Below are 56,689 nucleotides of genomic sequence, written 5' to 3'. Positions count from 1 at the left end.
GCTGCGAGAACCTGCGCCTTCGTTCCCGCGGCTCGCCTCCGGGACGCCTGTCGCCGCTGTCGAGGGCGCGATCGTGCTCAGCCCTGCGGGCCTCCGCGCGCTCGCCCCCTCGACACCGACGCGCCCCTCGGCTCGCTCGCGGTGCTTCTGTGAGCGTTCACAGTAGAGAAACATCCCGGACACTTGTCAATGGTTGTTGCTGTGCGGTTATGTTGGGCTCGCACCCCTGGTCAGGTGTGTGCACGTTCCCAAATGATCGATTAAACGGGAGAGACCCATGCCGGAAGCCACCCCCAGGGGCCTCACCAGGCTCGCCTTCGGTGGGGACTACAACCCCGAGCAGTGGCCGGAAAGCGTCTGGCACGAGGACGTCCGGCTGATGCGGGAGGCCGGCGTCACGATGGTGAGTGTCGGGATCTTCTCCTGGGCGCTCCTGGAACCGGCACCGGGCGTGTACGACTTCGGCTGGCTCGACCGCCTGCTCGACCTGCTCCACGAGAACGGCATCCGCGCCGACCTCGGCACCCCCACCGTGGTGCCCCCGGTCTGGTTCTACCGGGCCCACCCCGAGGCCCTGCCGGTGACGGCGGAGGGCGTGCGCTACGAGTTCGGCTCCCGCGGCGCGATCTGCCACAGCAACGCCGACTACCGCGCGGCCGCCGCGAACATCACCACCCGGCTCGCCGAGCGCTACGCCGACCACCCGGCCCTGGCGATGTGGCACGTGCACAACGAGTACGGCGTCCCCGTCTCCGCCTGCTACTGCGACTCCTGCGCGGCCCACTTCCGGCGCTGGCTGGCCTCGACCTACGGGACCGTCGAAGGCGTCAACGAGGCCTGGGGCACGGCCTTCTGGGGCCAGCGCTACGCGGACTTCGAGGACATCAACCCGCCGCGCCTCGCCCCCACGGTCGGCAACCCGGCCCAGGCGCTGGACTACAAGCGCTTCGCCGACGCCACCATGCGCGAGAACTTCCGTATGGAGCGGGACATCCTGCACCGCCTCGCGCCCGGTGTCCCGGTGACCACCAACTTCATGACCGCCCTCAGCCAGTGCGACTCCGTCGACTACTGGGCCTGGGGCCGCGAGGTCGACATCGTCACCAACGACCACTACCTGATCACCGACGGCCGCCGCACCCACGTCAACCTCGCCATGGCCGCCGACCTCACCCGCTCGGTGGCCGGGGGAGCGCCCTGGATCCTGCTGGAGCACTCCACCTCGGGCGTCAACTGGCAGGCCCGCAACCCCGCCAAGGCCCCCGGCCAGATGGCCCGCAACTCCCTCGCCCACGTGGCGCGCGGCTCCGAGGGCGCCATGTTCTTCCAGTGGCGCCAGTCCCGGCGCGGCGCCGAGAAGTTCCACTCCGCGATGCTCCCGCACGGCGGCACCGACACGCGCGTCTGGCGCGAGGTCGTCGAACTCGGCGCCTGTCTCGACTCGTTGAGCGACCTGCGCGGCACCCGCACCCAGGCCGACGTAGCCGTCCTGTGGGACTGGCACTCCTGGTGGGCGCAGAACCTCGACTGGCGCCCCAGCGAGGACCACGACCCGCGCGAGCGCGCCGACGCCTTCTACGAGGCCCTCTACGACCGGCACCTCACCGTCGACTTCGCCCACCCGGAAGCCGACTTGTCGAGGTATCCCCTTGTCGTCGTACCCGCCCTCTACCTGATGACCGAGACGGCCGGGAACAACCTCAAGGAGTACGTGGAGAACGGCGGCACCCTCGTCGTCTCCTACTTCTCCGGCATCGTCGACGAGCACGACGCCGTGCACGAGGGCGCCTACCCCGGCCCGCTGCGCGACGTCCTCGGCCTCGCGATCGAGGAGTTCTCGCCGCTGCTCCAGGGCGAGAACGTACGCCTCACCGGCCCGGACGGCTCCGAGCTCAACGGCGACGTGTGGACCGAGTTCGTCGTCCCGCACGGCGCCGAGACCGTGTGGACCTACGCCGACGGGCTCACCGCGGGACATCCGGCGGTCACGCGGCACCGTCTCGGCGAGGGCACCGCCTGGTACGTCTCCACCCGCCTCGGTGCCGAGGGCCTCGACGCGCTGCTCGGCTGGGCCGTCGAGGACGCCCAGGTCACCTCGCGCGCCGACCTGCCCCGCGACGTCGAGGTCGTACACCGCGCCGGTGGGTCGGGCACCTACCTGTTCGCGATCAACCACACCGCCGAGGACGCGAAGGTGGCGCTGGCGGGCACCGGCACCGAGCTGCTGACCGGTGTGCAGGCCGCGGGCCGCCTGGAGGTCCCGGCCGGAGGCGTCCGGGTCGTACGACTCGACGGCTGAACCGGGGCGCCACGCGCCCGACCGACTCCCCTCCGCCCGTGCGAGCCGCGAGCCGCGGGTGGAGGGGCCCCTTCGCCATCCCCGTCGAAGGGCATTCCCCACCCCCATGTCGAAGGGACGACGGACGACGATGTTCCATCCCAGACGCACCCTGCGCGCCCTGCTTCTCCCGCTCACCGCGGGGCTCGCCCTCACCGCGCTGCCCGCCCAGACCGCCCAGGCGGCGAGCACGCTGACCAACGGCGGCTTCGAATCCGACGGCGCGGCCACGGCGGCCCCGGCCGGCTGGTCCGAGTACGGCTCGACCGGCGCATCGTTCAGCGAGGCCGGCGGCCACGGCGGCAGCTACCGCCTGACCCACTGGGCGTCCTCCGCGTACAAGGTGGAGACGTACCAGTACCTGTCCGGGCTGTCCAACGGCGCCTACAGACTCACCGCCTGGGTCCGCTCCGGCGGCGGTCAGAACTCCGCCTACATAGCCCTGAAGAACTGCGGCGGCTCCGAGCAGCGCACCAATCTGCCGGTCTCCGCGAGCGGCTGGATCCGGATCGTGGTCCCGGTCAACGTGACCAGCAACCAGTGCACCATCAGCATCAACAGCGACGCCAACGCGGGCAACTGGATCAACGTCGACGACCTGACCTTCGCGTCGGGCACCGGCGGGACGACCATCAAGGGCTCCGACGTCTCCTCCCTCGCCAAGAGCGAGGCGCGCGGCGGTACGTACCGGACCAGCTCCGGCGCGACCGGCGACGCGCTCGCCGTCCTCAGGTCCGCCGGGCAGAACTACGCGCGCGTCAAGGTCTGGGTGAGCCCCAAGGACGGCTACAACACCAAGACCCAGGTGCTGGCGCTGGCCAAGCGCGTCAAGGCACAGGGCATGAAGCTGCTGGTCGACTTCCACTACTCGGACACCTGGGCCGACCCGGGCGCCCAGACGGTGCCGGCGCCGTGGGCCGGCCACAGCTACAGCCAGTTGAAGACGGACGTGTACAACCACACGTACGACGTCCTCAACGCGCTGAAGGCGCAGGGCACCACGGCCGACATGGTCCAGGTCGGCAACGAGATCAACGGCGGCATGCTGTGGTCGGCGGGCTCCACCGACAACTGGTCGCAGCTCGCCGGTCTGCTCAACTCCGGCTACGCCGCGGTCAAGGCGGTCAGCTCCTCCACCCAGGTGGCGCTGCACCTCGCCAAGGGCGGTGACCTGGCCGGCACCCGCTGGTGGTTCGACAACGCGGTCTCGAACGGCGTGAAGTTCGACCTCATCGGCCTGTCCTACTACGGCTACTGGCACGGCTCGCTGTCCGACTTCCAGACGACCCTGGACGACGCGGCCTCCCGCTACGGCAAGCCGGTCTTCGTCGCCGAGACGGCGTACCCCTTCCGTCTCGACAGCGAGGACGGGCACGAGAACATCATCAACCTCGACAGCGAACTCGTCTCCGGCTACCCGGCCACGACGGCCGGCCAGACCCGCTGGATGAACGACGTGGCCAGCATCGTCGAGGCCGTCCCGAACGGCCGCGGCCTCGGGGTCTTCTACTGGGAGTCGACCTGGACCGCGGTCACCGGCAACGGCTGGGACCCGGCCGACTCCTCCTCCGGCAACGGCTGGGAGAACCAGGCCCTGTTCGGCTACGACGACAAGGCGCTGCCGGCGATGGCGTGGTTCAGCCACCGGTAGCCCAGGTGACCCGAGGGCCCGGCCGCACACCGCGCGGCCGGGCCCTCGCGCGGTGCCGCCCAACCGGAGGCGGCGGTCCCGACTCGTCGCCCGGCGCAGACGCCCACGGCGACAGCGACAGCGGCAGACGCTCCGGCAGACGTTCCCCACATGCCCGTTCGATATCGGACAAGCCGTGTGAAGTCCGTATACGACGGTCTCAATTGCGGGACAGTGGGAACACGCGGTAGGAGGCCGGACCGAGAGGGGATGCCATGCTGCGAACTCCCGTCAGCGAACGACGGCTGGAGATCCTGGAATGGCTGAAGGACCCGGCCGCGCACTTCCCGTCCCGGCGTCGCGGCGAGCTGACCGAGGAGGGTGTGACCGCGGACGCCGTGGCCGCCAGACTCGGGGTGTGCCGTGAAGTCGCCGACACCCATCTCGAACTTCTCGCGGCCATCGGTCTGTTGCACGCCACGCGGGTCAAGCGGCGCACGTACTACCGGCGGGACGAGATGCGGCTGGCCGAGGTGGCCCGCATGTTCGAGAAGGGCTGGTAGGAACGGGTTCACCGGCGACGAAGGGCGGATGTCCGTGGAGCGTGCACAGGTGCTGGTCCCCTACAGGTACGTGGCGATCGGCGGCCGTGGCCCCGAGGACGTGGTCGCCGACAGCCGGGGCCGGGTGCTCACCGGGGTGGAGGACGGCCGCCTCCTGCGCCTCGACGGACTCGCCGATCCGGACACGGCTCGCGTCGAGGTGCTCGCCGAGACCGGCGGCAGACCGCTCGGCCTCGAACTCCTCTCGGACGACACCCTGTTGGTGTGCGACGCCGAACTCGGCCTGCTGCGCGTCGACCTGACCACCGGCGTGGTGCGCATCCTCGCCGACTCGGTGGCGGGGGAGCGGCTGCGGTTCTGCAGCAACACCGTAGCCCTGTCCGACGGCAGCGTGTACTTCACGGTCTCCAGCCGCAGTTACCCCCTCGACCAGTGGATCGGCGACCTCGTCGAGCACACCGGCACGGGCCGTCTGCTGCGCCTCGCGCCCGGCGGTGAGACACCCGAAGTCCTCCTGGAGGGGCTCCAGTTCGCCAACGGGCTCGCCCCCAGCGGCGACGAGTCCTTCCTGGTCGTGGCCGAGACCGGCGCGCGCCGCCTCACCCGCCTCTGGCTCACCGGCCCGAACGCCGGCCGCAGTGAACCCTTCGTCGAGGACCTCCCCGGCATGCCCGACAACATCTGGCGCGCGGGTCCCGAAGGGCCGATCTGGGTGTCGCTGGCCGGCCCTCGCGTGCCCCCGCTGGACCTTCTGCACCGCGCCGCGCCCGCCGCCCGCCGCGCCGCCGCCCGGCTGGCCGTGCACGCCCCCTTCCGTCCCACCGGCACGATCGGCGTCCTCGCCGTCGACGACCACGGCGCGACCGTCCACCACCTCGCCCGCCGCCGCTCCGGCTTCCGGATGGTCACCAGCGTCTGCGAGGCCGCAGGCCATCTGGTCCTGGGCAGCCTGTGGGAGCGAGGCGTCGCCCTGTGCGAGCCGCCCGCCGGTAAGAGCGTCCGGCGTTAGCCTGTTGACCGGCCCTGACAGGGCGGTCCAGGCAGGAGACGTACGACCATGACAACTCCGGAGGCCGAGAGGCTCCGCACCCCCGCGCCCCGCCCTCCGCGCGGCCAGGCACCCGTCGTCGCCGTGGTCGCGCTCGGCGGGGCCCTCGGCGCCACGGCCCGGTACGGGCTCTCCCTGTGGTGGCCCCACCGGCCGGGCGGATTTCCCTGGGCGACCTTCTGGACCAACGTCGCGGGCTGCGCCGCCATCGGGGTCCTCATGGTCGTCGTCACCGAGGTGTGGGCCGCCCACCGCCTGGTCAGGCCCTTCCTCGGCACCGGCGTCCTCGGCGGCTTCACCACCTTCTCCACCTACGCCGTCGACATCCAGAAGCTGGTCGACTCCGGCCACCCCGGCACCGGCTTCGCCTACCTCGCCGCGACTCTCCTCGCGGCCCTCGCCGCGGTGTGGCTCGCCGCGACCACCACCCGCCGTGTCCTGAAGCGGAGACCGTCATGACGAGGCTGACCGGCAGTGCCCTGCGGGTGACCGTGTTCGTCGGCGAGAACGACACCTGGCACCACAAGCCCCTCTACAGCGAGATCGTGCACCGCGCGCACGCCGCGGGCCTCGCGGGCGCCAGCGTCTTCCGCGGCATCGAGGGCTTCGGCGCCTCCTCCCGGATCCACACCTCACGGCTGCTGTCCCTGAGCGAGGACCTGCCCGTCGCGATCGTCGTCGTCGACACCGAGGAGCGGGTGCGGGCCTTCCTGCCGCAGCTCGACGAGCTCGTGACCGAGGGGCTGGTGACCCTCGACGCCTGCGAGGTCATCCGGTACGCCGGCGGGGACGAGCCGGAGGAAACGGACACGGAGGGTAAGAACTCGTCGTGAACTGGCTGCTCGTCGTCGCGGGCGCCATGGTCGGCGCCCCGCTCCGCTACCTCACGGACCGCGCGGTCCAGTCCCGCCACGACTCGGTCTTCCCATGGGGCACCTTCGCGGTCAACGTCTCCGGCTGTCTCGTCCTCGGCCTGCTCACCGGCGCCGCCGGGTCCCAGCAGGTGCAGCTCCTGCTCGGCACCGGCCTGTGCGGCGCTCTGACCACGTACTCGACGTTCTCCTACGAGACCCTGCGGCTGGCCGAGACGGGCGCGGGGCTGTACGCCCTCGCCAACGTGGGCGGCACCCTGCTCGCGGGGCTCGGTGCGGCGTTCGCGGGCGTGGAACTGGCCCGCGCGCTCGGGGCGTAAGGATCCGGACACGTCCGCGTGTAGTAAGACTGTCCCCGCCCGATCCGCCCCTCCGCTGGAAGAACTGGAACCCATGAGCGCCATCAGCGTCGGTCAGGCCGTCGTCCTCGGAGCCGTCGAGGGGGTGACCGAGTTCCTGCCCGTCTCCTCCACCGGCCATCTCAAGATCGTCGAGGGGCTCATGGGCATCCCCGTCGACGACGACGCCGTGGTGGGTTTCTCGGCGGTCATCCAGGTCGGGGCGATCGCCGCCGTGCTCGTGTACTTCTTCAAGGACATCGTGCGGATCGTCTCCGCGTGGGGCCGCGGGCTGCGCGACAAGGAGGAGCGCTACCACCACGACTACAAGTTCGCCTGGTGGGTCATCTGCGCGACGATCCCGATCGTCGCCGTGGGTCTCGCCGCCAAGCCGCTGATCCAGGGCCCGCTCGCCTCGCTCTGGGTGGTCGCCGGTTCCCTGATCGTCGGCAGCGGTGTGATGTGGGTGGCGGACCAGAGGGGCCGGCACAAGCGGGGGGAGGACGACACGTCCTTCAAGGACGCGATGCTCGTCGGCAGCTCCCAGATCCTCGCGCTGCTCTTCCCCGGTTTCTCCCGCTCCGGCGCCACCATGTCCACCGCCCTCCTGCTCGACCTGGACCGCGTCGCCGCCACCCGGCTGTCGTTCTTCCTCGGCATCCCCGCCCTGACCGGCGCCGGCATCTACGAGCTCAAGGACGCGCTCGGCACCGGCGCGGGCGCGGCACCGCTGGTCGTCGGCACGGCCGTCTCCTTCGTGGTCGCCTACGCCTCCATCGCCTGGCTGCTGAGGTTCGTGGCCAAGCACTCCTTCAACGCCTTCGTCGTCTACCGGATCGTCGTGGGCCTGCTGCTGTTCGGTCTCCTCGGCACGGGTGTGCTGCACGGCTGACCGGCGCGCCCGGGGTGTGAGGCGGCATTCAACCCTCACGCCCCGTGAAAATCCTTTTTCACGCGTCTTGACAGCACCCTCCCGCCGCGCGGAGTATCTCTCCCGTGAACCTGTCAGACAGCCGGACAGCCGGACAGCCTCCGCGGCGCGTCAGCGCCATGGAAGCGGTGCTGGCGTATCTGCGTGGCGCCATCGAGCGCGGGGAGTACGCCATCGGCGACAAGCTCCCCTCCGAGGCCGAGCTCTGCCGCACCCTGGAGGTCAGCCGACCCGTCCTGCGCGAGGCCCTCAGGGCGTTGCAGACCATGGGTCTGACCGTCTCCAAGACCGGCAAGGGCACCTTCGTCATCGCCGACGCGGTCGAGGACCCCACCTTCGGCGACTACGCGGCCAGCGACCTGCTGGAAGTGCGCCGCCACGTCGAGATCCCCGTCGCCGGGTACGCGGCCCTGCGCCGCACCCCGGAGAACCTCGACCACCTGGCGCATCTGCTGGACCGCATGGAGCGGGAGACGGACACCACCGCGTGGGTCGCGATGGACACCCTGTTCCACCTGGCCGTGGCCGAGGCCGCCCAGAACCCGGTCTTCCGCCGGGTGATCGAGGAGATCCGCGACGCACTGGCGCGTCAGTCGGCCTTCCTCAACGAACTCGGTGGACGCCGTGAGCAGTCCAACCGGGAGCACCGGGCGATCGTCGAGGCGCTGGTCGACGGTTCCGAACTCGACGCGGTGGAGGCCATGTCCCACCACCTCGACCGCGTCGAGACCACCCTCACCGACATCGTGCGTTCCCCGGGCGCGGGCACGGACACCTCCACGGAAGGCGAACCCCAGCCTTGAGCGAGCAGAGCCTGCACGACGGCGTGCAGAAACGTTCCGTCCATGTCGACGCCGGAGACGAGGGCTACAGCAAGTCGCTGAAGTCCCGGCACGTCAACATGATCGCCATCGGCGGCGCCATCGGCACCGGTCTCTTCCTGGGCGCCGGCGGCCGCCTCGCCGACGCCGGCCCCTCCCTCTTCATCGCCTACGCGGTCTGCGGGATCTTCGCCTTCCTCGTCGTCCGCGCCCTCGGCGAACTCGTCCTGTACCGCCCGTCCTCGGGCGCCTTCGTGTCGTACGCCCGGGAGTTCATGGGCGAGAAGGGCGCGTACATCGCCGGGTGGATGTACTTCCTGAACTGGGCCACCACCGGCATCGCCGACATCACCGCGGTGGCCGTCTACACCCACTACTGGGGCATGTTCTCCGACATCCCGCAGTGGGTGATCGCGCTCGTCGCGCTCGCCGTGGTCCTCACCGTCAACCTGGTCTCGGTGAAGATGTTCGGTGAGCTGGAGTTCTGGTTCGCCATCATCAAGGTCGGCGCGCTGGTGACCTTCATGCTCATCGGCATCTTCCTGCTGGTCACCCAGCACGAGGTCGGCGACACCACCCCCGGCCCGGCCCTGATCACCGACCACGGCGGCGTCTTCCCCCACGGTCTGCTGCCCATGCTGCTGATCATCCAGGGCGTCGTCTTCGCCTACGCCTCCGTCGAACTGGTGGGCGTCGCCGCCGGCGAGACCGAGAACCCCGAGAAGATCATGCCGAAGGCGATCAACTCGATCATGTGGCGCGTCGGCCTCTTCTACGTCGGCTCGGTCGTCCTGCTCTCGATGCTGCTGCCCTGGTCCTCCTACAAGGCGGGCGAGAGCCCCTTCGTGACCGTGCTCTCCAACGTCGGGATCCCGGCGGCCGGCGGCGTGATGAACCTCGTCGTCCTCACCGCGGCCATGTCCTCGCTCAACTCCGGCCTGTACTCCACCGGCCGCATCCTGCGCTCCATGGCCATGTCCGGCTCCGCGCCCAGGTTCACCGGCGTGATGAGCCGCAGCCAGGTCCCCTACGGCGGCATCCTGCTCACCAGCGGCATCTGCGTGCTCGGCGTCGGCCTCAACTTCGTGGTCCCCGCCGACGCGTTCGAGATCGTCCTCAACTTCGCCGCGATCGGGATCCTGTCCACCTGGGGCATGATCATGATCTGTCACCTGCTCTTCTGGCAGAAGACCCAGAAGGGCGACCTGACCCGCCCCGGCTACCGACTGCCGGGCTCCCCCTGGACCGAAGTCGTGACGCTGGCCTTCCTCGCCACCGTCCTGGTCCTCATGTACGCCGACGGCGGCGCCGGACGCACCACCGTGCTGTGCCTGCCGCTGATCGTCGGCGCGCTGGTCGCCGGGTGGTACGCCATCCGCGGCCGGCAGGCCCGCAACTCCACCACCGACGTCGACGCGTGACCCGCGTGACGTTCATCCCGAAGCAGGAAGTGATGTACAGCAGTTCCGTCGCGGCCCCACCCCTGATCCGCGAGCCCCTGCACGCCCCCGTCGCCCACCTCATACGCGGCGGGGTCGTGGAGGGCATCCACTACGGTTCCGTCGTCGTCCTCGGCGCGGACGGCCAGGTCCGGTTCCAGCTCGGCGACATCGAGGCCGCGTTCTACCCGCGGTCCGCGTTGAAGCCCGTGCAGGCCGTGGCCATGGTCCGGGCCGGACTCCCGCTCGACGGCGAGCTCCTCTCGCTCACCGCGGCGAGCCACTCCGGCGAGGAGCGCCATCTCGCCGGCACCCGGCGGATCCTGGAGCTCGCGGGGCTCGGCGAGGACGCCCTGCGCAACGTGCCGGACATGCCGTTCGACCCGATCGTGCGCGACGGGTGGGTCCGGGAGGGCCGACCGCCCTCCCGGCTCGCACAGAACTGCTCGGGCAAGCACGCGGCGATGCTCTACACGTGCGTGCTCAACGACTGGCCCCTCGACGGCTATCTGGACCCCGCGCACCCGCTCCAGCAGGCGATCGCCGAGATCGTCGAGGACCTCACGGGGCAGCGGATCGCCCGGGTGACGGTGGACGGGTGCGGAGCACCGCTCTTCGCCGTCTCGCTGCACGGGCTCGCCCGGGCCGCCGCGCGCATCACCACCGCGGCGCCGGGCACGCCCGAGGCGCGGGTGGCCGACGCGATGCGGTCGCACGCGGAGATGGCGTCCGGGGCGGGCCGGGACGTGGCCGCGTTGATGAGGGCGGTGCCGGGGCTGCTCGCCAAGGACGGGTTCGAGGGCGTGCAGGTCGCCGCCCTTCCGGACGGGCGTTCTGTTGCTGTGAAGATCGCCGACGGGGCGAATCGGGCGCGGGTGCCTGTCGCCGCGGCGGCGTTGGCCTGGGCCGGGGTTGATCCTGCTGTTCTGGGCGAGTTCCAGGGCGAGGCGCTTTACGGAGGCGGCCGGGAGGTTGGGCGTGTGCGGCCCGTTCGGTCGCTGGAGCCGGTTGTTGTTTCGGCCTGCGCCTAAGGATGTGCCTGGACTCGTCCTCTTGCGGCTGCGGGCCGGTTGCGGCTGGTCGCGCAGTTCCCCGCGCCCCTAGAAGACTCACCTCCCCCCTCAGAAAGAGGAACCGAACCTCATGACCGCCGTCGTCAGCCGCCGCGAGCACGATCTGCTCGGTGACCGCGATGTCCCCGCCGACGCCTACTGGGGTGTGCACACCCTGCGAGCCACGGAGAACTTCCCCATCACCGGGACGCCGATCTCCGCCTACCCGCATCTCATCGACGCCCTGGCCGCGGTGAAGGAGGCCGCCGCGCTGGCCAACGAGGAGCTGGGGCTGCTGGAGCCGCGGAAGGCCGCAGCGATCGTGGAGGCCTGCCGGGAGATCCGCGAGGGCAAGCTGCACGAGCAGTTCGTCGTCGATGTCATCCAGGGCGGGGCCGGCACCTCGACCAACATGAACGCCAACGAGGTGATCGCCAACCGGGCGCTGGAGCTGCTGGGGCACGAGAAGGGGCAGTACCGGCACCTGCACCCCAACGAGGACGTCAACCTGGGCCAGTCCACCAACGACGTCTACCCGACCGCGGTCAAGGTGGCCACGGTCTTCGCCGTGCGCGGCCTGCTCCAGGCGATGGCGGTCCTCCAGGACTCGTTCGCCCGCAAGGCCGTGGAGTTCCATGACGTGCTCAAGATGGGCCGTACACAGTTGCAGGACGCGGTCCCGATGACGCTCGGTCAGGAGTTCTCCGCCTACGCCGTCATGATCGACGAGGACCGTCATCGTCTTGACGAGGCCGTGCAGTTGATCCATGAGATCAACCTCGGCGCCACGGCCATCGGCACAGGACTCAACGCCCCGGCCGGGTACGCCGAGTCGGCCCGCCGCCACCTCGCCGCGATCACCGGGCTGCCGCTGGTCACCGCCGCCAACCTGGTCGAGGCGACCCAGGACTGCGGCGCGTTCGTCCAGATGTCCGGCGTGCTCAAGCGGATCGCGGTCAAGCTCTCCAAGAGCTGCAACGACCTGCGGCTGCTGTCCTCCGGGCCGCGCGCGGGCCTCGGCGAGATCAACCTGCCACCGGTACAGGCCGGTTCGTCGATCATGCCCGGCAAGGTCAACCCGGTGATCCCCGAGGTCGTCAACCAGGTCGCCTTCGAGGTGATCGGCAACGACGTCACCATCACCATGGCCGCCGAGGCCGGACAGCTCCAGCTCAACGCCTTCGAGCCGATCATCCTGCACTCCCTGTCGGAGTCCCTCACCCACCTGCGCGCCGCCTGCCTCACCCTCGCCTCGCGCTGCGTGGACGGCATCACCGCCAACACCGAGGTGCTGCGCGCCACCGTCGAGAACTCCATCGGCCTGGTCACCGCCCTCAACCCGCACATCGGGTACACGGCCGCCACCGACATCGCCAAGGAGGCCCTCGCCACCGGCCGCGGCGTGGCCGAACTCGTCCTGGAGAAGGGCCTGTTGCCCGCCGAGACCCTCGCCGACCTGCTGCGCCCGGAAGTCCTCGCGGGCACCGGCCGGGCCCTGGCCTGACCAGCCTCGATCCGCTGATGCGCGCCCGGACCGGCCCGGAGGCACAATGGTGATCATGACGTCGTCCATGACCTTCGAGCCGATCCTGGCACGCATCGCCGAGGAGATCGAGCGCACCCCCGGCCGCGGCCGGCCCGCCGACTACATCCCGGCGCTGGCCGCCTGCGACCCGCGCCGCTTCGGCATGGCCGTGGCGGAGCTGGACGGCACGGTGTACGGCGTGGGGGACTGGCGGCAGCCGTTCTCCACGCAGTCCATCACCAAGGTCTTCACCCTCGCCCTGGACCTGGCCCGCGAGGGCGACGCGCTCTGGGAGCACGTGGGCCGCGAGCCCTCCGGCAACCCCTTCAACTCTCTGGTCCAGCTGGAGTACGAGAACGGCATCCCGCGCAACCCGTTCATCAACGCGGGTGCCCTCGTCGTCACCGACCGCCTCCAGACCCGTACCGGGGACGCGGCGGGCGAGCTGCTGTCCTTCCTGTGCACCGAGAGCGGCAACCCGAGCCTGGACTTCGACAAGGAGGTCGCCGCCTCCGAGTCCGCGCACGGCGACCGCAACGCCGCCCTCGCCCATTTCATGGCGTCCTACGGCAACATCGACAACCCGGTGCCGGTCCTGCTCGACCAGTACTTCCGCCAGTGCTCCCTGCTCGCCTCCTGCGCCGACCTGGCCCTCGCGACCACCTTCCTGGCCCGCCACGGCATCCGCGCCGACGGGTCCCGGCTGCTCACCCGCAGTCAGGCCAAGCAGGTCAACGCGGTGATGCTGACCTGCGGGACGTACGACGCGGCCGGGAACTTCGCCTACCGGGTCGGACTGCCGGGCAAGAGCGGCGTGGGCGGCGGCATCATCGCGGTGGTCCCGGGGCGGTGCACGCTGTGCGTGTGGAGCCCGGGGCTCGACGAGCGGGGCAACTCGGTGGCCGGGGTGGCGGCACTGGACCGGTTCACGACGCTCACGGGACTGTCGGTGTTCTGAGCCCCCGGCGGTCACCCCCAGGGCGTCCGTGCCGCGCCCGGGCCGATCGGCGTCCCCCTCGGCCTGGTCCCGCCGGCAGCGACGCGGCTGCTCCCGGCCCTCACCGTGCCGGTCCGCGCCGGGCGTCGAAGGGCTCCTCGGCGCCGCTGCCTGCGCGTGGATCGCCTTGGGCCTGCTGCTGTGGCTGCCGGCCGGTCAGTGCCGGAGCGGTCGCCCGGTCCTGCCCCGCAGGGCGAACGCGACGGCGAGCGCGCCGAGTGCCGCGGCCCCGGCGATCGCCCCCGTCCGCGACCAGCCCGACCCCTCGTCGGGGACGACGACGGCGGCGGCCGTGGCCGCGGGCACCGCCTCCGGGCCGGGCCGCGCCCGGACCCGCGGCGCGTCCAGCGAGCCCACCGGATCCACCCGCCCCGCCGCGCCGAACCCCCAGTCGAGCAGCTCGCGCGCCTCCTCGTACACGGCGAACCCCCCGCCGGACCGAGGGTTCATCACGGTGACCACCAGCGTGCGGCCATCCCGTCGCGCGGCGGCGACCAGCGTGTTGCCCGCGTGGCTGGTGTAACCGTTCTTGACGCCGATCAGCCCGTCGTAGGGCTTCACCCCGTCCGCGCCCGTGAGCAGCCGGTTGGTGTTCTGGATGGCGTACGACCCGCCGCCGCGCCCGGGGAACCGCGCCTCGACCGTGCCGCAGTACCGCGCGAAGTCCGGGTTGCGCAGCCCCGCCCTACCGAAGACGGCCAGGTCGTACGCGGAGGAGACCTGGCCGGGAGTGTCGTAGCCGTCGGGGGAGCGGACGTGGGTGTCGAGGGCGCCGAGGGCCCGGGCCTTGGCCTGCATCCGGGAGGCGGCGGCACGCCAGCCGCCGCTGAGCCGGGCCAGGACGTGCACGGCGTCGTTGCCGGAGTTGAGGAAGACCCCGTGCCACAGGTCGGACACCCGGTACGTCTGCCCTTCCCGTACCCCCACCAGGCTGCTCCCGGCCCCGATGTCCGCCAGTTCGTCCGGCCCCACCCGGTGCCGGACCCCGGCGGGCAGCACGGGGAGCACGGCCAGGGCGAACAGGGTCTTGAGCGTGCTGGCCGGCGGCAGCTTGCGATGCGCGTCGTGCGCCGCGAGCACCTCCCCGCTGCGGGCGTCGGCCACGACCCACGACAGCGCGGAGACGTCCGGGGGCCGGGGGACGCCCTGGTGCGGGCGGACGTGTGTGCCGGAGCGGTAAAGCAGGGCGGGGCGCGGGGCCGAGGCCCGCGCCCCGCCGGGGTCGGAGCCCGTGTGCGCGGCCGCCGGGACGGGGGCGAGCGTCAGCAGGCCCGCCGTGCACAGCGCGCAGGCCGACACGACAACCCGGGAGGGAGATCCGATGGTCATACCGCCAACGTAGGAACGGACCATCCGTCCGAGGCGCTGCCCGGGCCGTGCGGGGCGCGCGAGCACCCGGACGGGGGAGCGTGTCAGTCCGTGGGCAGCGTCGGCTGGACGCGGCGCAGGAACGTCGCGTTGTCCGGGGTCGCCCGCAGGCGTTCCAGGAGGGTTTCCAGGTTGGCGTGGCCGTCGCGGGTCTGCAGGGCGCGGCGCAGTCCGCGCATGGTGGCCAACTCGGCCGAGGGCAGGAGGAGTTCCTCGCGGCGGGTGCCGGAGGGGGTGACGGCGACGGCCGGGAAGACGCGCCGGGAGGCGAGTTCGCGGTCGAGGCGCAGTTCCATGTTGCCGGTGCTCTTGAGCTCCTCGAAGAAGAATTCGTCGGCACGGGAGCCGGTCTCCACCAGGGCGGTGGCGAGGATGGTGAGCGAGCCGCCCTCCTCGGCGGTCCGGGCGGCCCCGAAGAACCGCTTGGGGCCGATGAGCGCCGTCGCGTCGACACCACCGCTGAGGGTGCGGCCACCGGCGGCGGCCGCGTTGTTGTGGGCCCGGCACAGCCGGGTCAGGGAGTCGAGCAGGATCACGACGTCCTCACCGGCCTCGACGAGCCGCTTGGCCCGTTCGATGACGAGCTCGGCGAGCGCGATGTGCTGCTGGGGCGTGCGATCGAACGTGGAGGCGTACACCTCGCCGCGCACCGAGCGCCGCATGTCGGTGACCTCCTCGGGGCGCTCGTCCAGCAGCACCACCATCAGCCGGCACTCGGGGTGGTTGCCGGCGACGGCCGCCGCGATCTGCTGGAGGAGGACGGTCTTGCCGGTCTTGGGCGGCGCGACGATCAGGCCGCGCTGCCCCTTGCCGACGGGGGCGATCAGGTCGGCGACCCGGCCGGTCAGACCGGACGCCGGGTGTTCGAGCCGGAGGCGTTCGTGGGGGTGCAGCGGCGTCAGGTCGCGGAAGTGGCGGCGACCGCGGACCGCGTCGGGGGCGCGGCCGTTGACCCGGGCGACCTCGGTGAGGGCCCGCTGGGTGCCGCGGACACCGTCCACGAGGTCTCCCTTGCGCAGACCGTACGCGCGGATCAGCGCGGGGGAGACCTGGAGGTCGGACGGCAGGGGCAGCAGGCTCCCGGCGCGCAGATGGCCCTTGCCGTTCGCGTCGATGTCGAGGACACCGGTGGCCGCGCGGACCGGGAGCTGCTGCTGGACGGGGGGTTCGAGTGTGGTGGTCATGGTGGGCGGTCCTTTCGAGGACGGACGGCATGAGGCATGCGAGGAAGGGAGGGAAGCCGCGGACGGGAAGGCGGACAGAGCGCCTTCGGGCGGCGGGGAACAGCACCGCGGACGGGGCGACGGAACGCTGCCACGTGTTGGTGCGGGGAAGCCGGGGAGCCGGTCACGACGGACGGGCGGTTCGGCTGATCTGAAGGGAACTGGCACCGGCGCCCACAAGGGGGGCGTACACAAGTGCTAGCGGCACCGTACCACAGCGGTACGGTCAGCGGGTGGCGAGCAGGCCGTACAGGAGCGGGATCCGGGGCTCGGGCAGGCGCCACCAGCCGGATTCCGTACGCACCATCCTCGGCCAGCGCGGCCAGGGAAGCTCGTCGCTCTCCGTCAGGCGCCGGATGGTGAGTCCCGCCTCCACCAACGCGTTGACGACCTCGCTCATTCCGTGCATCCACTCGTAGCTGTCCGTGGCGCCCTCGACGGCCGGACCGTCGGTGTAGGTGTGCGTGGCGTCGCGGCGCACGGCACCGCCGCCGGCCAGGTAGTCGTGGCGCAGCAGCAGTTCGGGCCCCTCGCCGGGAGCGGGCTTCGGGCCGAGGGAGTTGAGCAGGGGATGGAACTCGACGACGTACAACCGCCCACCCGGGCGCAGCAGTCGAGCGACCACGCCCGCCCACCTCGGCAGGTCCGGCAGGTAGCACAGCGCGCCCTTGCCGGTGTAGACGACGTCGAACCGCCGTCCCTCCAGGGCCTCCACGGCGTCGTACACATTGGCCTGCACGTAGGTGACGTCCAGCGCCGCCCGCGCCGCGATGTCCTTCGCGGCGGCCACGGACGCCGCGGAGAAGTCCAGGCCCGTCACCCGGGCGCCGCGCTCGGCGAAGGCGAGCGTCTCGGTGCCGAGATGGCACTGGAGATGGAGCAGGTCGCGGCCGGCCAGGTCGCCGAGGTCCTCCCACTCGAACCCGGCGAACCAGCGGGCGGGATCCAGGCCCTGGTCGAGAGCGTAGAAGCGGCTGGCGAGGTGGACGGGGGTGCGGGCGTCCCAGTTCGCCTGGTTGGCCCGCATGAGCCGCGCGTGCTCGTCGGTGGTCATGGGCCCATCCAACCGTGTGCCGGGCCACGGCGGCGGACCAAGGACCTGATCCGGCCGGAGGTCGTTCCTCCGTGGTGAGGTCAGGAGACGCGGCCGGTCTCCGCCTCCTTCGCGATCCGGTCGAACTGCGCGCCCATGGCCTCCGCGAGGGCCTGGGCGCCTGACAACGGCCGCACCATGACCGTGAGTTCGTCGATCAGGCCGTTCTCGTCGAGGTGGATGAAGTCACAGCCCGTCAGCGTGCGGTCGCCCACCCGGGCCGAGAACACCAGGGCGTGGTCGCGGCCGTCGGCGCCGGTCAGCTCACGCTCGTAGCGGAAGTCCTCGAAGACCCGGGAGACACCCCGCAGGATCGCCGCCGTGATGGCCTTGCCGGGGTACGGCTTGAAGACGACCGGGCTGGTGAAGACGACGTCCTCGGCCAGCAGCGCCTCGACCGCGTCGAAGTCCCACGCCTCGACGGCCTCGCGGAAAGCACGCATCCGACCTCACTTCATAGTCAATTAGTTGAGTAATCGCACCCTACGGTAGGGCGCGGTGCGCGCTGTGTCCACGGGTGGTGCTCACCTAAGCTGACGCGATGTTCAGCCCAGAAGGTCCGAGCCTGCGGGAACTCGCCGTCCAGGCCCTGTCGTCCGTGGAACGCGGCTACGACCTCCTCGCCCCCAAGTTCGACCACACGCCCTTCCGGACCCCGGACTCCGTGCTCGACTCCGTCGCACAGGCGCTGACGCGGATGGGGCCCTTCGACGCCGGACTCGATCTGTGCTGCGGCACCGGGGCGGGCGCCGACGTGCTCGGACAGGTGTGCCAGGAGCGCGTGGTCGGGGTCGACTTCAGCGCCGGGATGCTCGACGTGGCCCGAGAACGCGTGCCGGCGACCGGGCCGCGGCTCGACTGGGTGCGCGCGGACGCCCGTGCGCTTCCCTTCGGGCCCGCCTTCGATCTCGTCGTCAGCTTCGGGGCCTTCGGGCACTTCCTCCCCGCCGAACTGCCCGGACTGTTCGGCCAGGTGCGCTCGGTGCTGCGACCGGGGGGACGCTTCGCCTTCCCTGTCGTCGCGCCACCCCGGCCGGGGTCGCTCGGGTACTGGATGCTGCTGGGCTTCGACGCGGTGATGCGGGTGCGCAACGCCGTGTGGCGACCGCCGTTCGTCATGTACTACCGGGCGTTCCGGCTCGGTGACGTGCGCCGGGAGCTGGAGCGTGCCGGGTTCGAGGTGGAACTCGTCGCGCTGCCCGGGTTCGGGAACCGGAGCGACGGCAGCCCGCGCGTCCGCATGGTGGTGGCGGGGTTGCCGGGTGGGCGCCGGTGACGGACGGCGCGCCCCGACCGCTCACGGGAGGTGGCTCGTACGGAAGTTGACGGACCTGGTCACCCGGGGTCCGACCCCGACGCGTCTCGTCGGGCGGCTGTGCCTTCGTCCGCAGGCACCGTGAACTCGTAGACCAGCGCCTCCTGCTGGGCGTCCAGCACGAGATCGGTGATCTCCAGCGGCCGGGCGTACTGGTCGTGCACCCGCCGGGTGACCCGGACCGAGGGCGTGTCGGCGAGCGGGGTGATGGAGTCGCGGTGGTGCAGCGTCAGCCCCGCCTTGCGCATCCAGTCGTAGGCCCGCCCCAGCTGCGCCGACGCGCTGCCGTCGGCCCGCCCCCGGTACCTGGCCAACTCCGCGACCTCGGCGAGCGCCACCGCGGAGAAGGACGTGACCGCCGTCCGGCGGCCCGACTGGTAGCGGTGCACCAGGGTCGGCCGGTGCGGGGCGAGCCCGAGAGCCTCGGCGTGGTCCGGCGGGGGAGTCTCCCAGGTGACGGTCGCCCGGTCGGCCGCCCCCGGACCCGCGGTGTCCGAGCCCACCGGGAAGGCGAGGGCGGACGGGGCCTCGACCGGCGTGGCGGGAAGGGCGGCGTGGCTGCCCCGCCGGTCGGTGGTGACCAGGCCGCCGTGCCGCAGCACGTGGAGCGCCTGGCGGACGGTCTCCCGGCTGACCCCGAAGTGCGCGGCCAACTTCCGCTCACCCGGCAGCCGTTCACCGGGCGGGATGGTGCCGTCGCGCAGTTCGCCGAGCAACTCCGTGGCGATCCTCCAGTACAGGGGTTGGTCCTCGGGCGGGGTGGTGCGGGCCATGCCGCGCCTCCTGTCGGTGACGTGCCGTAGCCGAACGGGCTCAGTGCGCCACCAGATCTACCATTGGTCTAAACCACAAGGGAAGGGCGGTCCGCGGGATCGGCCGAAACCGCCCCACCCCTCACAGCGCGCGGTAGACGGCGTCGACCAGCGCCATCTTCCGCGGATCGTCGGCGATATGAGGCCCCATGCGGTTCATGACGTAACCGAGCGACACCCCCGCCTCAGGGTCCGCCAGCCCGCACGAACCGCCGAAGCCGTCGTGCCCGTAAGCCCGCGGATTCGGCCCGTACGACCCGTTCGCCCCGCTCAGCCACAGCCCCAGTCCCAGCTCGGTCTCGCTCGCGAAACCGGCGCCCAGCACCAGATCCCGGCACGCACCCTGTCCCTCGCGCACCCGCTCGGCCGCCGCGGTCGACAGAATCCGGTGGCCGTCGTAGGTCCCGCGCCCCGCGAGAACGCCGTACAGCCCGGCCACCGCCCGCGCGGTCCCGTGCCCGTTCGCGGCGGGGATCTCGGCGGCCCGCCACCCCGGGGTGTTCGCCTCGGTGGCGCCGGCCGGCGGGTTGGCGAGGGCGGCCCGCGCAAGGGGGGCCAACTGGCTGAAGACCGCGGCCTGTTCGCTGTCGGCGGCGGTTCTCGGACGGACCAGCTCCGCCGCGCGCCCGTACGCCTTCTCCGGCATCCCGATCGTGAAGTCGATGCCGAGCGGCCCGGTCACCTCCCGCTCCAGGAACGCCCCCGGCAGCAGCCCCGACACCCGCCGCACGACCTCGCCGACCAGGAACCCGTAGGTCAGCGCGTGATACCCGGACCGTGAACCGGGCTCCCACCAGGGCTCCATCGCCGCGAGCCGGTTCACCGTCAGCTCCCAGTCGTAGAGCTGCTCCAGCGAATGCGGTTCCCGCAGCCCGGACAGTCCCGCCCGATGCGACAGCAGGTGCCGGACGAGGACCTTCTCCTTGCCCGCCGCGGCGAACTCGGGCCAGTACGTGGCCACCGGGGCGTCGAGGTCCAGCAGGCCCCGGTCGGCGAGGAGGTGCGCGCACAGGGCCACAGGCCCCTTCGAGGTCGACCACACGTTGACCAGCGTGTCCCGCTCCCACGCACGCGTGCGTGCCGCGTCCGCCCACCCGCCCCACAGGTCCACCACGGTCCGCCCGCCCACTATGACGGTGACCGCGGCCCCCAGCTCGCCGCGTTCTGCGAAGTTCTCCTCGAACGCCCCACGCACCGCGGCGAACCGCTCGTCGCAGTGCCCCTCGACCCGGGCTTCGTGCTCGGACATGGACCGCCTCCGTCGTACGCCGAAACCCCCGGCCACGACACTGCGACCAGGGCCAGATGAACATACCGACTGGTCGGACCGGGGGGAAGGCGTGGGGCGGGGTGCCGACGAGGGGGGAATCCGTCAGCCGTCCCTGGGTGATCGTCCTGCCCGGGCGGGGCGGCAGTCACGTGGAGTAGGCGTACCCCTGACGGTCGCCGCCCGCCCGGACGTCATGGCGGACGCTCAGAGGCGGGAGCGCAGCCAGCTCAGCTTCACGGCCTCCTGGTAAGGGCCGCCGCCCTCATGGTCGTTGAAGTCGTAGACCTCGATCTCCTTGTCGTCGTGGGCCCAGGCGTTGAAGGCGGCGAAGACCGTCGAGGGCGGGCAGGTCTGGTCCTCCAGGGCCGTCGAGAAGAGGGCCGGGGCGCGGCCGCGGGCGGCGAAGTGGACGCCGTCGAAGTACGACAGGGTGCGCAGGGCGTCCTCGGTACGGCCACGGTGGGTCTTGAGGAACAGGCCGATCTCACGGTACGGGTGACGGTCCGTCATCTTCGCCGCGCGGGGGTAGTCACACAGGAACGGCACGTCGGGGGCGATGGCGACGAGGTCGGGGACCAGACCGCCCACGGCTATCGTGATGCCGCCGCCCTGGCTCGTACCGAGCGCGACCGTGCGCGAGGCGTCGGTCGCCGGGTGCGAGCGGGCCGCCTCGACGGCACGCACCGCGTCCGTGAACACCCGCCGGTAGTAGTAGTTCTCGGGGGCGTCGATGCCGCGGGTCATGAAACCGGGGAAGGCGGGCCCGCCGCCCACCGGGTCCCCCGTACCGCCGCCACCGCCCCACGCGCTGCCCTGGCCGCGCGTGTCCATCAAGAAGTGCGCCCGACCCGACGACGCCCACAACAGGTGCTCGTGCGGCAGCCCGCGCCCGCCGCCGTACCCGAGGAACTCCACGACCAGCGGCACCGGTTCCGTGGCCCCGGCGGGCAGCGTCAGCCAGCCCTTCACCGGGTGCCCGCCGAACCCCGCGAACGTCACGTCGTACACCTCGACCGTCGTCAGTCCCGTGTCGACCGGTTCGAACCGGGCGTCCAGGTCGTGCTCACGGGCCTCCTGAAGGGTCTTGTTCCAGAACGCGTCGAAGTCCTCGGGCTCCACGGAAGCGCTGCGGTACTCGTGGAGCTCGTCCAGGGGGAGGTCGAACAGGGCCATGTAGGACCGCCTTCAAAGAGAGACACTGCGGATGATCACACCGTACGCGTGTCATCGGACGACTCGCCAGGACTTTGCCCAGCTGCCTGCTGACGACGGCACCTTGACGCCGACCGGGGAGTTGCTGGTCAAGCAGGCTGAACTGCTGGTTGTGGACGGGTTCGGAAGATCCACCGTGGGCGGGTGACCGTCGCCAATGGTCGGGTCACCGACAGGGGTCGGCTTTCGGTCAGCCGCGCTTCTCAGGGTCTGCGCGAGGTCGGCCCCCGAACTGCATCTGGAGCCGTGACCGTCGCGCGAGGCTCACGCCCAGTGGCGGCGGGACCACTGGGGTTCGGTGCGGGCCCATTCCTCGCCCCACTCCGCGAGCCGGCGGCGGGTGGCCACGCGGCGTACGACGGTGTGGCCGAGGAGGACCAGGGCGGCCGCGCCGACCGTGGCGCAGGCTCCCGTGGTGACGGTGTACTGCCACACGGCGTAGCCGTTCGGCGGAGCCGAGACGTTGCGGCCCCGGGAGTCGAACCACACCTCGACGTCCTCGCCCTTGCGCGTGCCGCCGGGGACGCTCGCCGTGGCGGTCCGCACGCCCTCGCCCGGTTCCGTCCAGCGCACCGTCGTGCGGTACGTGTGCCGGCGGGTGTTCTGTGTCGTCGGCAGCGAGTCGGAGCCCCCGCCGACCACCTCGGCCCGCACGCTGTGCCGTTCGGCGCGCTGGGCCGTCGCGGTCGCCAGCGCCTCGGAATGGGCCCACCCGCCCGCGACCACCCCGGCGATCGGGGCGCCCACGAGCAGCAGCACGGCCACCGCCAACGCCGTCCATGCCTCGATGACGTCCGACCGCCGGCGCAACGGGTTCCACCGCCACCGCCACCGCCAGCCGAGCATCCGGGTCCGGGTCCGCATGTCGACCTCCTCGCCGTCTCCGGGGCCGAAGGACAGGACGGGCCGTATCGGGGGCCGGTCCGTCTCCCTCAGCACCAGCACGGATGCGAGTGCCCCCAAGGATCTGGTACCCCGTCCGCCGGACATCGTTCACCGCGGCCCCTATGGAATCGGGCCATATGGCGACCCCGGGCGGGTGCCGACGATCCCGTCCCTCAGCCGAACCGCTCGATCCGGATCCGGTCCACCGGCTGGCCCGCCTCGACCAGCAGTCGTGAGGCGTGCTCCGCGAAGGCGTTGGACCCGCACACATAGGCCTCCCACCCACCAGGCGGCTGCTCGGCCAGGAGCGGCGCCACATGTGCGGCGGCCATACGGCCCACCGCCACACCCTCCGGCGCGGTCCGTGTGAAGACCGGTGTCGTCTCGGCACCGAACTCGTCCGCGTAGATGAGTTCCTCGGGGCCGCGTGCGGAGACCAGCAGCCGCAGGGGCACGGACAGGCCCCGCGCCCGATGGTGCCGGACCATCGACATCAGCGGGACGACACCGGAGCCGGCGCCGATCAGCAGGGCCGGCCGGTCGCCGGGCCAGGCGAAGAAGCCGCTGAGCGGGCCGCGCACCTCGACGCGGTCACCGGGCTCGGCCACCGTGTGGAACCAGCCCGACACCTCGCCGCCCTCGACATGGTCCAGGGTCAGCTCGATGTGCCCCGGGTCGTCCGGCGCGGAGGCGATCGAGTAGTGGCGCTGCGCCACATATCCGTCCTCCGCGATCAGCCGCAGCATCAGATGCTGCCCGGGCAGATGCCCCGTCCACTCGGGCACCGCGAAGCGGAAGGTGGACGCGTACGGGGTCTCGCGGCGGATCTCGGTGAGCGTCGCGGTCTGCCACACGGAGGCGGCGCGTTGACTCACGGCGATCCGCCCTGGCACGGCGAACCGCGTCGGGGGAGTGAAGGCGGGGGAGGCCTGCGTGGACGAGGGCGATCCCTGCATGGACGAAGGTGATCCCTGTGTCGCTTGCTCAGTCACCGGAGTACCGCTGCTCCTCCCACGGGTTGCCCCGCGCGTGATAGCCGTTCTGCTCCCAGAACCCGGGCTCGTCATGATCGAGGAGCCTGAGGCCCGCGACCCACTTGGCGCTCTTCCAGAAGTACAGATGCGGCACCAGCAGTCGCGCCGGGCCCCCGTGCTCCGGTGCCAGCGGCTTGCCGTCGAACTCCCACGCGATCCACGCCCGGCCACCGGTCACGTCGGACAGCGGCAGGTTCGTGGTGTACCCGGTGTGGGAGTAGGCGACGACATGGGTGGCGGACCCATGGGGCCGGACCACATCCAGGAACGCGTCCAGGGACACGCCCCCGAACCGCACCCCGAACTTCGACCAGCTCGTCACACAGTGGATGTCACCCTCGTACACCGAACCCGGCAGCGCGTGCGCCTCGTCCCAGTCCCAGGTGCGCGGTGTCTCGACCAGCCCGTCGACACGGAAGGTCCAGTCGGCCGGCGACAGCTCCGGCGTGACCTCCGCGGACAGCACGGGCCAGTCGTCGCCCGCGTCGTACTGGCCGGGTGGCAGCCCGGTGTTGTGGACGCGGGGGCGTCCGGTGAAGCCTCGGGTGACGTTCATGGATCAACCGTACGCTGTCGTCCCGGGTGCTTTGTCCCTGGTCAGACGGCGATCATTGCCGCCGTGTGAACTCTCCGCCGCCCCGGGAATAGCAGCCCGCCGCTCTTCCTTGCCGCCTGATGCCCGGCGCGAGCGAAGGAGAGTGGGAGAGCGATGCCCAAGGCGTACGTGTTCACGCGGTACGGCGGTCCGGAGACGAAGGTGCTCATCGAGGTCTGCGGCCCCCCGGTCGTCGGGTGCGCCGACCCCGCGCCGCTGTCCAGGGCCCGGATCGCCCGTCAGCCCGCCGGAGCCCTGCCCCTCGCCGCAGCCCCGTCCCTCGCCGGCGCGGCGCCCGTGCCCGGGACCGGGGTTGCCGCATGAGCGCGGACGCGGCCCACGCCGCATCACCGCAGGCCGACACACGACAGCGCGCCCACGCCCCCCACGGTGACAGGCGGCAGGCCGACGGCGCCCAGGTCCCCGCACCCGCGGTCGAGGCCCCTCGTGCCGCCACATCCCCGGCCGACGCCCCCCACGTCCTCGACCGTCCCGCCCTCGCCTCGCTGACCGGGCCGCACGCCCACTTCGCCGAGTGGCGCGGCCGTATCGTGCGCTACCCCGTCGACGTCTCGCCCTGGCTTGCGATGCCGGCCGAGCCGGACGCCGATGACTGGGCGGATCTCGCGGCCCTCGCCGGGCCGGGCGGGGAGGTCCCGCTGCTGGGATACCGCGGGGAGGTGCCCGACGGCTGGGAGGTCACGTTCCAGATGGACGGCGTCCAGCTCGTCGACGACGGGGTGCCGGCCGCACCCGAACCGGAAGCGGTCCGTCTCGGCCCCGCTGACGTGCCCGAGATGCTGGACCTGGTCGCCCGCACCCGCCCGGGCCCGTTCCTGCCGCGCACCGTCGAGATGGGCACGTACCTGGGCATCCGCAGGGCGGGGGCCCTGGTCGCGATGGCGGGGGAGCGGCTCCGTCCGCCGGGGTGGACGGAGATCAGCGCGGTCTGCACCGACCCTGCCTTCCGGGGGCAGGGCCTCGGGACACGGCTGATCCTCGCCGTCGCGCACGGGATCAGGGAGCGCGGCGAGACCCCGTTCCTGCACACCGGGGCCGGGAACACCGGCGCCATCCGGCTGTACGAGTCCCTGGGGTTCCGGCTGCGTCGCACGACCGCCTTCGGCGCGGCCCGGGCGCCCGAGGCGGTCGGGGACCGGCAGACGGCGGCGGCCTAGTCCGCTCGGTCCTCGTGCGGGCCCGACCAGGCGTTGTACCGCACGAGGTACGCCGCGAAGCGGGCGAGGTCCTCCTCGGGCCAGTCCGCGAGCCGCTCCTGGAAGGCGGCCCGGCGGCTCTCGGTGACCTGTCCGAGGATCCGCCGGCCCGCCTCCGTCAGATGCAGCACCTGGACCCGGTGGTCCTGCGGGTCCAGCCGCCGCTCGACGAGCGCGGCGCGCTCCAGCGCGGTCACCTGGCGGCTGACGGTGGACTTGTCCAGGGCGTAGTGCGCGGCGAGGTCGGTGGCGCGGCAACCGTCGCGCTCCTCCAGGTGTCCGAGCAGCGTGTAGGAGACCAGCGACAGCTCGGGGTGCATACGGCCCGCAGAGGCGCGGGCCCGCCGGGCGAAGGCCGTCATCTCGCGCTGGATGCTCTCGACGGCCTCGGTTGCGTCCACGGGACCTCCTCCACGGGTGTAGTTGTACAGTACAACTTGAGGTGGGGGTTGGGTATGCCAACCAATTCTGCGGGTCGCGGGACGAAGGGCGGAGGGCGCGGTCGGCGTCCGACCGCACGGGTAGAGTTGCGGCTTCCATGACTTCTCTCTCCTCTTCCGCCTCCTCCTTCGACTCGGTGGTCGCCGCGCTGCGTGCCGCCGGTTGCGTTTTCGCCGAGGACGAGGCCCAGTTGCTCCTGGACGCCGCGCGCACCCCGGACGAACTCGCCGCCATGGTGGACCGTCGCGCCACCGGCGCCCCGCTCGAACTCGTCGTCGGCTGGGCCGAGTTCCGCGGCCTGCGGATCACCGTGGCACCCGGGGTCTTCGTGCCGCGCCGCCGTACCGAGTTCCTGGTCGAACAGGCCCTGGCCCAAGTCCCGGACGCCACCGTGGTGGTGGACCTGTGCTGCGGCTCGGGTGCCGTGGGCGCCGCCCTGGCCGCCGCGCTCGCGGGTGCCGAACTGCACGCCGCCGACGTCGACCCGGCCGCGGTGCGCTGCGCGGGCCGCAACGTCGCCCCGTTCGGCGGTCACGTCCACGAGGGCGACCTCTACGCGGCGCTGCCCGAGCGGCTGCGCGGTCGCGTCGACATCCTCGCGGCCAACGTGCCGTACGTGCCCTCCGGCGAGGTCGCGTTCCTGCCCGCGGAGGCCCGCGAGCACGAGCCGCTGGTCGCCCTGGACGGCGGCGGCGACGGGCTGGACGTGCTGCGCAGGGTCGCCGCCGAGGCCCGCGAGTGGCTCGCCCCGGGCGGCTGTCTGCTGGTCGAGACGAGCGAACGGCAGGCTCCGGCGGCCCTGGAGGCCTTCACCGGCGGCGGACTGACGGCTCGCGTGGCCGTCTCCGAGGAGTGGTACGCCAACGTCGTGCTGGGCGTCAACCCGGCTGCTGCGCACGGGCGATGAGCAGGGCCACGTCGTCGGAGTTGTCCGGCTGGTGCAGGGTGCGCAGCAACAGGTCGCACACCTCCTCCAGCGGACGGTCGGGGCCGTCGAGGAGGTCCAGGAGGGCGTCCAGGCGTTCGTCGAGGGGATGTTGGCGGGTCTCGACCAGCCCGTCCGTGTAGAACACCAGACGGTCGCCGGGTTCCAGGTCGACGGTCGTGGTGGAGAAGGCGACACCGCCCACCCCCAGCGGCGCCCCGGTCGGCAGGTCGAGGAGTTCGGGCGCCCGTCCGGCGCGCAGCCGTACGGGGGGCAGATGGCCGGCGTTGGCGATCCGGCACTGGCGCAGACGCGGGTCGTGGACGGCGTAGACGCAGGTGGCGATCGAGTGGTCGAGGTCCTGGGTGATCCGGTCGAGGTGCTCCAGGAGGCGGGCCGGTTCGAGGTTCAGGGAGGCGAGGGTGTTCGTCGCGGTGCGCAGCCGGCCCATGGTCGCGGCGGCGTTGATGCCGCTGCCCATCACGTCGCCGACGACGAGCGCCGTCTTGCAGTCGTCGAGGGGGATCACGTCGAACCAGTCGCCCCCGACCTCGGCGGTGGCCCCGGCCGGCTGGTAGCGGGAGGCGACCTCCAGGCCGCCGGTCACCGGCGGGTGGCTCGGCAGCAGACTGCGCTGGAGGGTCAGGGCGGTGTCGCGGGCGTTCTGGTACCAGCGGGCGTTGTCGATCTGCACGGCCGCGCGGGCCGCCAGCTCCCGGGCCAGCAGCAGATCGTCCTCGCTGAACGGCAGCGGATTGCGGGTGCGCTTGAGATCGAGGGCGCCGAGCACCTCGCCGCGCGCGATCAGCGGGACGGCGAGATAGGAGTGGACGCCCGCGCGGGCCAGCAGCCCCGCCGTCTCCGGAGAGCGGGCGATGCGGGGCAGGTCCGACTCCTGGACCTCGGCCACCAGGACCGGCCGGCCCGTGCGCACGCACTCGGTGACAAGGCGGTCGGGGCCGTACCGGGCGACCTGCCCGGGCGGGTCGGCGGCATCGAGTGCCACCGAGGCGTGGTGCGCCCGGACCGCGAGGGCACGGATCACGGCGGGCTCGGTCGGGCCGAGGCTGCTGCGTCTGCCGTCCACCACCGCCTCCAGCAGATCCACGGCGGCGATGTCCGCGAGCTCCGGCACGGCCACGTCGGCCAGCTCACGGGCCGTGCGGTCCAGGTCCAGGGTGGTGCCGATCCGGGCGGAGGCGTCCGCGACGACGGCGAGCCGGCGCCGGGCCGACTCCGCCTCGACGGCCGCCCGGTGCTGCTCGGTGATGTCCACGACCGACATGGCCACGCCCAGTACCGTGCCGAGCGTGTCCTCCAGCCGGTACAGCGAGACCGACCAGGCGTGCTCCTCGTTCGGGTCGGCCGGGGTGCGGCCGAAGGAGTGCTGGTCGACGAGCGGACGGCCGGTCTCCAGGACACCGCGGGCGGCGGTCTCGACGGCGTCCACGTCGATCTCCGGCAGCACCTCGCGCATCGTCCGGCCGATGTGGTCCTCGGCCGGGACACCGTTGAGCCGTTCGAGCGTCGGGTTGACCGAGACGTAGCGCAGGTCGGTGTCCAGGACGGCGAGCCCGATGGGGGACTGGGAGATCATCCGCGTCGACAGCGCCACGTCCCGCTCCAGGCTGCGCACGGTGGACTGGTCGGCGGCGAGCCCCAGCGCGTACACGTCCCCGCGGTCGTCCAGCAGCCGCATGTTGCGGAACTCCACCAGACGGGTGCCGCCGTCCTTGCGGCGGATGGGGAAGGCGCCGGCCCAGCCCTCGCCCGTGGCCATGACGTCGGCGAACAGCTTGACCACCAGGTCGAGGTACTGCTCGTGGACCATGATCCGGGCCGCGAACTGCCCGAGCGCCTCCCGCGCGGTGTAGCCGAACAGCTCCTCCGCCTGGGGGGACCACAGCACGATCCGCCCCTCGGCGTCCAGGACGACCGAGGCCACGCCCAGCACGTCGAGCAGTCCGCTGGGCCGTACCGCCCCGCGCAGCGGCCCGTCGCCCTCGGCGACCGGAGTCCCGGCTGCACTCATCGCCCGCACCGCCTTCGACCGTCCACACGGCACGTCGTCCCCCGTGCCGACTCCCCTGTTCTACCGCGCTCAACCGCCGCGGGAGCACCCCCGGCGCCCTCTTCCACCATCCCTCACCACGCGCGAGCGCGTGCGGCGACGGTAGCAGGGCGGTCCCGGGGCCCCGGGGAGGCCGCCGACCGGTTCGCGAAGTGCCGAGCCCGCCGCTGGTCCGGTTCGGACAGTGATGCTTTTCTGGGGATGTGGCGCGGTTCCCGGGGAACCCGCGACATCGCGCCACTGCCATGAGAGGAGCCATCGTGATGGACCGATCGCATGCGGAGTCCGTCTCCGTCGAGCTGAGCGGATGCAACAAGGAGGACGCCCGGATCGTGTTCGACACGCTGTCCACGTGCTTCGAGTCGGACCGGGGCGCCGACGAGGTGCCCCAGCAACTGGACGAGTCACGGCCGATGGTGTGGCTCGGCACGTTCGAGGTCACCGACACGCACGACTGCCCGGCGCCCGCGAAGCTCTCGTCGTCGGTGGAGGCCGACGCGCAGGGCGGCTACTGGGCCATCGAGCGCCTGCGGGCCACCCTGGACTCGCTGTTCACCGTGCGTGAACTGTCCTCGACGTCCGGGGACCAGGAGCGGCAACTCCACCTACGCCTCGAGAGCCGCTGAGCCGAGCAGGCCGGTACGGCACGCCGGTGCACGGCGTGGATGACGGGCGGGCCCGCCACGCGGGCCCGCCCGTCCGTGCGTCCAGACCCTCGTGCCGCCCGCTGAAGCCGGCCCTCGCCGGGATGCCCTCGGTCATAGCGCGCGTCCCGCCGGGCGAACCCGTCAGACGCCTCCCGCCGACCCGGCCCGCGGTCGCCCCCGCAGGCCGACGTGGTCCGTATCACCCTCCCCGCTTGTGCAACTAGTTGCATAAAGGCTCGGTGGTCCTCTACAACAAGAGGGCAGACACCGCCGCCACGGAGGGGCCCGATGAGCCGTTACCCGCACCTGCTGAGCCCGCTGGACCTGGGCTTCACCACGCTGCCCAACCGGGTCCTCATGGGCTCCATGCACGTAGGCCTGGAGGAGGCCGAGCGCGGCTTCGAGCGGATGGCGGCGTTCTACGCGGCACGCGCGCGTGGCGGAGTGGGCCTGATCGTCACCGGCGGCATCGCCCCCAACGACGCCGGGCGCCCCTACGAGGGCGGCGCGAAGCTCACCACCGACGCGGAGGCCGAGCAGCACCGGGAGATCACCGAGGCCGTGCACCGCGAGGGCGGCCGGATCGCGATGCAGATCCTGCACTTCGGCCGGTACGCCTACCACCAGGACCTCGTCGCGCCGAGCCCGATCCAGGCGCCGATCAGCCCCTTCCCGCCGCACGAGCTCACCGACGCCGAGGTCGAGCAGACCATCGACGACTACGCCCGCGCCGCCCGCCTCGCCCGGCAGGCCGGCTACGACGGCGTGGAGATCATGGGCTCCGAGGGCTACCTGATCAACGAGTTCATCGCCACCCAGACCAACCACCGCACCGACCGCTGGGGCGGCTCGTACGAGAACCGCATGCGGTTCCCCGTCGAGATCGTGCGGCGGGTGCGCGAGGCCGTCGGCGAGGACTTCATCATCATCTACCGGCTGTCCATGCTGGACCTGGTCCCCGGCGGCTCCACCCACGACGAGGTCGTCACCCTCGCCAAGGCCGTCGAGGCGGCGGGCGCGACCATCATCAACACCGGCATCGGCTGGCACGAGGCCCGCATCCCCACCATCGCCACCTCGGTGCCGCGCGGCGCCTACGCCTGGGTGACCAAGAAGCTCATGGGCGAGGTGAGCGTCCCCCTGGTCACCACCAACCGCATCAACACCCCCGAACTGGCCGAGGAACTGCTCGCCGACGGGTACGCGGACATGGTCTCGATGGCCCGTCCGATGCTCGCCGACCCCGACTTCGTCGCCAAGGCCGAAGCGGGCAGGCCCGAGGCGATCAACACCTGCATCGGCTGCAACCAGGCCTGCCTCGACCACACCTTCAGCCTCCAGATCACCTCCTGCCTGGTGAACCCGCGCGCCTGCCACGAGACCGAGCTGGTGCTGTCACCGACCCGGCTGAAGAAGCGCGTCGCGGTCGTCGGCGCGGGCCCGGCGGGCATGGCCTGCGCGGTCTCGGCGGCCGAGCGCGGCCACGACGTCACCCTCTTCGACGCCGCGAGCGAGATCGGCGGCCAGCTCAACGTGGCCCGCCAGGTCCCCGGCAAGCAGGAGTTCGACGAGACCCTGCGCTACTTCCGCCACCAGCTCGACCGGCACGGCGTGGACGTCCGCCTGAACACCTGGGCGGCCGCGGCGGACCTCGCCGGCTACGACGAGGTCGTCGTCGCCACCGGCGTCACCCCGCGCACCCCCGACATCCCCGGCGTCGACCACCCGAGTGTGGTCGGCTACCTCGACGTCCTGCGCGACAAGGTGCCCGTCGGCGCCCGGGTCGCCGTGCTCGGCGCGGGCGGCATCGGCTTCGACGTCGCCGAGTTCCTCACCGACGGCGGCGACAAGGCGCACGAGGACCCGGCCACCTACTTCCGCCTCTGGGGCGTCGACATGGAGCACACCGGACCCGGTGGCCTCACCGCCCCCGAGCGCCCCGCCCCGCCGCGCATCGTCCACCTGCTCCAGCGCAAGGCCAGCAAGGTCGGCGCGGGGCTCGGCAAGACCACCGGCTGGATCCACCGCACCGAGCTCAAGCACCGCGGCGTGCGCATGGTCCCGGGCGTGCGCTACGACCGGATCGACGACGCCGGGCTGCATGTCACCGTCGGCGAGGAGAGCACGGTCCTGGAGGTCGACACGATCGTCCTGTGCACCGGGCAGGAGCCGCGCCGGGACCTCTACGAGGAACTGGTCGCCGCCGGTGTGAGCGCCCACCTGATCGGCGGTGCCGACGTGGCCGCCGAACTGGACGCCAAGCGTGCCATCAAGCAGGGCACCGAGGTCGCGGCCGCCCTCTGAGGGCCCGTCACGCCGTCCCTAGGATGACCCCATGTCACTCCCGCACGCGATCCTCACCGCCCTGGTGGAAAAGCCGTCCTCGGGCCTTGAGCTGACCCGGCGTTTCGACAGGTCGATCGGCTACTTCTGGTCGGCGACGCACCAGCAGATCTATCGGGAGCTGGGCAAGCTGGAGGCCGAGGGGCACATCAGGGCGCTGCCCTCGGAGCAGCCGGCCCGAGGACAGAAGAAGCGATACGAGGTGCTTCCGGCGGGCCGGGACGAACTGGCCCGCTGGACCGCCGCCTCCCAGGACCCGCGACCGCACCGCGACACCCTGCTGCTGCGGATGCGGGCGGCGGCCGTGGTGGGCACCGAGGGCGTCGAGGCGGACCTGCGCCGCCATCTCGACCTGCACCGGCGTCAGCTGGCGGAGTACCAGGAGATCGAGCGGCGGGACTTCCCGCCGGGCAAGGACAGCCCGCAGGACCGGTTGCAGCATCTGGTCCTGCGGGCCGGCATCGATCTGGAGACCTTCTGGACGCGGTGGCTCAGCCACGCGCTGGAGGAGTTCGCGCACCTCCCCGGCCCGCGGGACTAGATCGGCGGGACTAGTACCGCGGCTGGCAACGTTTGCGCGGGCGAACGTTGCCTGCCGCGGCACTAGAGACGGTGCGGCTTCGACCGGCGGCGCAGGAACCACGCCGCCGCGATACCGCCGGTCCCGACCAGGGCGGCGCCGACACCGAGGGTGACGGGGCCGTAGTCCTTGATGCCGCCGCCCACTCCGCCCATGACGCCCCGTGAGGGGGAGGCCGTGGCGGAGATCGTGGGGGTGGAGGCGGTCGAGACGATGACCGACTGGGTGCCCGCGGTGTTGTTGTTCGAGCACACGACGATGACCGTGTAGGTCCCGGGGCTGACGTTCGACCAGGCGGCCGACTGCAGGGCGCTCGTCCCGGACAGCGTCACCTGGCGGCCCTGGGCGAAGTTCGCCTGGCCGCTGTTCAGGAGCGAGGCGGCGCCCCAGTTGCCGCCGGCGTCCTGGGTGCAGGCGCTGGTCGTGACGGAGACCGTGGATCCGGTGGTGCTCACGGAGATTCCCGAGGCCGCGACCGCCGGTACGGCGGCCAGGGCAGCGGCGGCAGCCGCGGTCAGGCCGGAGCGGAGGAGAAGCTGAGTAGTACGCATGGACTGCCCTCCGGCGGCACGGTCGGCGGTACATCCCTGGCGCCGCCGAGGGTCGGGAAACACCCGTGCGCCTCAGGGGCAGCCAATGTCCTCGCGGCTCGCGGCGCATCCGGACGGCGCCCGTGCGGGTGACGGACTCCTTCGGCCCGCTCAGGCGTGCGGTGCCGTCACGGCCCCGAGCCGCCCGTGGTCACGGCCCGCTCCGGTGAGAACCCGCCCCACGTCCCGTCGGGCAGCCTGGCCCGGATCCGGACCCGGTGCGTGACCCCGGCGTCCGGGCCCACGTAGAAGCTGTAGCTCGCCCGGTCGCTCGGCGGGCTCCCGCCGAAGACCAGCGAGGTGGCCGGTCGGCCGTCGAGGTGGACCTGGTACTCCGTGACCGCGCCGTCCGCGCGCGGCGGCACCCAGGAGAGGTCGAGGTAGTACGCCCCGTCGTCGGCGAGGCGGGTCGCCGCGCGGAAGCGGCCGGGGGCGGTGCCACCGCCGGAGTCGGCGGCCGGCGCGGTGGTGAGACGGACGGCGGCGCTCGCCGGGGAGACGTTGTCGGCCGCGTCCCGGGCCCGCACGGTGAAGGAGTACCGGGTGCCCGGCCGCAGCCCGGTCACCACGGCCGCCGTCTGGTTCCCGCCGACACTGTGGATCTTCGTTTCGCCCTGATGGATGTCGTACGACGTCACGTCCCGGTCGTCCGAGGCCGCGGACCACGACAGCTGGACGGCCCGGCTGCCGATCGCCCGGCCCTCCGGATGCCCGGGTGCCGTCGGCGCCCTCCCGTCCGCGGTGACGGCCGCCGGGGTGGTCGCGCGGACCTCGCCGCTGCTCGGGCCGAGCCGGCCGTCGGAGTCCCGGGCCCGCACGGTGAAGACGTACAGGGTGGACGGCCTGAGCCTGGTGACGTCCACCATGTGCGCGGAACCCGGTACCTCCTTCACCTTCGCGGTGCCGCGATATACCTCGTAGGCCTCGACGCCCTGACCGACCGCGTTCCACATGACGTGCACACTGGTCGCGCTCCCGGCCTCGGCGGTGACGCCCACGGGCGCCGCGGGGAGCCGGCCGCCCTCCTCGCCGCCGCCCCGGCCGCAGGACGCGACCAGCGTGATCGTCGCGCAGAGCACGAGGAAACGGCGCACGGTACGGCCTCCCCGGGACGGTATTGGTCCGGACCAATATGGCGCCGTGGGTGGGGACAGGGCAAGGGGGCCGTCGTTGGTGGGCGGCCGGGACGGTTACGTATGCTGAAGCTCCTCGCGGATGAACTCCCCTTGAGGGCTCGGGAGTTCATGCCGCTGGCGCGGACCGCTGTCGTCGCTGTTCCCGCGCCGGACGCGGGCGGCCGGGCGGCCTGAGCCGACGCAGGCTCAGGTGCCCGGCCCCTGTCCGCGGTTCGGGACCCGGCCCCCGGCAAGGGGCGTGCACCGTACGGCCCCCTAACGGTGGCCGCATCTCCGGTCCGGCCTCAGATTTGGCTGAGTGCCCGTCAATGTCCCCCCGGAGAGGGTCCTTTATCGTGCGTGTCCAGTCACTGACGCTGGCCGCGGCTGGTGCCGCCCTGCTCGCCCCGACGATGACACCCGCCGCCGAGCCACAGGCACGGCAGGAGACGGTGGTGCGCCACGAGGGCGACGTCCGCGCCGCCGACCTGCTGGCCAAGGTGCGTGACTGCGCCCCCGTCTCCCGCGGCCGCTACCGCAGTGATGCCGACCGGCCCGCGACCATCCGGGTCTGCGGCACCCGCGACGCCGTCTTCTGGAAGGCGGACATGGACATCGACTGCGACGGCCGACCGGGACGCCGCTGCAACCGCCGTACCGACCCGCTCTTCATCGACGCCACCGCCTACCAGCAGTCCGACGGCCGCTACCTGAAGGCCGAACGCCTCCCGTTCATCGTGGTGCCCACCCCGAGCCGGATCTGGGACTACCGCGCGAGCGGGATCCGCGGCGGCTCGGTCGCGGCGGTCGTCTACAAGGACCGGGTGCAGTACGCGGTGGTGGGTGACGTGGGCCCGCGCGACATCATCGGCGAGGCGTCCTACGCCAGTGCCCGGGCGCTCGGCATCCGGCCCGACCCGCGCGGCGGCGGCACGGACTCCGGGGTCACCTACATCGTCTTCAAGGACTCGCAGGTGAAACCCATCGAGGACCATGACGCCGCCGTCGCGACGGGGGAGCGGCTGGCGCGGTTGTTCGCGCGGGGACGCTAGCCCCGAGCAGGGGAGCGTTGGACCGGGGGACTCACCTGAGGGCGAGGCCCACCGCCCCTCACCGCGCGGTGGGCCCCCGGGCCTGGTTCGGGGTCAGATCTTCCGGTAGGTGTACGCCTCCGCGGCTGCCGCCTCCACCGTCGCGAGGTCGGCGCCGGTGGCCGCTGTGACGACCGCCGCGACCGCGCCCTCCACGAACGGGGCGTCCACCAGACGGGTGCCTTCGGGGAGCTCGTCGCCCTCCGTCAGCAGCGCCTTCACGGTCAGCACGGCGCTGCCCAGGTCGGTGAGGACGGCCACCCCGGCCCCGCGGTCCACCGAGGCGGCCGCGGCGGTGATCAGCTCGGAGCTGGTGCCCAGCCCACCGCCCTCGGTGCCGCCGGCCGGGGCCACGGGGACCGCCACGCCGCCGCCCACCAGCCCCGTCGCCAGCTCCGCGACCGACCTGGCCACGTCGGCGCTGTGCGAGACCAGCACGATGCCGACCAGCGCGCCGTCACTCACCGCTCGCCTCCACGAGCGCCGCGATCAGCAGCGAGGCCGAGGTGGCCCCGGGATCCTGGTGCCCGATGCTGCGCTCGCCGAGGTAGCTCGCGCGCCCCTTGCGGGCCTGTAGCGGTGTCGTCGCCAGCGCGCCCTCCTCGGCGGCGGCCCGCGCCGCGGCGAAACCGTCGCCGAGCGCGTCCACGGCCGGCACCAACGCGTCGATCATCGTCTTGTCGCCGGGCGCCGCACCTCCCAGCGCCATGACCGCCTCCACCCCGGCCCGCAGCGCGTCGGCGAACCGCTCCTCGCTGACCTCCGCGTCGTCCCCGAGTGCCTTGCCGGTACGCCGCAGCAACGTGCCGTACAGCGGCCCGGAGGCCCCGCCGACCGTGGAGATGAGCTGCCGCCCGGCGAGCGAGAGCACCGCCCCCGGCGTGGCCGGGGCGTCCTTCTCCAGTACCGCCGCCACCGCGCGGAACCCGCGTTGCAGGTTGCTGCCGTGGTCGGCGTCACCGATGGGCGAGTCGAGGGCGGTGAGCTGTTCCGCCGCACGGTCGACGGACGCGGCGGTCGCCGTCATCCAACGGTGGAAGAAGTCGGCGTCGAGCACGGGATCTCCTTGCGTGGTAGGTACGTTGACTGCCCGCTGGCGCTGTCTCACATGCCCCAGCGCAGCCCCGCCGTCCGCACCGGCGCGTCCCACAGCCGCAGCAGCTCCTCGTCGACCTGGCACAGGGTGATCGAGGCGCCCGCCATGTCGAGGGAGGTGACGTAGTTGCCGACGAGTGTGCGGGCCACCGCGACCCCGCGGTCGGTGAGAACCCGCTGCACCTCGGCGTTGAAGCCGTACAGCTCCAGCAGCGGGGTCGCGCCCATGCCGTTGACGAGGAGCAGCACCGGGTTGCGCGGGGTCATGTCCTCCAGGATCGCGTTCACCGCGAAGTCGGCGATCTCGCCCGAGGTCATCATCGGCCGCCGCTCCCGGCCCGGTTCGCCGTGGATGCCGATGCCCAGCTCCAGCTCGCCGTTCGGCAGGTCGAAGGTGGGGCTGCCCTTGGCGTAGGTCGTGCAGGCGCTGAGCGCGACGCCGAAGCTGCGGGAGCAGTCGTTGACCTGGCGGGCGATCGACTCGACGCGCTCCAGGGGCTGCCCCTCCTCGGCGGCGGCCCCGGCGATCTTCTCCACGAACAGGGTGGCCCCCGTGCCGCGCCGGCCGGCCGTGTACAGGCTGTCGGTGACCGCCACGTCGTCGTTGACGAGCACCTTCGCGACCTGGATGCCCTCGTCCTCGGCGAGTTCGGCGGCCATGTCGAAGTTGAGCACGTCGCCCGTGTAGTTCTTCACGATGAACAGCACGCCCGCCCCGCTGTCCACGGCGGCCGCCGCCCGCACCATCTGGTCCGGGACGGGGGACGTGAACACCTCGCCCGGGCACGCCGCCGACAGCATGCCGGGGCCCACGAACCCGCCGTGAAGCGGCTCATGACCCGATCCGCCGCCGGAGACCAGCGCGACTTTCCCGGCCACGGGGGCGTCCCGCCGTACGATCACCCGGTTCTCCACGTCCACGGTGAGCTCGGGGTGAGCGGCCGCCAGACCGCGCAACGCGTCCGCGACGACGGTCTCTGGGACGTTGATGAGCATCCTCATGGGTACCTCCTGGTGGCCGCTTCCCCTGCCGACTGATGTCAGCAGTATCGAACGGGCGGTACCCAAAGGTCACGACGGCCTACCGGTACGGCCCGGTGATCCGGGTGCTGCCACGGCCGCAACGCGCGGATCGGGCCGACTCGTCGCCGAGTCGGCCCGATCCGCGCGGGGAACTGAACTGTTCGAGGCGGTTACGTAGAGTCACCCTTCGGTGCGCGTGCCGACGGGTCAGCTGCCGCCCGGCCCGCCACTGCCGAACGAACCGCTGCTGCCCTCGTTCCAGCGCGGGCGTTCCTGGTCCGAGCCGGTGCGGGTGGACGAGTTGCCGGAGGACGGGATCTCGTGCGGGGTCAGGCGGTGGTCGCTTCTGGGCATCTCGTTGGGTTCCCGGTTCTCCTGGACCTCGCGGACGGGGCCGCCCTCGGGCAGCCGTGGCTGTTGTTCCGGGGTGGGCGGGGGCGACTCCCGGCGCCGGAGGCGGGAACCCAGCCAGAAGGCACCGAGCAGCACCAACACCACGGCGAGTCCCGCCACCAGCATGCCGAGGCCAGTGGCGCCCGCGGCCATTGTCATCCCTGCGGTAGTCATGACCGGCGAGTACCCCAGACGTCCCGGGTGAACCAAACCGGAAGAAACCGGCCACGCCCTCGCGTGCGGGTGTTTGACGCGATGCCGTGCGGCTACCCGCGCGATGTGACGACGACAGCATCCCAACAGGAGCTCTTCCGGTTCCTGGAGGACCGCTTCGCGTGCGCCCAGGCGTGCACCGAATGTGCCCGGACGTGTGCGCTGCGCGCGAGCCTCGTGGACCCGGACGGAAGCGAGCAGGACGAACTCGTACGACGCAAGGGCATCATGTGCGCGGAGGTCTGCGACGCGACCTGCCGCCTGCTGTCCGAGCAGAACGGCCTGGACGAGCACGGCATCCGCGTCCAGTTGGAGTGGTGCCGGACGGTGTGCCTGGAGTGCGCGCACGCCTTCGACGACCACCCCGGTGGCGAGGATGCGGCGAAGGCCTGCCGGGAGTGCGCGCAGGCCTGCTCGGACTTCATGGCGACCCTGCGCTGACCGGCGCCCTGCGCTGAGCGAGCGGGCGTCCCGGACGTCCGTTCCACCGTCCTGCCCTGCCGCTGAGCTCGACCACCGACAGCGGCGGGACGGCTCTTTCGCGTGCCCCCGTCCTCGCCATTCCCAATTTCTGGAACACGTTCTACCGTGTGCGCCGACAGGACCGGTCCCGGGGAGCCTGGAGGCGCCGTGCATCTCGAATACACGCCCGAGCAGCAGAGGCTGCGCACCGAGCTGCGCGCCTACTTCGCCGAGCTGGTACCCGAGGACTCGCTCGCGCGGCACGGCGACCGGCGGGAGCAGAAGCGCTTCTACCGCGAGATCATCCAGCGGCTCGGCGCCGACGGCTGGCTCGGCGTGGGCTGGCCGAAGGAGTACGGCGGACGCGGCCTGACCGCCACCGAACAGTTCATCTTCTTCGACGAGGCCGCCCAGGCCGGGGTCCCGCTGCCGCTGATGGCGCTGAACACCGTCGGCCCGACGATCATGCAGTTCGGCACCGACGAGCAGAAGGCGTACTTCCTGCCGAAGATCCTCTCCGGTGAGATCGACTTCGCCATCGGCTACAGCGAGCCAGACGCCGGCACCGACCTCGCGTCCCTGAGGACGCGGGCGGTGCGCGACGGTGCGGGAGACTACGTCGTCAACGGGCAGAAGATCTGGACCACCAACGGCGACACCGCCGACTGGGTCTGGCTCGCCACCCGCACCGACCCCGACGCCCCGCCCCACAAGGGCATCACCATGCTGCTGGTGCCGACCACCGACCCCGGCTACTCCTGCACCGTCATCCACACCCTCGCCGGGCACGACACCACGGCCAGCTACTACGAGAACGTCCGCGTCCCCGTCACCCGCCGGGTCGGCGCCGAGAACCAGGGCTGGCGGCTGATCACCAACCAGCTGAACCACGAGCGCGTCACCCTCGCCGCCCACGGCACCATGGCCATCCGCGCCCTGCACGACGTCCAGCGCTGGGCGATCGAGACCAAGCTCTCCGACGGCCGCCGCGTCGTCGACCTGCCCTGGGTGCGCCGCCTCCTCGCCCGCACCCACACGAGGCTGGAGGCCCTCAAGCTCCTCAACTGGCAGATGGTCAGCGCCGTCCAGGACGGCACCCTCACCCCGCAGGACGCCTCCGCCGTCAAGGTCTACGGCTCCGAGGCCCGCCGCGACGCCTACGCGTGGCTGATGGAGATCGTCGCGGCGGCCGGCGCCCTCAAGGAGGGTTCGGCGGGCACCGTCCTCCACGGCGAACTGGAACGCGGCTACCGCTCCGCCGTCATCTTCACCTTCGGCGGCGGCAACAACGAGATCCAGCGGGAGATCATCTCGTGGATCGGCCTGGGGATGCCGAGGGTACGGCGTTAGCCTTCGGGACATGGGTGACCCCGGACTGTTCACACCGACATCGGTGACCTGGCAGATGCACGGCGACCCGATGATGTGGGTCGCCGGTGTCCGCGCGCTCTACCTCCAGGCCCTGCACCCGCGCGCGGTGCGCGGCGTCATGCAGAACTCCGACTTCCGCAGGGACGCCTGGGGCCGGTTGATGCGGACCGCGAACTTCGTCGGCACCCTCTCCTACGGCACCACCGAGGCCGCCGAGAAGGCGGGCGCCCGGGTCCGGAAGATCCACAGCATGCTGTCGGCCGTCGACCCGGACACGGGGGAGCGCTACGGCGTCGACGAACCGGAGTTGCTGCTGTGGGTGCACTGCGCCGAGATCGACTCCTATCTGCACGTCACCCGGCGCTCCGGGTTCCGCCTCACCGACGCGCTGGCCGACCGCTACATAGCCGAACACCGGGTCAGCGCACGCCTGGTGGGCCTGGACCCGGACACCGTACCGGCCGATCAGGCCGAGCTGGCCGCCTACTTCGAGAAGGTGCGGCCCGAACTCGCCGTAGGACCCGAGGCGCGCGCGGTGGACGACTTGTGCTCCGCCCGCCGACGCACCCTCTGCTCGTCCCGGCGCGCGCGGTGTTGTGGCGGCGCGTGGCGCAGCTGGCGTACGCCGCCCTGCCGCCGTACGCCCACGAGTTGTACGGCAGGCCGGCCCCGCGACCCGCCACCGTCACCCGCCAATTGCGCGCCACGGGCACCCTGTTGCGCTGCGTTCCCGCACGTCTTCGCTGGCAACTCCCGCCCAAACACATCCTCCGGGCCATGTCACGGCTCGGCCCCGGCTCGCGCCCGGCACCGTACAAAGTGGGTGGATAGCTCGCCATACTGGACGGGCCAGGGGCGGGGCGAGACCATCGGGGGCGAGCGCAGCAGATGGGGGAGAGCAAGCTGATCCAGGGCCGCTACCGGCTGCTCGACCTGATCGGGCGCGGCGGCATGGGCGAGGTGTGGCGGGCGCGCGACGAGTCGCTGGGCCGCCGTGTCGCCGTGAAGTGCCTCAAGCCGCTCAGCCCGTCCCACGACCAGTCCTTCACCCGGGTGCTGCGCGAACGGTTCCGCCGCGAGGCCCGGGTGGCCGCCGCCCTCCAGCACCGCGGGGTCACCGTCGTCCACGACTTCGGGGAGTCCGACGGAATCCTGTACCTGGTCATGGAGTTGCTGGAGGGCCGCAACCTCAGTCAGCTCCTGGAGGACAACCAACACCATCCGCTGCCCGTCGCGGACGTCGTCGACATCGCCGACCAGGTCGCCGCCGCCCTCGCCTACACCCACCAACAGGGCATCGTGCACCGCGACCTGAAGCCCGCGAACATCATGCGGCTCACCGACGGAACCGTGAAGATCTGCGACTTCGGCATCGCCCGGCTCGGCCACGACATCGGCTTCACCTCCCGGCTGACCGGCACCGGCATCGCGATGGGCACCCCGCACTACATGTCGCCCGAGCAGATCGGCGGCTCCGAGGTGGACCAGCGCAGCGACCTGTACTCCCTGGGATGCGTGCTCTACGAGATCGCCACCGGGGCGCCGCCGTTCGACCTCGACGACGCCTGGGCCATCCTCGTCGGCCATCGCGACACCCCGCCCCGTCCGCCGCGCAGCCACCGCGCGGAGGTGCCCGCCTACCTCGAGAGGATCATCCTGGACCTGCTGGCCAAGCTGCCCGAGCAACGCCCCCACGACGCCCGCGAGGTGGGCCGCCGCATCGGCCTGGGCCGTACGACACCGACGTACGTGCCCACCGTCGTGACACCCCAGCCGACGCTCAAGGCCGAACCCGCCGCCCGCCTGCCGTCCTGGACCCGCGGGATGACCACCGGCCACAAGGCCACCGGAGCAGGCCTCGGCACCACACCGCCGGATGCCGGGGCGGGGCTCACCGGCGAGTGGATCCCCCGCCCCGTCACCGGCCGCCAGGGCGCCGTGGCCCTCCCCGACGAACGCGGCACCCCGTCCCCGGAGGCGCTCAGCGCCCTGGCCGGGCGGCACAACGCCGGGCTCAGCCTGGGCCGCCTCGGCCGCTGGGCGGAGGCCGGTGAGGTGCACCGCGCGGTCGCCGCGGAGCGTGAGCACCTGCTCGGCCCCGACCACCCGGACACCCTCGCCAGCCGCTACGAGGTCGCCTTCACCCTCAGCCGTACCGGCCGAGCCGCCGACGCCCTGCGCGAGTACAAGCACGTGGCCCGCTCCCGCAGCCTCGCCCTCGGCCCCGACCACCCCGACACCCTCGCCGCCCGCCAGGAAATGGCCTACGTGCTCGGCCAGTTGGGGCGCCACTTCGACGCCCACCAGGTCTACACGTCGGTGCTCGCCGCCCGTGAGCGCGCCATGGGCCCCGACCACCCCGACACCCTGCGCTGCCGCCACAACCTCGCCTTCAACCTCAGCCGGCTCGGCCGCCCGGAGGACTCGTACCGCATGGCCTGCGAGGTGGCGGCCGCCCGCGCCCGAGTCCTCGGGGCCGGCCACCCCGACACCCTGGTCACCCGCTACGAAGTGGCCTACGCGCTCGGCCAGTTGGGGCGCTGGCAGGAGGCCCTGCGGACCTACCACGAGGTCGCCGAGGCCCGCGCCCAGGCGCTCGGCCCCGACCACCCCGACACCCTCGCCGCCCGCTACGAGGTCGGCATCAGCCTCGGCCGCCTCGGCCGCAGCGGGGAGGCCCTCCGGCTCTACCGCGACCTCATCGACGACCGCACCCGCGTCCACGGACCCGCCCACCCCGAGACCCTCCGAGCCCGCCACGGCCTCGGCGTCAACCTCGGGCGCCTGGGGCGCTGGGAGGAGGCCCTCGCCGAGTCCCGCGACGTGTGCGCCATCCGCGAGCGCGTCCTGGGCCCCGACCACCCCGACACCCTGGTCAGCCGCCGTGAGGTCGCCGTCGGCCTCGGCTGGCTCGGCCGCTGGGCCGACGCCCTCACCGAGTACCGCCGTGTCGCCGCCGCTCGGGAACGGGTCCTCGGCGCCGACCACCCCGACACCCTCGCCAGCCGCAACGACGAGGCCCACTGCCTGGAACAGCTCGGCCGCGGCGCCGAGGCGGTCGAGCTGTACCGCAGGGTGGCGGTACTGCGACAGCAGCGGGCGGCGGGCGGACCCTGACGGGGACGGAGAGCGCCGGCGGCCGCTGAGAGGGCCCCGACATCGGTGGCCGGTGCGTCGCCGGGGTCCGGCGGACCGTGCGCCACTGGCAGATGGCGCGGGTACGTCCGAGTCACCGGGAAGGCCCACCCCGTACCCCGAGATCGCTGGGCCGCCCTCCCCTGACCCGTCCCGACCCCGCCGCCGTCCACCCCTGGCCGCTCGCGATCATCACGTGTTACGAAGAGGCATGCCCGCACTCGAGGGACACACGTACGACGCCGTGATCGTCGGCGGCGGCCACAACGGGCTCGTCGCCGCCGCCTACCTGGCCCGGGCCGGACACTCCGTCCTGGTCCTGGAGCGCCTCGACCACACCGGCGGCGCCGCGATCTCCACCCGGCCCTTCGCCGGCGTCGACGCACGGCTGTCGCGCTACTCGTACCTGGTCAGCCTGCTGCCGAAGAAGATCGTCCGGGATCTGGGCCTGGCCTTCCGCGTCCGCAAGCGCACCGTCTCCTCGTACACCCCCGTCGAGCGGGACGGACAGCCGACCGGCCTGCTCGTGGGCGGTGGCGAACGCCGGACCCGGGAGGCCTTCGCGCGCCTGACCGGCGGCGAGCACGAGTACGCGGCCTGGCGGAGCTTCTACGGCATGACCGGCCGCGTCGCCGAACGGGTCTTCCCGACCCTCACCGAACCGCTGCCCACCCGCGACGCGCTGCGCCGGCTCGTGGACGACGAGGAGGCCTGGCGGGTCCTCTTCGAGGAGCCGATCGGGGTGGCCGTGGAGGAACGCTTCGCCGACGACCTGGTCCGTGGTGTCGTCCTCACCGACGCGCTCATCGGCACCTTCGCCGATGCCCACGACCCCTCGCTCCAGCAGAACCGCTGCTTCCTCTACCACGTGATCGGCGGCGGCACCGGTGACTGGGACGTCCCGGTCGGCGGAATGGGCGCCCTCACCGACGCCCTGGCCGCCACGGCGCGCGACGCCGGTGCCGTCCTCGCCACCGGGCACGAGGTGGTGCGGATCGACACGGACGGTCGTACGGCCGAGGTCGCGTTCCGGACGGCCGGCGAGGAGGGTGTCGTGGCCGCCCGGCACGTCCTGGTCAACGCCTCCCCGCAGACCCTGGCGGAACTGACCGGGGACGGACCGCCGACCCCGGCCGAGGGCGCCCAGCTCAAGGTGAACATGCTGCTCAAGCGGCTGCCGCAGCTGCGCGACCGCTCCGTCGACCCGCGCGAGGCGTTCTCCGGCACCTTCCACATCGCCGAGGGCTACGAGCAGCTCGCCGTCGCGCACGCCGAGGCCGCCGCGGGTGCGCTGCCCACCGTCCCGCCCTCCGAGATCTACTGCCACTCCCTGACCGACCCGACGATCCTCGGTCCGGAGCTGGTGGAGCAGGGCTACCAGACCCTGACCCTGTTCGGCCTGCACACGCCCGCGCGGCTCTTCGACGCGGACAACGATGGCGTACGGGAGGAGTTGCTGAAGTCCACCCTCGCCCAGCTCGACGCGCACCTCGCCGAGCCGATCACCGACTGCCTGGCCGTCGACGCGGACGGCCGCCCCTGCATCGAGGCCAAGACGCCGCTCGACCTGGAGCGGGACCTGCGGCTGCCCGGCGGCAACATCTTCCACCGCGACCTGTCCTGGCCGTACGAGCAGGAGGGTACGGGGCGTTGGGGCGTGGAGACGCGGCACGGGAACGTGCTGCTGTGCGGTGCGGGCGCGGTGCGCGGGGGCGGGGTGAGCGGGGTGCCGGGGCACAACGCGGCGATGGTGGTGCTGGAGGCGCTCAGGGGGTGAGGGGCGCGGCCGTCAGTCGGATCGGCGTCTCCAGGCGAGCCGGAGCGGATAGTGGTCGGCCAACTGCTCGTAGCGGGAGCGGACTTCTGGGACGGGGAGGCGGGTGGCGGCGGCGTACTGCCAGAGCGTTGCCTCCTCGATCACCATCTGGGGGTCGATTCCGGGGGGGAGGCCGTCGAGGTCCTTGGACAGCAGCACTCGGTTGACGTCGTCGATGTCCAAGGTCGCGAGGGACCACAAGGCGCTGCGCCTCGCGTTGCCGTCGCTGTCCGCCATGGCTGCGTTCAGCTCGCTGCGGGCCACGGTGTCCCCGAGTGCCGCCAGGGCGGCCCTCAGGGCGGGATTCGGTTCCGGGTGTCTGTCCGCCCGCAGCTCTGTCAGCGGTTTGATCGCCCGAGTGTCACCGATGCGGCACAGGGCTACGACAACGCCCCGACGGTGAGCGTCCGTGTACGGTTCGGGATCGTTGTCGAAGTCCGCGAGCGCGGACAATAGTGGCTCGACGGCCCTGCCGTCGCCGAGGAGGCCGAGGGCCTCGATGACAGCGTGGCGCAGTTCTCCATGAGAGGTCGGCAGAAGGCCGAGCACGGGCTCCACCGCCCGGGAGTCGCCGAGGCGGCCGAGGGCTCGCGCGACGGCGGGTCGCCAGATGTCCTCGGTGGTCAGCGCGTCCAGGAGGGGCTCCACGGCCCGGGAGTCGCCGAGGCGGCCGAGCGCGGTGACCACGCTCTCGACGTCGTCGCAGTGAGGCAGCGTTTCGAGCAGGGGTTGGACGGCCCGGGAGTCGCCGAGACTGCCTAGAGCGTGAGCGACCGCGGCGTTCACCTTTCCGCGCTGTGGGGTGAGGATACCCAGCAGAGGTTCCACTGCTCCCCGATCGCCAAGGCTTCCCAGTGCCTGGACCACAGACTGGTCCGGCGTTCCGTCAGGGAGCAGCAGCAGGTCCAGAAGGGGCAGCAGGGCCCGGGGGTCGCCGAGGTCGCCGAGGGCCTCGGCCACGACGCGGTCCGCCGTGCCGCGGGACGTTCTGAGGATGCCGAGCAGGGGTTCCAGCGCGCGGGGATCGCGCAGAGTGCCGAGGGCCTCGACGACCCCGCTGTGACGCACACCGTGTTCGTCGGTGAGCGTCTCCAGCAGGGGCTGCAACGCCAACGAGTTGTCCAACCGGTTCAGCAGCAGTGCCGCGTCGACGCGAACGTCGTACCGCTGATGCCGAGTTGCCGAGATGACGGGGCCCGTGAGGCCGCCGAACAGGGTCCGGTACTGATCGGCGATCTGGTTCCGCGTCCCCCTGATGGCCGACGCGAAGGCGTCCATCACGCGTTCGGCCATGGCCCCGCGCTGCGGTGCCGGAATCTCGTCGAAGCACCACAGCAGATGCGTGACGGCGTCGGGGGGCAGGGTCGTCGCGAGTACGGCCCCGGCCAACTCCTGCAGCTCGGGGGCGGATGGCCGCCAGTAGAAGCTGTCCGAGGGGCCCTTGAGCCACATGAGGGCCCACGCTGCCGCGGTCGCCTCGCAGGGGCCGCGGGTGAGCAGGGAGATGAGCCCCGGCACCAGGCCGGGCACCACGACGAGGGTGCGTCGGTAGGCGATGTCCATCAGCGCCAGCGCCGCTTCGGTCGCCACTTCCGCCTCGGGCTCCTTGAGGAGGGCCACCTGGTTGCGGACCCACGTTCGCAGGGCTTCCTCCTCGGAGGGGGCGGCCTCGCCCAGCACCACGGAGGCGGAGCCGGCCAGCCGGTGGTATTCCGAGAAATCCTGGATCCACCGGGCGACGATGGTGCGGCTGAGCAGGGCGGCGAAGCGGGAGTCCCCCACCTCTTTCAGCACGGTGTCGGCGACGGTGAACTCGGGACCGCTTCCGTCCTCCGACGTCAGCGCGGCGACGAAACGGGTGACGACCTCCTGCGCGACCTCCTTGCTGACATTGGGCTCATCTGCCAGGCACGCGCACGCGAGGGTGGCACGTGGACGGGCCGTCGTGGCGGCGTCCTCCCCGTCCAGGGGCGTGGCGATGGCGCGGAGGACGTCGTTGACGTGGTCGTCGTTGCACGTCATCACGCTCAGCCGGATGGCCTCCCGCCACTTCTCCGTCACCGCGACGTCGGTCTGACGGCCCGGAGACAGGAAGGGAGCCGTCTCCGCGGCCAGTCCGGCGATCTGCCGCGCGAGGGACATCTGCCGATCACGTCCCGGATAGCGTCCGGCGACCAGCGCCAGCCCCGCCAGATACTCCTGGAAGGTCAGGTGCCGGAACTCGTAGACGGGGACCAGATGGCCGTCATGGTGGACATGACCGGACTCGACGAGGATTCCGGTCTGCCGTTCCAGCCGGCGGAGGAACTCCACCGGGGGGCGCTCCTGGACCGCGTGGATGTCAGGGAACTCCCCGCGCATTCGCTCCAGGATGTCGAGGACCGTGTCCTGCCGGATCTGCTGTTCCCCGGAGTCACACATGTAGTACGCGAGGTACTGCAACTGTGGAAGGGCCTCGCGGGGGTCCATCCGTTCGTCGACGTCGCTGCGCCAGTGCAACAGCACGTCGACGGCCTCCCGGTACAGGTCCGCCCGGCGGCTCGGCAGCTTGCCGACCTTCTTCTTCACCAGGGCCATCGTGGTGAGCAGCATGGGGCTGCCGGTCAGGCGCTCGATGCGGTCCGTGCTGTGGATGTCGCTGATGAGCTGTTCCGTGGCGAGCTCGCGGCGGATCGGCGGCTCGGTCACCACGCACCAGCGACGCGCGAAGTCGTCCTTGTCCTCAGGCGTCAGATCCTGCACCGTGACGTGCTCGAACCCCCGGGTGATCCGCAGCTTCATCTCCCGGTAGCCGACGATCCGGGAGGTCACGATGATCGGGGCCTTGGGAAAGGCCACATGTATCTTCTCCACCTTGCGGCAGAACCGGGCCCGCAGGGCGGGGTCCGAGATCTCGTCCAGGCCGTCGATCAGCAGCAGCACCCGCCCCTCACGCAGCCGGCCGAGCAGCAGCGGGGTCAGGTCGGCGGCCTCGTCGCTGGAGAACTCCGTGTCGCACAGGTGGTGTTGGATCATCTCCTCCAACGACCCGGTGAGCCTCCTTTTGTCCAGGTCGCGGCAGCGGATGAAGAGTGGCAGCCAGTCGGTGTCGGGGAGCGTGTCGACGTCCGGCAACTGACTCCAGTCGGGGTCCGCCTTCAGGCGCAGCAGATACGCGGTGGCGATCCAGCGCAGCAGGGTGCTCTTCCCGGCGCCTGGATCGCCCAGCACCACCAGGCGGTTGGAGTGCGCGAGCCGTTCCCCGACGGAGAAGCGGGACCCGGCGTCCTGGGCGCCGTCCTGGTCCTTGCGGCGCGCTTCGAGGTTCTGGAGCTTCTTGTCGAGGTCGTGCGGGTCGATGCCCGGCGGGATGTCGACGGCGACGCGCAGGGACACGTACAGGCTGCGCAGCAGCAGACTTCTGGTGAGGAGTTCGCGGTCCCCGATGGGGAAGTTGGCCAGATCGACGATGTCGCACGTTTCGAGGGCGAGTTCGCGGTAGCGCTGCTCGAGAAGGTCCAGCCGCTGGTCGGCGCCGGCCGGTCTCGGGGTCGGGTAGTACTCCGACAGCGCTGCCATGAGTTCGCTGATCGCGCCGGCGGGGTCCTGCCAGTACCGGGCGACACGGCCGTCCAGCGTCAGGAAGTCGAGAAAGGCCCCCTCCTCCATCTGGAGCGCGAAGATCCGGGCCTGCCCGTACCGTCTCGCGGCGTTGACGAGGAAGTGGGCCCAACCGGTCCCGATGGCCCGGACGGAACCGCACAGGACGACCGGGCTGCCCTCGGCGATCGCCTGGGAGGCCTGCTGCATCAGCGAGTCGCCGACGAACAGGCTGCCGTGATGCACCACGCGGTACCCCGCGGCCTCCAGCGGTCGGGCGATCTCGGCGGCCAGCGCCTCGTCACCGTCGGCATGCGCGATCAGGATCTTGACCATCGAGCCCCCCGAGGTGTTCAGCGAATCGCCTTCAGGAGCTGCTCGCATCCCGCGTCCCAGTCCTGGGAGAGGTCCGCGTACCGGAGATCGGCCAGGATCGCCGGGGCCGTGCCGCTGAACTTCACCGGCAGGATCCGCACGTCGTGGCCCTCCAGTTGGCGGTGGAGGGTGGACATCCATTCCCGGGTGACCCACGGGCTCATGACACCGGCCGTGGAATAGCAGAGCACCAGATACGACGTGCCCTCGAGCCCGGAGTTGATGCGGTCCACCACGGAGTCGCCGATCCCGATCTCCCACTCGTCGAACCACACCTGGTGCCCCGCGGCCGAGACAGCCCCCGCGAGCCGCTTGGCATCGGCCACATCGGCCTTGCGATGACTGATGAAGACGTTCGCCATGTCCATCCTGGTTCGGCGTTGACGCGCGGAGAATCGCGCGGATGACGGTGACTCCTGCGGTGGTTCCCGCGGTGGTTCCCGCGGTGCTTCACGAAGGTGATGTGATGCCGACATATGCTAACTGGGCGCTGGCGGAGTCGAACTGGCGGCGTATCAGGTCAGTCCGCAGCCGGCACCCATCCCACCGCCGCGATGCGCCCCGCGTCCTTCGGCCGGGCCTCGTCGAAGAGGACCGTGTCGGCCGCGCGCACGCGCAACCCGTCGACGTAGGCGCCGCGCCCGACGTACAGCCGGTCGGTCGTGTACCGCCAGCGCAGGGCGAGGTGACGGTGGGCGGGCAGGTCGGCGGTGAGCCGGTGCCAGACGCGGCCGGACCAGCCGGTGACCGTGCCCGACGGGTGGTCGGCGGCGGGGCGGGTCGTCGTGAACGGCACCGGCCGCCATGTCGTGCCGCCGTCCGTCGTGGCCTCCAACGCCAGGACGTCCGCCTGGGGTTCGGTGTCCCACCACACCGCGCAGCGCAGTCGCGCGTCACCGTGGGACGTGTCGAGGGCGGGGAGGGTGAGGGTGGCGGTGGCGGGGCTCGCCATCCCGGCGAACCAGGCGCTACGGCCGTAGCGGGGGCGGACGGGCACGGCGCGCGCCAGGTTGGTGGCGGCCGCGACCCGGGGCGCCGAGCCGGAGCGCCAACTGCGCACCGGGTGAACGGAGTTGCCCAGCACGATCAGGAAGGAGTCGGTCGTGGGGTCGAGGACCAGCGAGGTGCCGGTGAAGCCGGTGTGCCCGGCGGTGCGCGGGGTGGCCATCGCGCCCATGTACCAGTGCTGGTAGAGCTCGAAGCCGAGGCCGTGCTCGTCGCCCGGGAAGGCGGTGTTGAAGTCCGTGAACATCAGCTCCACCGACTGCGGGCGCAGGATGCGGGCCCGGCCGTAGGAGCCGCCGTTGAGCAGCGTCCGGCCGAGCACCGCCAGGTCCCAGGCCGAGGAGAAGACACCCGCGTGACCGGCGACGCCGCCCAGGCTGAAGGCGTTCTCGTCGTGCACCTCGCCCCACACCAGGCCCCGGTCGAGGCCTGACCAGGGCTTGCGCGCGTCCTCAGTCGCCGCGATCCTCGGCCGCCAGGAGGCGGGCGGGTTGTAGCGGGTGCTCCGCATGCCGAGCGGCTCGGTGATCTCCTCGCGCAGGAGCGTGTCCAGGGTGCGCCCGGTGATCCTCTCCAGGACCAGCTGGAGCGAGATCAGGTTCAGGTCGGAGTAGAGGTACTTCGTACCCGGTGGGTTGAGCGGTGCCTCGTTCCAGATGAGCTGGAGCTTCTCCTCGTACGTCGGCGCGTTGTACAGCGGGATCCAGGCCCTGAACCCCGAGGTGTGCGTGAGGAGTTGACGGACGGTGATGTCCTGCTTGCCCGCGGCGCCGAACTCCGGCAGGTACGAGGCGACCGTGCCCTCCAGCTCCAGCGCGCCCCGCTCGATCTGCTGCACCGCCAGGATCGAGGTGAACAGCTTGGAGACCGAGGCCAGGTCGAAGACGGTGTCCTCGGCCATGGGGATCTGCTCCCCGGGCGGGAACTCGACCCCGGTGTCGGTCTTCTCGTCGTACGCCGAGTAGCGCACCGCCATGCCTACCGGTCGGTGCAGGGCCACGGTGCCGCCGCGTCCGGCGAGCAGGACGGCGCCCGCGTACCACGGGTGCTTGGGGGAGGGGGCGAGGAACGCCTCGGCGTCGGTGACGAGTTGGCGCAGGTGGGTGGCGGTCAGGCCGGCCTGCTTCGGGGTGCCGTGGCGCAGGGTGCTGCGGCCGGCTGCCGCCGCGGCGGGTCCCGCGGGCAACGGGGCGATGGCGAGCGCGCCCCCCAGTGCGAGGGCTCTTCGGGTGAGCTGACGGCGGGTCAGTCCGTGGTGCGCCTCATCGGTCATCGTGAAACTCTAACGCCGCGACCAGATCTGACGGAGCATCAGAATAGGTCTTCCGTCTGCCGGGGGACTGCGGCATCCTGCGCCCATGCAGACGGAGCTGAGCAAGAAACTGGGAGTCGAGCACGCCATCTTCGGCTTCACGCCGTTCCCCGCCGTCGCTGCGGCCATCAGCCGGGCCGGCGGCTTCGGCGTGCTCGGCGCGGTCCGTTACACCGCCCCCGACGAGCTCAAACGCGACCTCGACTGGATCGAGTCCCACATCGAGGGCAGACCGTACGGCCTGGACGTCGTCATGCCCGCCAGGAAGGTGGAGGGCGTCACCGAGGCGGACGTCGAGGCGATGATCCCCGAGGGGCACCGGCAGTTCGTCAGGGACACCCTCGCCAAGTACGGCGTCCCCGAACTCGCCGAGGGGGAGGCGTCCGGCTGGCGCATCACCGGGTGGATGGAGCAGGTCGCCCGCAACCAGCTCGACGTCGCCTTCGACTACCCGATCAAGCTGCTCGCCAACGCGCTCGGCTCACCGCCCGCCGACGTCGTGGAGCGCGCGCACGACCGGGGCGTCCTCGTCGCCGCGCTCGCGGGCAGCGCCCGGCACGCCGTCAAGCACCAACAGGGCGGCATCGACATCGTGGTCGCCCAGGGTTACGAGGCCGGCGGCCACACCGGCGAGATCGCCTCCATGGTGCTCACCCCCGAGGTCGTCGACGCCGTGGACCCGCTGCCGGTCCTGGCCGCGGGCGGCATCGGCAGCGGCCGGCAGGTCGCGGCCGCACTGGCGCTCGGCGCCCAGGGGGTGTGGCTGGGCTCGCTCTGGCTCACCTGCACCGAGGCCGAGATGTCCTCGCCCGCGGTCACGCGCAAGCTGCTGGAGGCCGGCTCCGGCGACACGGTCCGCTCCCGCGCCCTGACCGGGAAACCCGCACGCCAGCTGCGGACCGAGTGGACGGACGCCTGGGACGACCCGAACGGCCCCGGCACCCTTCCGATGCCCCTGCAAGGCCTGCTGGTCGCCGACGCCCTCACCCGTATCCAGAAGTACGAGGTCCAGCCCCTGCTCGGCACCCCCGTCGGCCAGATCGTCGGCCGGATGAACAGCGAACGCAGTGTCCAGGCGGTCTTCGACGACCTGACCCGCGGCTTCGAGCGGGCCGTCGATTGCGTCAACCGCATCGCCGGAAGGAGCGGCCAGTGACGAGCACACCCCCCGCCGGATTCTGGGTCCAGGCCACCGCCGACCCCGACCGCACCGTCCTTGTCGCCCCCGACGGCGAGGAGTGGACCGCCGGGCGTCTCCACGCCGCGGCCAACCGCCTGGTCCACGGTCTGCGCGCGGCCGGCATGGAGCGCGGCGACGCCTTCGCCGTCGTCCTGCCGAACGGCGTCGAGTTCCTCACCGCCCATCTGGCCGCCACCCAGGCCGGGTTCTACCTCGTGCCGGTCAACCACCACTTCGTCGGCCCGGAGATCGCCTGGATCGTCGCCGACTCCGGCGCCAAGGTCCTCCTCGCCCACGAACGCTTCGCCGGCCCCGCCCGCCAGGCCGCCGACGAGGCCGGCCTCCCGGCCACCCACCGGTACGCCGTCGGCCGGGTCGAGGGCTTTAGGCCGTACGCCGAACTGCTCGACGGGCAACCGGAGTCGGCGCCCGAGGACCGCACCCTCGGCTGGGTCATGAACTACACCTCGGGCACCACCGGCCGCCCCCGCGGCATCCGCCGCCCGCTGCCCGGCAAGCTCCCCGAGGAGGCCTACCTCGGGGGCTTCCTCGGCATCTTCGGCATCAGGCCGTACGACGACAACGTTCACCTCGTCTGCTCGCCGCTCTACCACACGGCGGTGCTCCAGTTCGCGAGCGCCTCCCTGCACATCGGCCACCGACTGGTGCTGATGGACAAGTGGACGCCCGAGGAGATGCTGCGGCTCATCGACCGGGAGAAGTGCACCCACACGCACATGGTCCCGACCCAGTTCCACCGGCTGCTCGCCCTGCCGGAGGACATCAGGACGCGCTACGACGTCTCCTCGATGCGGCACGCCATCCATGGTGCCGCCCCCTGCCCCGACCATGTGAAGCGGGCGATGCTCGACTGGTGGGGGCCGTGCGTGGAGGAGTACTACGCGGCCAGCGAGGGCGGCGGCGCCTTCGCCACCGCCGAGGACTGGCTGAAGAAGCCGGGCACGGTCGGGAAGGCCTGGCCCATCAGCGAGTTGGCGGTCTTCGACGACGACGGCAACCGGCTGCCGCCCGGCGAACTGGGCACCGTCTACATGAAGATGAACACGGGCGGCTTCTCGTACCACAAGGACGAGGACAAGACGCGGAAGAACCGCATCGGTGACTTCTTCACCGTCGGCGACCTGGGGGTCCTCGACGAGGACGGCTACCTCTTCCTCCGCGACCGGAAGATCGACATGATCATCTCGGGCGGGGTCAACATCTACCCCGCCGAGATCGAGTCCGTGCTGCTCCAGCACCCCGCCGTCGCCGACGCCGCCGCCTTCGGCATCCCGCACGACGACTGGGGCGAGGAGGTCAAGGCCGTGGTGGAACCGGCCCCGGGCCACGAACCCGGCCCGGGCCTGGCCGCCGACATCCTGGGACACTGTGCCGGGCAGCTCGCCGGCTACAAGTGCCCCAAGACGGTCGACTTCATCACCGAGATGCCCCGCGACCCCAACGGCAAGCTCTACAAGCGCCGACTGCGGGACCCGTACTGGGAGGGCCGGACCCGCCCCGTCTGAGCCGTCCTCACGAGCGGACCCGGACCACCCTCAGTGAAGGCGACGACAGGATGTCCTTCTCGCAGAAGCGGGCCGTCACCCACTTCTCCTGGGAGTACAGCCGCGTCTGGTCGCTGAAGTGGGGCGAGTTCGGGTTCGAGGACTGGGAGTACGACAACAGGGTGCGGGCCACCGGGCAGTGGCTGCCGTCCCAGCCGACGGCCTGGATGTAGCTGGAGCCGGTGGTCACCTCCGTGTAGCCCCCGTGCGCCGGGTCCCACACCGGCTCGACCTTGTTCCAGATGCCCAGGGACTCCGTGCCGCCCGAGACCGGGATGCGTCGGTCGCCGCGTACGACGAACTGGTGGTCCCCCAGCCGGGAGTCGAGCGGGATCCCCGCCGTCCGCAGCTCGGTGACCGCGCCCGCGAGGGCGGCGGCGAAGGCCGGCGTGTCCGTGTTCAGGGTGTTCGGGGTGCGCACCGGGTCCGCGGGGGAGAACGGCACCTTCCACAGCTGGGCCGGCGGGATCTTGCGCCACAGCCGGTCGAAGAGCAGCGCGCCACGGCTGTCGGTGTTCACCGTACGGTCCCACGCCGCGAGCACCCCGCACGCCTCGCTCACGTCGACGGCCTTGCCGTCACTGCCCGTTGCGGTGCCGCCGGGCAGTGCCGCACACGCCTTCGCCGCGTCGGCCGCGGCCAGGTCCCCGGCGGGCACCCGGTTGGCGAACTGCTGCGCCTGGAGATCCCGTACGGTCAGCCGCCCGCGTTCGGCCATCGCCGAGACGTCCTCGATCGCGCCCCGGGTCCGCAGCGACCGCTGGGTGCCGATGGTGCCGAAGATGCGCTCGTACCCGGTCAGCGGCCGGTCGGCGTTGGCCAGCCAGGCGCTGTCGTTGGAGTTCTCCGCGTAGGGGGCGTCCACGAGAGTCGGCATCCTCGCCGGACCGAGGACACCGGGCTGCACGGCGTCGGGGTCGGAGCCGAGCGCGCAGTCGCCGCGGGCGCCGTCCAGGATCGCCAGGCCCGCGGACGGATAGGTGACCTTGCCCAGGGGCGTGGAGCAGCGCTGGGCCAGTTCGTCGGTGATGCGCGGGAGCACCTGGGACTGGCTGAAGAGCGTGTGGCCGCCGGAGTCGGCGGCGATCGTGTTCACCCATGGCAGACCCTGGGTGCGCCGGAGCGAGCCGAGGACCTGCGCCGTGCTGCGGGCCTTGCTGAAACCGAGAGCGGTGTCGGAGGCGCGCAGATTGGCCGCGTTGGGGTCGTTCAGGGCGTATGCCGTCGTGGACGACCAGGGCAGCGGCAGGGAGGCGCCGAAGGAGGTGATCACCGGGCCGTAGCGGGTCCACCACTGGGTCCGTGTCACCGGGGCGCCGTCCTTGACCTGGACCGTGACGGTGCGCCTGGTCATCCGCTCCGGCTCGCCGTCCACGAGGTAGGTGGTCGGATCGGCCGGGTCGAGGGTCAGCTGATGGAGGTTGACGGGGACGCCGGTCGCGACGGTGTGGCTCCAGGCCACCTTCGCGTTGTGGCCTATGGAGATCGTCGCGGAGCCGAGCAACGAGCCGCCGGAGACGTTGAGTTCACCGGGGATGGTCTGCTGCGACTGCCAGAAGCGGCGGCCGCCCTGCCAGGGGTAGTGCGGGTTGCCCAGCAGCAGCCCGCGGCCGCCCGCGGTGGTCGCGCCGCTGAAGGCGACGGCGTTGGACCCCATGTCGGCGGTGTCGGCGGCCAGCAGCTCCTGGGCCGCCCGGGCGGTGTCCTGGGCGTCGGGTGCCGCGGTCGAGGCCGTCGTGGGCGGCTGGGCGGCGGTGATGCCGTCCACGCCCCGCCCCTGGCCGCCGAGGACCGAGAACGCGAAGCCGCGCACGGCGACGTCCAGGGCCGTCACCGGGCGGACCCAGGCGGCGCCCTTGCAGGCCGGGTCGGTGACGCGGTTCTTCCTCAGCCACGCGTTGTAGCCGGCCGCGTAGCCCCGCATCAGGTCCTTCGCCTGGCGGCTCGGTCCGCGCGGTGCCGGTTCGGCGAGCAGCTTCTCGACGGTGCCCGCCGCGCGCACCCCCCGGAAGTAGAGGTCGCTGGAGAGGTTCCGGGCGGCCGAGGAGAGGGAGAAGTCGGGCGCCGCGTCGGGCCCGAAGTACCGGGACCGTTCGCCGCGCACGGTCACGAAACCGTCGGCCAGCGTGCACACCTGGTCGGCGGCCTGCGCCCACCCGGTGCCGAAGCCCAGGTCCGCGTAGTCCCTGGCGACGATGTGCGGAATGCCGTACTCGGTGTAGCGGATCGTGGCGGACAGGCCGTCGTGCGAGGGGTGGTGCCGGCTCTGACCTTCGGCCATGGCCGCCGGCAGCGCGGACGTGGCGGTGAACAGGGCGACTGCCAGGACGACGGCTCGTCTCAGGCGTGTGCGCATGGTGCCTCCCAACGTCATTGGGGGAAGGAGCGGTTGAGCGTACCAACGGGTATGTCCGGGCGGACGGTGCTTGACCTCCCGCCGCCACGGACCGAGGATCATGTGTCATGACGCCCGGACACGGCAGCACGGTTGACGGGGTGCTGCGGCGCAGCGCCCGGCGCACCCCGGCACGGGTGGCGGTGGAGTACGGCGACCGCGCGTGGACGTACGAGGAACTCGACGAGGCCGTCTCCCGTGCGGCGAGCGTGCTGCTGGGGGAGGGCCTGTCGCCCGGCGACCGCGTCGGCGCCTACGGCCACAACTCGGACGCCTACCTCATCGCCTTCCTCGCCTGCGCCCGCGCGGGCCTGGTGCACGTGCCGGTGAACCAGAACCTGACCGGCGAGGACCTGGCGTACATCGTCGGCCAGTCGGGCAGTGCCCTG

The 56,689-nt window shown here is 72.0% G+C and carries 50 protein-coding genes and 1 pseudogene (1 of these 51 cut by a window edge); 29 read left to right on the top strand and 22 right to left on the bottom strand.

Going from position 1 to position 56,689, the window contains the following annotated elements; all coding sequences use genetic code 11:
- Nucleotides 1-277 precede the first annotated feature (277 nt).
- From ACZ56U_RS11455 to ACZ56U_RS11395, 13 genes are all read left to right on the top strand, one after another.
- Nucleotides 278-2,299, top strand: coding sequence for a beta-galactosidase (locus tag ACZ56U_RS11455; protein WP_469083803.1), 2,022 nt, complete (start codon nt 278-280; stop codon nt 2,297-2,299).
- A gap of 130 nt (nt 2,300-2,429) precedes the next feature.
- Nucleotides 2,430-3,989 (top strand): glycoside hydrolase family 53 protein, encoded by a 1,560-nt coding sequence (locus tag ACZ56U_RS11450; RefSeq protein WP_469083802.1) that lies wholly within the window; start codon nt 2,430-2,432, stop codon nt 3,987-3,989.
- 254 nt (nt 3,990-4,243) lie between these two features.
- Nucleotides 4,244-4,531: an ArsR family transcriptional regulator gene (locus tag ACZ56U_RS11445; RefSeq protein ID WP_469083801.1), complete on the top strand. Its 288-nt coding sequence runs from the start codon at nt 4,244-4,246 to the stop codon at nt 4,529-4,531.
- Between the two features lie 28 nt (nt 4,532-4,559).
- The gene (locus ACZ56U_RS11440) at nt 4,560-5,540 is read left to right on the top strand and encodes an SMP-30/gluconolactonase/LRE family protein (RefSeq protein WP_469083800.1); all 981 of its coding nucleotides are present in this window, start codon (nt 4,560-4,562) and stop codon (nt 5,538-5,540) included.
- Nucleotides 5,541-5,588: 48 nt separating this feature from the next.
- Nucleotides 5,589-6,038: a fluoride efflux transporter FluC gene (locus tag ACZ56U_RS11435; RefSeq protein ID WP_469083799.1), complete on the top strand. Its 450-nt coding sequence runs from the start codon at nt 5,589-5,591 to the stop codon at nt 6,036-6,038.
- Entirely contained in the window at nt 6,035-6,412 is a 378-nt protein-coding gene (locus ACZ56U_RS11430; RefSeq protein ID WP_469083798.1) for a DUF190 domain-containing protein, read from the top strand. The genes ACZ56U_RS11435 and ACZ56U_RS11430 overlap by 4 nt, the downstream gene beginning before the upstream one ends.
- Nucleotides 6,409-6,771: a fluoride efflux transporter CrcB gene (gene crcB, locus ACZ56U_RS11425; RefSeq protein ID WP_469083797.1), complete on the top strand. Its 363-nt coding sequence runs from the start codon at nt 6,409-6,411 to the stop codon at nt 6,769-6,771. Before ACZ56U_RS11430 ends, crcB begins: the two co-directional genes overlap by 4 nt.
- A 73-nt stretch (nt 6,772-6,844) precedes the next feature.
- Entirely contained in the window at nt 6,845-7,681 is an 837-nt protein-coding gene (locus tag ACZ56U_RS11420) for an undecaprenyl-diphosphate phosphatase (RefSeq protein WP_469083796.1), read from the top strand.
- Nucleotides 7,682-7,839: 158 nt separating this feature from the next.
- The gene (locus tag ACZ56U_RS11415; protein ID WP_469083877.1) at nt 7,840-8,523 is read left to right on the top strand and encodes a FadR/GntR family transcriptional regulator; all 684 of its coding nucleotides are present in this window, start codon (nt 7,840-7,842) and stop codon (nt 8,521-8,523) included.
- Entirely contained in the window at nt 8,520-9,962 is a 1,443-nt protein-coding gene (locus ACZ56U_RS11410) for an amino acid permease (protein WP_469083795.1), read from the top strand. Before ACZ56U_RS11415 ends, ACZ56U_RS11410 begins: the two co-directional genes overlap by 4 nt.
- A 32-nt stretch (nt 9,963-9,994) precedes the next feature.
- Complete coding sequence (locus ACZ56U_RS11405; protein ID WP_469083794.1) at nt 9,995-11,011, top strand: asparaginase; 1,017 nt, start codon at nt 9,995-9,997, stop codon at nt 11,009-11,011.
- A 112-nt stretch (nt 11,012-11,123) separates the two neighbouring features.
- On the top strand, nt 11,124-12,536 hold the full coding sequence (gene aspA, locus ACZ56U_RS11400) for an aspartate ammonia-lyase (RefSeq protein WP_469083793.1): 1,413 nt from the start codon (nt 11,124-11,126) through the stop codon (nt 12,534-12,536).
- A gap of 46 nt (nt 12,537-12,582) precedes the next feature.
- Nucleotides 12,583-13,515, top strand: a complete 933-nt coding sequence (locus tag ACZ56U_RS11395) for a glutaminase (RefSeq protein WP_469083792.1) — start codon at nt 12,583-12,585, stop codon at nt 13,513-13,515.
- Between the two features lie 195 nt (nt 13,516-13,710).
- Here ACZ56U_RS11395 and ACZ56U_RS11390 read toward each other — a convergent pair whose 3' ends face one another.
- From ACZ56U_RS11390 to ACZ56U_RS11375, 4 genes are all read right to left on the bottom strand, one after another.
- Entirely contained in the window at nt 13,711-14,883 is a 1,173-nt protein-coding gene (locus ACZ56U_RS11390; RefSeq protein WP_469083791.1) for a D-alanyl-D-alanine carboxypeptidase family protein, read from the bottom strand.
- Nucleotides 14,884-14,966: 83 nt separating this feature from the next.
- Entirely contained in the window at nt 14,967-16,106 is a 1,140-nt protein-coding gene (rho, locus tag ACZ56U_RS11385) for a transcription termination factor Rho (protein ID WP_469083790.1), read from the bottom strand.
- A 265-nt stretch (nt 16,107-16,371) separates the two neighbouring features.
- A complete protein-coding gene (locus ACZ56U_RS11380) occupies nt 16,372-17,199 on the bottom strand; it encodes a class I SAM-dependent methyltransferase (protein WP_469083789.1) in 828 nt (275 codons plus the stop codon).
- A gap of 80 nt (nt 17,200-17,279) precedes the next feature.
- Nucleotides 17,280-17,681 carry a nuclear transport factor 2 family protein gene (locus tag ACZ56U_RS11375; RefSeq protein ID WP_469083788.1) on the bottom strand — a complete coding sequence of 134 codons (402 nt, stop codon included), beginning with the start codon at nt 17,679-17,681 and terminating at the stop codon, nt 17,280-17,282.
- Nucleotides 17,682-17,779: 98 nt separating this feature from the next.
- On the opposite strand from ACZ56U_RS11375, the gene ACZ56U_RS11370 reads away from it, so the two are divergent.
- Nucleotides 17,780-18,514 (top strand): class I SAM-dependent methyltransferase, encoded by a 735-nt coding sequence (locus ACZ56U_RS11370; RefSeq protein WP_469083787.1) that lies wholly within the window; start codon nt 17,780-17,782, stop codon nt 18,512-18,514.
- A 59-nt stretch (nt 18,515-18,573) separates the two neighbouring features.
- Here ACZ56U_RS11370 and ACZ56U_RS11365 read toward each other — a convergent pair whose 3' ends face one another.
- The 6 genes from ACZ56U_RS11365 to ACZ56U_RS11340 all read right to left on the bottom strand — a co-directional run bounded on the left by ACZ56U_RS11365 (nt 18,574) and on the right by ACZ56U_RS11340 (nt 24,322).
- Nucleotides 18,574-19,326 (bottom strand): GntR family transcriptional regulator, encoded by a 753-nt coding sequence (locus ACZ56U_RS11365; protein WP_469083786.1) that lies wholly within the window; start codon nt 19,324-19,326, stop codon nt 18,574-18,576.
- A 121-nt stretch (nt 19,327-19,447) separates the two neighbouring features.
- Nucleotides 19,448-20,614, bottom strand: coding sequence for a serine hydrolase domain-containing protein (locus ACZ56U_RS11360; RefSeq protein WP_469083785.1), 1,167 nt, complete (start codon nt 20,612-20,614; stop codon nt 19,448-19,450).
- A 225-nt stretch (nt 20,615-20,839) separates the two neighbouring features.
- Complete coding sequence (locus ACZ56U_RS11355; protein ID WP_469083784.1) at nt 20,840-21,808, bottom strand: acetylxylan esterase; 969 nt, start codon at nt 21,806-21,808, stop codon at nt 20,840-20,842.
- A gap of 303 nt (nt 21,809-22,111) precedes the next feature.
- Nucleotides 22,112-22,711, bottom strand: coding sequence for an Rv1733c family protein (locus tag ACZ56U_RS11350; RefSeq protein WP_469083876.1), 600 nt, complete (start codon nt 22,709-22,711; stop codon nt 22,112-22,114).
- A 194-nt stretch (nt 22,712-22,905) separates the two neighbouring features.
- Entirely contained in the window at nt 22,906-23,688 is a 783-nt protein-coding gene (locus tag ACZ56U_RS11345; RefSeq protein WP_469083783.1) for a ferredoxin reductase, read from the bottom strand.
- A gap of 28 nt (nt 23,689-23,716) precedes the next feature.
- Nucleotides 23,717-24,322, bottom strand: coding sequence for a sulfite oxidase-like oxidoreductase (locus ACZ56U_RS11340; RefSeq protein ID WP_469083782.1), 606 nt, complete (start codon nt 24,320-24,322; stop codon nt 23,717-23,719).
- 153 nt (nt 24,323-24,475) lie between these two features.
- On the opposite strand from ACZ56U_RS11340, the gene ACZ56U_RS11335 reads away from it, so the two are divergent.
- Together ACZ56U_RS11335 and ACZ56U_RS11330 are read left to right on the top strand one after the other, a co-directional pair.
- Nucleotides 24,476-24,685, top strand: coding sequence for a hypothetical protein (locus ACZ56U_RS11335; RefSeq protein WP_469083781.1), 210 nt, complete (start codon nt 24,476-24,478; stop codon nt 24,683-24,685).
- Entirely contained in the window at nt 24,682-25,539 is an 858-nt protein-coding gene (locus ACZ56U_RS11330) for a GNAT family N-acetyltransferase (RefSeq protein WP_469083780.1), read from the top strand. The genes ACZ56U_RS11335 and ACZ56U_RS11330 overlap by 4 nt, the downstream gene beginning before the upstream one ends.
- On the opposite strand, the gene ACZ56U_RS11325 is transcribed toward ACZ56U_RS11330, so the two are convergent.
- Entirely contained in the window at nt 25,536-25,979 is a 444-nt protein-coding gene (locus tag ACZ56U_RS11325; RefSeq protein WP_469083779.1) for a MarR family winged helix-turn-helix transcriptional regulator, read from the bottom strand. The genes ACZ56U_RS11330 and ACZ56U_RS11325 overlap by 4 nt on opposite strands.
- Before the next feature lie 137 nt (nt 25,980-26,116).
- Here ACZ56U_RS11325 and ACZ56U_RS11320 point away from each other — a divergent pair, with 137 nt between their 5' ends.
- Nucleotides 26,117-26,926, top strand: a complete 810-nt coding sequence (locus tag ACZ56U_RS11320; protein ID WP_469083778.1) for a putative protein N(5)-glutamine methyltransferase — start codon at nt 26,117-26,119, stop codon at nt 26,924-26,926.
- On the opposite strand, the gene ACZ56U_RS11315 is transcribed toward ACZ56U_RS11320, so the two are convergent.
- A complete protein-coding gene (locus ACZ56U_RS11315; RefSeq protein ID WP_469083777.1) occupies nt 26,898-28,976 on the bottom strand; it encodes a SpoIIE family protein phosphatase in 2,079 nt (692 codons plus the stop codon). The genes ACZ56U_RS11320 and ACZ56U_RS11315 overlap by 29 nt on opposite strands.
- A 302-nt stretch (nt 28,977-29,278) precedes the next feature.
- Between ACZ56U_RS11315 and ACZ56U_RS11310 the strand changes: the two genes are divergently transcribed.
- The 3 genes from ACZ56U_RS11310 (at nt 29,279) to ACZ56U_RS11300 (ending at nt 32,546) form a co-directional block, all read left to right on the top strand.
- A complete protein-coding gene (locus tag ACZ56U_RS11310) occupies nt 29,279-29,641 on the top strand; it encodes a hypothetical protein (protein ID WP_469083776.1) in 363 nt (120 codons plus the stop codon).
- Nucleotides 29,642-29,950: 309 nt separating this feature from the next.
- Nucleotides 29,951-31,966 carry an FAD-dependent oxidoreductase gene (locus ACZ56U_RS11305; RefSeq protein ID WP_469083775.1) on the top strand — a complete coding sequence of 672 codons (2,016 nt, stop codon included), beginning with the start codon at nt 29,951-29,953 and terminating at the stop codon, nt 31,964-31,966.
- A gap of 31 nt (nt 31,967-31,997) precedes the next feature.
- Nucleotides 31,998-32,546, top strand: coding sequence for a PadR family transcriptional regulator (locus ACZ56U_RS11300; protein ID WP_469083774.1), 549 nt, complete (start codon nt 31,998-32,000; stop codon nt 32,544-32,546).
- Nucleotides 32,547-32,608: 62 nt separating this feature from the next.
- On the opposite strand, the gene ACZ56U_RS11295 is transcribed toward ACZ56U_RS11300, so the two are convergent.
- Together ACZ56U_RS11295 and ACZ56U_RS11290 are read right to left on the bottom strand one after the other, a co-directional pair.
- The gene (locus ACZ56U_RS11295; protein ID WP_469083773.1) at nt 32,609-33,136 is read right to left on the bottom strand and encodes a hypothetical protein; all 528 of its coding nucleotides are present in this window, start codon (nt 33,134-33,136) and stop codon (nt 32,609-32,611) included.
- 167 nt (nt 33,137-33,303) lie between these two features.
- On the bottom strand, nt 33,304-34,269 hold the full coding sequence (locus ACZ56U_RS11290; RefSeq protein WP_469083772.1) for a fibronectin type III domain-containing protein: 966 nt from the start codon (nt 34,267-34,269) through the stop codon (nt 33,304-33,306).
- Between the two features lie 377 nt (nt 34,270-34,646).
- Between ACZ56U_RS11290 and ACZ56U_RS11285 the strand changes: the two genes are divergently transcribed.
- Nucleotides 34,647-35,342: a glycoside hydrolase family 75 protein gene (locus ACZ56U_RS11285; protein WP_469083771.1), complete on the top strand. Its 696-nt coding sequence runs from the start codon at nt 34,647-34,649 to the stop codon at nt 35,340-35,342.
- Between the two features lie 93 nt (nt 35,343-35,435).
- On the opposite strand, the gene ACZ56U_RS11280 is transcribed toward ACZ56U_RS11285, so the two are convergent.
- The 4 genes from ACZ56U_RS11280 to ACZ56U_RS11265 all read right to left on the bottom strand — a co-directional run bounded on the left by ACZ56U_RS11280 (nt 35,436) and on the right by ACZ56U_RS11265 (nt 38,066).
- Entirely contained in the window at nt 35,436-35,846 is a 411-nt protein-coding gene (locus ACZ56U_RS11280) for a PTS-dependent dihydroxyacetone kinase phosphotransferase subunit DhaM (protein ID WP_469083770.1), read from the bottom strand.
- Nucleotides 35,839-36,438 (bottom strand): dihydroxyacetone kinase subunit DhaL, encoded by a 600-nt coding sequence (dhaL, locus tag ACZ56U_RS11275; protein ID WP_469083769.1) that lies wholly within the window; start codon nt 36,436-36,438, stop codon nt 35,839-35,841. Before dhaL ends, ACZ56U_RS11280 begins: the two co-directional genes overlap by 8 nt.
- 47 nt (nt 36,439-36,485) lie before the next feature.
- Entirely contained in the window at nt 36,486-37,478 is a 993-nt protein-coding gene (gene dhaK / locus ACZ56U_RS11270; protein ID WP_469083768.1) for a dihydroxyacetone kinase subunit DhaK, read from the bottom strand.
- A 228-nt stretch (nt 37,479-37,706) separates the two neighbouring features.
- Entirely contained in the window at nt 37,707-38,066 is a 360-nt protein-coding gene (locus ACZ56U_RS11265; RefSeq protein WP_469083767.1) for a DUF6479 family protein, read from the bottom strand.
- A gap of 105 nt (nt 38,067-38,171) precedes the next feature.
- Here ACZ56U_RS11265 and ACZ56U_RS11260 point away from each other — a divergent pair, with 105 nt between their 5' ends.
- The 5 genes and pseudogenes from ACZ56U_RS11260 (at nt 38,172) to ACZ56U_RS11240 (ending at nt 44,850) form a co-directional block, all read left to right on the top strand.
- Nucleotides 38,172-38,546: a four-helix bundle copper-binding protein gene (locus ACZ56U_RS11260; RefSeq protein WP_469083766.1), complete on the top strand. Its 375-nt coding sequence runs from the start codon at nt 38,172-38,174 to the stop codon at nt 38,544-38,546.
- Between the two features lie 189 nt (nt 38,547-38,735).
- Complete coding sequence (locus ACZ56U_RS11255; RefSeq protein ID WP_469083765.1) at nt 38,736-39,917, top strand: acyl-CoA dehydrogenase family protein; 1,182 nt, start codon at nt 38,736-38,738, stop codon at nt 39,915-39,917.
- A gap of 10 nt (nt 39,918-39,927) precedes the next feature.
- A pseudogene (locus tag ACZ56U_RS11250) lies at nt 39,928-40,769 on the top strand (oxygenase MpaB family protein).
- Nucleotides 40,770-40,826: 57 nt separating this feature from the next.
- Entirely contained in the window at nt 40,827-43,055 is a 2,229-nt protein-coding gene (locus ACZ56U_RS11245; RefSeq protein WP_469083764.1) for a serine/threonine-protein kinase, read from the top strand.
- Nucleotides 43,056-43,284: 229 nt separating this feature from the next.
- Complete coding sequence (locus tag ACZ56U_RS11240) at nt 43,285-44,850, top strand: phytoene desaturase family protein (RefSeq protein WP_469083763.1); 1,566 nt, start codon at nt 43,285-43,287, stop codon at nt 44,848-44,850.
- A 12-nt stretch (nt 44,851-44,862) separates the two neighbouring features.
- On the opposite strand, the gene ACZ56U_RS11235 is transcribed toward ACZ56U_RS11240, so the two are convergent.
- From ACZ56U_RS11235 to ACZ56U_RS11225, 3 genes are all read right to left on the bottom strand, one after another.
- Nucleotides 44,863-48,804, bottom strand: coding sequence for a HEAT repeat domain-containing protein (locus tag ACZ56U_RS11235; RefSeq protein WP_469083762.1), 3,942 nt, complete (start codon nt 48,802-48,804; stop codon nt 44,863-44,865).
- Nucleotides 48,805-48,821: 17 nt separating this feature from the next.
- Nucleotides 48,822-49,205: a toll/interleukin-1 receptor domain-containing protein gene (locus tag ACZ56U_RS11230; RefSeq protein WP_469083761.1), complete on the bottom strand. Its 384-nt coding sequence runs from the start codon at nt 49,203-49,205 to the stop codon at nt 48,822-48,824.
- A 158-nt stretch (nt 49,206-49,363) separates the two neighbouring features.
- On the bottom strand, nt 49,364-51,121 hold the full coding sequence (locus tag ACZ56U_RS11225; RefSeq protein WP_469083760.1) for a serine hydrolase domain-containing protein: 1,758 nt from the start codon (nt 51,119-51,121) through the stop codon (nt 49,364-49,366).
- An 85-nt stretch (nt 51,122-51,206) separates the two neighbouring features.
- On the opposite strand from ACZ56U_RS11225, the gene ACZ56U_RS11220 reads away from it, so the two are divergent.
- Complete coding sequence (locus ACZ56U_RS11220; RefSeq protein WP_469083759.1) at nt 51,207-52,316, top strand: NAD(P)H-dependent flavin oxidoreductase; 1,110 nt, start codon at nt 51,207-51,209, stop codon at nt 52,314-52,316.
- Nucleotides 52,313-53,866 carry an acyl-CoA synthetase gene (locus ACZ56U_RS11215; RefSeq protein ID WP_469083758.1) on the top strand — a complete coding sequence of 518 codons (1,554 nt, stop codon included), beginning with the start codon at nt 52,313-52,315 and terminating at the stop codon, nt 53,864-53,866. Before ACZ56U_RS11220 ends, ACZ56U_RS11215 begins: the two co-directional genes overlap by 4 nt.
- A 7-nt stretch (nt 53,867-53,873) precedes the next feature.
- Here ACZ56U_RS11215 and ACZ56U_RS11210 read toward each other — a convergent pair whose 3' ends face one another.
- On the bottom strand, nt 53,874-56,261 hold the full coding sequence (locus ACZ56U_RS11210) for a penicillin acylase family protein (protein ID WP_469083757.1): 2,388 nt from the start codon (nt 56,259-56,261) through the stop codon (nt 53,874-53,876).
- Nucleotides 56,262-56,368: 107 nt separating this feature from the next.
- On the opposite strand from ACZ56U_RS11210, the gene ACZ56U_RS11205 reads away from it, so the two are divergent.
- On the top strand, nt 56,369-56,689 hold the 5' end (the start) of the coding sequence (locus ACZ56U_RS11205) for an acyl-CoA synthetase (RefSeq protein ID WP_469083756.1). It continues 1,206 nt past the right edge of the window; only the first 321 of its 1,527 coding nucleotides appear in the window; it begins with the start codon at nt 56,369-56,371; the stop codon falls past the right edge of the window.

The sequence above is a fragment of the Streptomyces sp. NPDC034103 genome (assembly GCF_055575395.1).
This window is presented reverse-complemented; position numbering and strand designations above follow the sequence as displayed.

Bases quoted from the DNA above. Each gene is read 5' to 3' on its own strand.
- ACZ56U_RS11455 (WP_469083803.1), top strand. From the start codon at position 278: ATGCCGGAAGCCACCCCCAGGGGCCTCACCAGGCTCGCCTTCGGTGGG.
- ACZ56U_RS11450 (WP_469083802.1), top strand. From the start codon at position 2,430: ATGTTCCATCCCAGACGCACCCTGCGCGCCCTGCTTCTCCCGCTCACC.
- ACZ56U_RS11445 (WP_469083801.1), top strand. From the start codon at position 4,244: ATGCTGCGAACTCCCGTCAGCGAACGACGGCTGGAGATCCTGGAATGG.
- ACZ56U_RS11440 (WP_469083800.1), top strand. From the start codon at position 4,560: ATGTCCGTGGAGCGTGCACAGGTGCTGGTCCCCTACAGGTACGTGGCG.
- ACZ56U_RS11435 (WP_469083799.1), top strand. From the start codon at position 5,589: ATGACAACTCCGGAGGCCGAGAGGCTCCGCACCCCCGCGCCCCGCCCT.
- ACZ56U_RS11430 (WP_469083798.1), top strand. From the start codon at position 6,035: ATGACGAGGCTGACCGGCAGTGCCCTGCGGGTGACCGTGTTCGTCGGC.
- ACZ56U_RS11420 (WP_469083796.1), top strand. From the start codon at position 6,845: ATGAGCGCCATCAGCGTCGGTCAGGCCGTCGTCCTCGGAGCCGTCGAG.
- ACZ56U_RS11415 (WP_469083877.1), top strand. From the start codon at position 7,840: ATGGAAGCGGTGCTGGCGTATCTGCGTGGCGCCATCGAGCGCGGGGAG.
- ACZ56U_RS11405 (WP_469083794.1), top strand. From the start codon at position 9,995: ATGTACAGCAGTTCCGTCGCGGCCCCACCCCTGATCCGCGAGCCCCTG.
- aspA (WP_469083793.1), top strand. From the start codon at position 11,124: ATGACCGCCGTCGTCAGCCGCCGCGAGCACGATCTGCTCGGTGACCGC.
- ACZ56U_RS11395 (WP_469083792.1), top strand. From the start codon at position 12,583: ATGGTGATCATGACGTCGTCCATGACCTTCGAGCCGATCCTGGCACGC.
- ACZ56U_RS11390 (WP_469083791.1), bottom strand. From the start codon at position 14,883: ATGACCATCGGATCTCCCTCCCGGGTTGTCGTGTCGGCCTGCGCGCTG.
- rho (WP_469083790.1), bottom strand. From the start codon at position 16,106: ATGACCACCACACTCGAACCCCCCGTCCAGCAGCAGCTCCCGGTCCGC.
- ACZ56U_RS11380 (WP_469083789.1), bottom strand. From the start codon at position 17,199: ATGACCACCGACGAGCACGCGCGGCTCATGCGGGCCAACCAGGCGAAC.
- ACZ56U_RS11375 (WP_469083788.1), bottom strand. From the start codon at position 17,681: ATGCGTGCTTTCCGCGAGGCCGTCGAGGCGTGGGACTTCGACGCGGTC.
- ACZ56U_RS11370 (WP_469083787.1), top strand. From the start codon at position 17,780: ATGTTCAGCCCAGAAGGTCCGAGCCTGCGGGAACTCGCCGTCCAGGCC.
- ACZ56U_RS11365 (WP_469083786.1), bottom strand. From the start codon at position 19,326: ATGGCCCGCACCACCCCGCCCGAGGACCAACCCCTGTACTGGAGGATC.
- ACZ56U_RS11360 (WP_469083785.1), bottom strand. From the start codon at position 20,614: ATGTCCGAGCACGAAGCCCGGGTCGAGGGGCACTGCGACGAGCGGTTC.
- ACZ56U_RS11355 (WP_469083784.1), bottom strand. From the start codon at position 21,808: ATGGCCCTGTTCGACCTCCCCCTGGACGAGCTCCACGAGTACCGCAGC.
- ACZ56U_RS11350 (WP_469083876.1), bottom strand. From the start codon at position 22,711: ATGCGGACCCGGACCCGGATGCTCGGCTGGCGGTGGCGGTGGCGGTGG.
- ACZ56U_RS11345 (WP_469083783.1), bottom strand. From the start codon at position 23,688: ATGCAGGGATCGCCCTCGTCCACGCAGGCCTCCCCCGCCTTCACTCCC.
- ACZ56U_RS11340 (WP_469083782.1), bottom strand. From the start codon at position 24,322: ATGAACGTCACCCGAGGCTTCACCGGACGCCCCCGCGTCCACAACACC.
- ACZ56U_RS11335 (WP_469083781.1), top strand. From the start codon at position 24,476: ATGCCCAAGGCGTACGTGTTCACGCGGTACGGCGGTCCGGAGACGAAG.
- ACZ56U_RS11330 (WP_469083780.1), top strand. From the start codon at position 24,682: ATGAGCGCGGACGCGGCCCACGCCGCATCACCGCAGGCCGACACACGA.
- ACZ56U_RS11320 (WP_469083778.1), top strand. From the start codon at position 26,117: ATGACTTCTCTCTCCTCTTCCGCCTCCTCCTTCGACTCGGTGGTCGCC.
- ACZ56U_RS11315 (WP_469083777.1), bottom strand. From the start codon at position 28,976: ATGAGTGCAGCCGGGACTCCGGTCGCCGAGGGCGACGGGCCGCTGCGC.
- ACZ56U_RS11310 (WP_469083776.1), top strand. From the start codon at position 29,279: ATGGACCGATCGCATGCGGAGTCCGTCTCCGTCGAGCTGAGCGGATGC.
- ACZ56U_RS11305 (WP_469083775.1), top strand. From the start codon at position 29,951: ATGAGCCGTTACCCGCACCTGCTGAGCCCGCTGGACCTGGGCTTCACC.
- ACZ56U_RS11300 (WP_469083774.1), top strand. From the start codon at position 31,998: ATGTCACTCCCGCACGCGATCCTCACCGCCCTGGTGGAAAAGCCGTCC.
- ACZ56U_RS11295 (WP_469083773.1), bottom strand. From the start codon at position 33,136: ATGCGTACTACTCAGCTTCTCCTCCGCTCCGGCCTGACCGCGGCTGCC.
- dhaK (WP_469083768.1), bottom strand. From the start codon at position 37,478: ATGAGGATGCTCATCAACGTCCCAGAGACCGTCGTCGCGGACGCGTTG.
- ACZ56U_RS11265 (WP_469083767.1), bottom strand. From the start codon at position 38,066: ATGACTACCGCAGGGATGACAATGGCCGCGGGCGCCACTGGCCTCGGC.
- ACZ56U_RS11245 (WP_469083764.1), top strand. From the start codon at position 40,827: ATGGGGGAGAGCAAGCTGATCCAGGGCCGCTACCGGCTGCTCGACCTG.
- ACZ56U_RS11240 (WP_469083763.1), top strand. From the start codon at position 43,285: ATGCCCGCACTCGAGGGACACACGTACGACGCCGTGATCGTCGGCGGC.
- ACZ56U_RS11235 (WP_469083762.1), bottom strand. From the start codon at position 48,804: ATGGTCAAGATCCTGATCGCGCATGCCGACGGTGACGAGGCGCTGGCC.
- ACZ56U_RS11230 (WP_469083761.1), bottom strand. From the start codon at position 49,205: ATGGCGAACGTCTTCATCAGTCATCGCAAGGCCGATGTGGCCGATGCC.
- ACZ56U_RS11225 (WP_469083760.1), bottom strand. From the start codon at position 51,121: ATGACCGATGAGGCGCACCACGGACTGACCCGCCGTCAGCTCACCCGA.
- ACZ56U_RS11220 (WP_469083759.1), top strand. From the start codon at position 51,207: ATGCAGACGGAGCTGAGCAAGAAACTGGGAGTCGAGCACGCCATCTTC.
- ACZ56U_RS11210 (WP_469083757.1), bottom strand. From the start codon at position 56,261: ATGCGCACACGCCTGAGACGAGCCGTCGTCCTGGCAGTCGCCCTGTTC.